The organism is Pseudoalteromonas sp. MMG022, from assembly GCF_021654245.1.
In the GTDB taxonomy this organism is placed as follows: Bacteria; Pseudomonadota; Gammaproteobacteria; order Enterobacterales; family Alteromonadaceae; genus Pseudoalteromonas; species Pseudoalteromonas amylolytica.
In genome coordinates this window covers 1-57,671 of record NZ_JAKFZQ010000015.1, presented here as the reverse complement: position 1 = coordinate 57,671, position 57,671 = coordinate 1, and the positions used below count along the sequence as shown (strand labels likewise).

The following is a 57,671-nucleotide window of genomic DNA, read 5'->3' as shown; positions in this document are numbered from 1 at the left end:
GCGTATGTAGGTATTCAACAAGATATAACTGATTGGGTAAACTCTAGAGAAGCGTTACAAGAGGCCAAAATAGCGGCTGAGCAGGCTAGCTTAGTTAAAAGTGAGTTTTTAGCGTCAATGAGTCATGAGATAAGGACACCGATGAACGGTGTACTCGGTATGCTTAATTTGCTTTTAAATAGTGAACTAAACGAGGAGCAACATCACAGGGCGAACATAGCCTTAAATAGTGCAACATCTTTATTATCACTGATAAATGACATATTGGACTTCTCAAAGGTGGATGCGGGCAAACTTGAGCTCGAAGAGCTGGAATATGACCTAAGAAGCATGTTGGGGGACTTTGCGGAGTCGGTAGCAATTCAGGCTCAAAATAAAGGGTTGGAGTTGATACTTGATACCACGTTTGTGAATGAATCTTTAGTCAGGGGGGATCCTGGTCGTTTAAGACAGATCCTGACCAATCTAGTAGGCAATGCTATTAAGTTCACCGATGAGGGAGAGGTGGCTGTCTGCGCGAACTTAAAAGAGCATGATGAGCATCATTGGCGATTTGAGTGTGTCGTGAAAGATACCGGCATTGGCATTGCAAAGAATGAGCAAGGCAAACTATTTCAGTCATTTACACAGGTCGATGCATCAACCACACGCAAATATGGTGGGACAGGTCTAGGGCTGGCGATAGTTAAGAAACTATGCGAATTAATGAGCGGCAGCGTACAGGTACAGAGTGAATCAGGCCAAGGCAGTCAGTTTAGTTTTAATGTGTTGATGCGCAAGAGTAGCGGCTCTGTGGTCGTTAAACCCCATGGTACAATGTCAGACAAACACGTGTTAGTCGTTGATAACAATGATACCAACCGAGCTGTACTCACCAAGCAACTTGAACATTGGGGAGCAAAAGTGCGAGGTGTATCGTCTGCTCAGCAAGCACTCACACAATGTCATGAGTTCACTCAAGCACAGCAATCATGCTTTGACATTGCCTTTATAGATATGCAAATGCCTGAAATGGACGGCAAGGAACTCGGCAAAGCGATTCGTGAACAAACAAAGTATGACTCCATGAAACTTATTATGATGACGCCAATGGGGTTTCAGTGGGAGGCAGGTCACCTTGCTAAGTTGGGGTTTGCAACGTATTTTCCTAAACCTGCTACTACGTCGGATCTTATTACTGCTTTGGCGGTTTTAAATGAATGTGAACAGGAAAGCGGCGCTCAGAATTCAGCAATAAGTCGCTACATTAAAGGAGAAAAGCACCATCAGCAATTGACTAGTGATGGTATTAAGTGGGATGAGTCTATCCGCATTTTGCTAGCAGAAGATAATCAAGTAAATCAAATTGTTGCAACCAGTATGTTGAAGAAAATCGGCTTTAAGATTGTGGATGTGGCCGCAGATGGAAAAGAAGTACTTAGCCTACTAGAGCAGCGCCTAGAAGAGGACTGTTACACATTATTGCTAATGGATTGCCAGATGCCTGAGCTGGATGGATATGAGACAACTAAATTAATAAGAAGCGGTGAAGCTGGAGAGTATTACGCCAAGATTACTATCATCGCCATGACGGCAAATGCGATGGTAGGAGATAAAGCCAAATGTCTTGAAGCAGGCATGGATGACTATATTGCCAAACCTATTGCTCAGACTGTGTTAGTCGATAAACTCTTACAATGGTTACCACATAAACAAAACTAGCATGGGCACTGGCTCCATGAGATGAGATATGTAATACTGTACAAAAAAACAGTGCCGGTGTAGGCGTGCAAAAACAACTTCCTGAAAAATATTATCTGGATCATTATCATGAGTTTGTAGGGTTTATTAAACTCAGCAACGGTCACTTATTGTCGGCGCAAGATAAGCATATGTTGGCGCTTATAGAAGCGCTCGCTGAGCACGAGCGCTGCATATTGGTTCGCCTGTTAAATAGGAAATCCAAGTTTGTTACATATGACTCACTCAATTACGCCGAGATCGATAATTTAGAGCTGGCATTGACTGGGTTGCGTGACAAGCAGTTGATTGGTGATGTTGCTGCGCAGGACTATCAAGCTTGGTTACAGATCCTCACCAAAACTGAATTACAAGATCTCTGCCAAGATGTGCAGTTGAGTTACTATCCCGCACGCAGCGCTAAAAAAGCGCTATGGCTGGATTTCGCTCGTCAGCATATTGAGTTTACTCATGTTGAGCAACATATTGTAATAAAACGATATTTATGTGTAACGATTGCTCCATTGTTTGATTATCTGTTGTTCTTGTTTTTTAATCGCCTTGAGACGAATTTGTCGCAGTTTTCTATGCGAGATTTAGGAGTGATGAAGACCCACAGTGATGTTAATCCCGCCAGTTACTTTAGTGACTATCAACAAGCACAGTGTGCCTATGAATATGCACAACTTTATCAATCTCTACACAATATTAGCCTTGACGATGCACATGCACTATCAACTTATGTGCTTGACCTTAACCATGATTTTGAATTGCAGGAACAGGCTAGCCATCGTCGCGATAAACTGTTTTATAAGCTAGCCTGCTTGATAGAAAAACACATGCCACAACAAGCGGTGCGATTGCTAGCACGATGTACGAGTAGCAAAGCGCAAGAAAAGCGTATTCGCTTGATATTCTCTATCGGTGATCGTGAGCACTGTCGTACGTTGCTTGAAGATATTCTGGCAAGGCCTAATGATGAATCACTATTACTATTCGCTAAAGATTTCCTGCTAAGAAAGTTTCAGCAAAAACGCACCTCGATATTAACGGATTTATTGCGTGAAAGTCGTGATGAAATTACCCTAGATGAAGCCTACAAAGGTAATACAGAGCATGGTGTAATCGCCTTCTATGCGCGCCAGAGCGTTAAGAGTTGGCATACAGAAAATCAGCTGTGGCTGGCATTGTTTGGTGTTGTTTTTTGGCAGGAACTCTATGAACATGAATTATCTATGGCCGCCAATGAGTTTGAGCGCTACCCGCAGCTACTTAAATTTAATCGCTTTTATGCAGTGTTAGCAGAGGACATTGAAAACAAGCTGCAACAAATTAATCAAGCACCATGTTTAAAAAGCTGGTTGTTAAAACAGCTGAGCTATTGTTTTAAAAAGCAGAACGCATTGTTTTCTTGGCATGATGATTTAATAGACGCATTGCTTGTGTTAGCAGAGTTTGCTCCTTCAAGCTCTTTAGTTTCTTTGCTACGTGCTATGAGTCAAGATTTTAAGAACTTAAAGGATGGATACCCCGACCTTATGGTACGTGAGGGCAATAGCCTACGCTTTGAAGAAATAAAGGCACCGGGAGACTCGCTCAGACGTAATCAATTGGTGACCATTAACCGCCTGACAAAGTGTGGTTTCGACGTAACAATACAGCGAACCCGTTGGCAGTTTGACCCAAATCAAACCTATGTGGTAGTTGATATTGAAACGACGGGAGGTAAGAGTCAGTTTGATCGCATTACCGAAATAGCCCTCGTGCGTATTGAAAGAGGTGAAATCGTTGCCACTTGGCAAAGCTTAGTCAATCCAAAGCGCACTATTCCAAAATATATTACTCAGCTGACGGGGATAGACAATCAGATGGTTGCAGATGCCCCCGAGTTCTCAGAGGTGGCCGATAAAGTTGCTTCGCTATGTGACCAGGCTATTTTTGTTGCTCACAATGTGAATTTTGATATGGGCTTTTTAAAGCAGGAGTTTCAACGAGTCGGTCGTGTTTTTAGTCAACCTAAACTGTGCACAGTACAATTGGCGAGAAAATATTTACCCGGACATGACTCTTACTCGTTAGGAAAACTATGCGCTGCTTTGGATATTGAATTAAAACAGCACCACCGAGCGCTTGAAGATGCCCGAGCAGCGGCAAAAATATTGTTGTTAGTTAATGAAGTTCGCCAAGCCACACACACGCAATCATAGTGCTGAGTCTCAAGATGCTTTGAATATTTAGTTTTTAGCAACTAGAGTTAAATTCTAAGAAGAGCAAAGCGGTGAGAGTATATTGCGAGTACTGTTACTAGTTTGGATGCTGTGTTGGTGCTTGGTGCTTGGTGCTCAGGTGGCAGATCCTATCGATACATTGAATGAGGCGGAAGATTATCTGACAGTTAATCCGGCTCACTCTATTTTACTGCTCGAAAACATGGCAAAGCCAGATACGCTTCCCGAGGAATTGTTTGTACGCTGGCACCTCCTCGCTATGCGAGCCTCTGTGCCCACCAATCAAATGCCGCGCTTGATTGAGTCTCTTGAAGCTGTGTTTTCTGTCAGTCAAAGCCCGTACTTTCGAAACCAAATTACGTCAATTTTAAGTGCGCTGGGGATCTGGCTACGCCGATCTCAATATTATCAGGATGCACAAATCAGTTTGGATTGTTCATACAAGTATGCTCAAAATGATCGACAGCGTTTGACGTTAACTAATAGCTTGGCCTTGGTTGCGAGAGAGCAGAGAAATCACTCAAAAGCGCGGGCTTTATATGCGCGCTCTCGCACGCTTGCTGAGCAATTACAACAAACCCCAGTACTGGCAATGATTGAGAATAACCTAGGGGCTTTGGCGTTGGACGAGGGAAAAGTTGATGAAGCGGAGCGTTTATTTCGCCAGGCTCTAACCGATTATCAGGAGCTGGATAAACGCTCTGGTAAGATCTCAGCCGGTATTAATCTATTATTTGTGTTTTTAATTAAAGAGCAAACAATGAATTACCAGCGTTTGATTGGCCCCACCTCTAGGCTGACCTCAATTTTTCCCAACGAATCAAAACAGGCTCTATTGTCTTGGTTGCAGGCAAGGTTTGAGCAATTACAAGGCAAGGCGCCCGATGATAAAGTAAAGCTTGCTTTAAAAGTGGCCTATGATGAGTTAGAAAGTGATACAGTACGAGCATGGGTACATAAGTATTTAGCACCAAAGCTTGTGGTTGAGGTTACACATCCTTTGATCCCTATGAAAAAATCGTTTGAAGAACCGTGGTTTGATGCCGTTAAAGAATGTGACTGGCAATAGCGATATTTTTGTATACCTGAACACCTGCTTTTTAAGATAAAATCAAATAAATTAGATACTTTTGAGTGTGTTTTGCCTGCTTATTCGCTTAATTTAGCTTGTTTAGGGCTGGCATATGGGCTGTCGGTGTGTGCTTGGTTGCTTATCGCGGTTCTAGCCATTTTTTTAACCCACAGCGATGTGCGCTATACACTCGCTATCGTCGCTTATTATGTGATTATAAATATATTGTTTTTATTGATATTTTGGTCAGATAAACAACGTGCCATCGCAGCACACAGGCGTGTTAGTGAAGTTAAATTGTTAGCCTTATCATCGCTTGCTGGCAATATGACAATGTTTATTGCACAAAAATACCTTCGTCATAAATGCCAGAAGTGGCAGTTCAACGCAAAGCTTTTGTTATTGAGCTTTGCGCAAACGGCCATATTGGTGTGGCTGAGTTATCGGCTTCTAATCCAATAACTCAGGTGCATATTCATCAATGAGTGACCAGCGTTTAACGGTTTTTTGGCTACCTTGACCTAAAATCCAATAACGATAATTGGCGTCAATTTGACCATTTGCATGTTGGATATCCAACCAAGCATTGAGGTAGTTCAATAGGTCGTAATTGCGTTTTGCAACTGCAAACCCAGTTGGGTATTTACTGACCTCTCCTTGTGGTACTACCACGCCGAATTCTGGATAAAACATGCTCCAAGCAAAACCCGCTTCGGCACTTATCACCAGTGCATCATATTTATCTGGGTCACCAAAGTATGCCTTTAAATTTGGTAGTTGTTTAAATGCTACGTTGGGGTAGCCTCTGGCGACCTGATGTAATATGGGGGCATACTCAACATGTGCAATAGTCAGTGGTTGCTTGGCGATATCTTTTAAAGTTGTAAACCTGTCTAATTGGTGATCTTTAGCAAGCAGGGCAAGTTGCAACTGCAATACTTGATCACTAAAGCGAACCTTCGTCAAATCAGCCACATTGATCTCAAGGCCTGACATGGCCACATCAAAAAAGCCTTTATTGAGGTACTCATTAAGCTGATGCTTTTTGAATGGGATAAATTCAACATTTACATTAAGGTCAGACGCCAAACGGTGCGCGAGGCTGATATCAAAACCTACCAGTTCATTCTTTTGGTTAAAGTAGCTAAATGGCACGTTATCAATTAGATAGCCGATTCTTAGCAGGTTGCGTTTTTTAATCACATCAATATTCGTTAATGACAGTTCACCACTTTGATAGGCTTTGGGGACGTACCCCAAAACATGGGCAGGGACCTTATCGGCAATGACCATGTTGGCTATCACTTCATCTGCGGCTTGGGAGTTTTTGGCGAGATAGCTGTTTAATGTGAAGCTTGCCAGCATAAATGCAGGCAATAGCGCACTAAACAAAGTTAGATAGTAAACCGAACGAAGCCGCTTTAGATGTAATTGCTTGCGGCAATAGAAGATACTCAAGAACACAAAAGCAAAAATATAAACCACAGTGGTAGGTGAAACCACCTTGGCCGTTAAAACTGACATTGATAGGTAAAGCTGGTAGCTATCCGCTGGAATTTTTAAACTGTCCAGCATAAATGGAATGGCTAAGTGCACATTCGCAAAGTAGCTCAACATGGCAGAAAGCGTGACATTGGGTATATCTGTTAGGCTAATAGGATTGCCAGTAAGCCAGCCTGCAAACATCACAAAAATAAGTGTAGTGAGCTTGCCAAGGCTTGGGAAAGTGTAGGCGATGGGAACTAGTACTTCGGCAATATGATCTGCTTGCTCATCGGCTTTTTTGATACTGCGCATGTGCTCTTTTATGCCTTCGGTGATAACTGGCAGTACAATAAACACGTTGCCGGTACTAAATGCAGTTATCCAAGCGTTACGCATTACTAAAATCAAAGCGCGGTATTTGATAGGGGTCAGTGCGGCAACTAGCATAGGTAATAACACCAGCATTAAATACAGCCCTAAGCACAGAACCAACACCCAATAAACTTGCAGGTTATTTAGCTGTTCAATACTTAGCGTACCTGCGGTACTGGCTGTCATTGCAAATATTCCGATAGGAAAGATTGAAATCACCTTTTTCGAAATAACGGTGAGACCTTGGCCGATAACATCCAGAAATTCCAACACGGTATTTTTACGCTTGTTGGCAATCAGTGCCATACCCAGAGCAATACAAAAGATCACGATGGCAGGCACATTCCCTTCTGCCAGTGATGCAAAGGGGTTTGCAGGAATATACTGCTGCGCAAAATCAATATTGTTTGCGGGGGCAATCAGTGCAGGGGAGAAGAATGTCCCCGCATCATGTTGAGGCAACGTAAAGGTAAAGCACCAAATAGCGAACAGGCCAACTCCCCACAAGCACACCATCACCGTGGCGGCTTTAAGTAAAATGCTGCGTACTTGATCGGGATTAAACTTACCCAAACCCACGATAAGGCTGACCACGATATATGGGAATATGGTGATCTGCATCAGCTTTACAAAGCCAGCACCAAGTGGCTGTAAAAATGCCACCCGTTCACCAAAAATAAGACCCGTCGCGACACCTAAAATGAGCGCCCACAACATCCAGTTACGGTTTTTAAGAAATTCTAACAGCGTATTCATAGTTGATATAAGTTGCGCTTATTGTAGTCATAAGCATAATAGAAAACGAAAAGAGCGGGGATTATAAGCGTAAACACTGACCTAAACCTGAATAACCCACAGCCTAGTGGTGCGAACAACTCAATTATTCAAAGGTGTTTACCAATCTTTACCCAACAGCAAAGCGCCACTGCCTGTTTCGCCAAGTACGTCATCAGGGTTATACATTGGACAACTCTTCATGGATAAACACCCGCAGCCAATACATCCTTCAACTTGGTTTCTTACCCTTTGCATGTAGGCAATTTTCTCATCGAGTTGTTGCTGCCAAGCGGTGGATAGTTTCTCCCAATCTTTTTTGGTTGGTGTACGGCTATCTGGCAAGGTGCTGAGAGTTTGTTTTATTTCCTCAAGGGTGACGCCCATTTTTTGTGCGGCTTTTATCACCGCAATTCGTCTTAGTACATCGGGCTTATAGCGGCGTTGATTACCGCTATTTCGCCAACTGCGAATAAGACCTTTTTGCTCATAAAAGTGTAAAGTAGAGACTTTGACATCACTACGTTTAGCCACCTGGCCTGGGGTTAAATTAGCATCTTGTAAACGTGTGCTATTTGGCATCTTTTTTAACTCTGGTTTTCCAACCCGTGTATTTACCATGAACACCACGAGTCAGATTAGTAAAGCTCGACTCTAATAAGTCTACCCCATACAAGATACCCACCACAATCACCGCCATTTTTATAGCAATTAAAGGGCCAGCTACCGCGACACAAATACCAATGGCGGCTAGCATCCAGATTGCAGCGGCAGAGGTCACGCCCACAACAACCCCCTCTTTTGATAGCATCACACCTGCGCCCAAAAAGCCAATACCTGTAACAACCTGACCGATGATCCTTGATGGGTCTGCCACATCATTGTTTACCTGCATTGAGAGCATAATGAAGGTGTAAGTACCTAAGACTATTAAGGCTGACGTCCTTATCCCAACGGGTTTTCCGCGCAATTGACGCTCTAATCCAATAATTGCACCTGCGAGAATCGCCGCACCAATATCCGACCAGCGTAGTGGATCAATACTAAAAAGGGTGGTTAAGTCCATGAACATTAAATGGTAAAAATTAAACTTTGAGTGTAATAGAAATCATGACGCTTAGGTAGCAGAATTTAAATGTAACTTGTCAAAATGATAGGCCCGCAGAGTGCGGGCCTAATATATGGGGTTACTGAATTTGTCCGCGTATTTCACCACTTGTGTGTGCAGGTGTATGGACGTTTACGTAGTGTCCACCGCTTGCAAGGACAGCAAAAATTTCAGCCGTCAGTGCTGCATCAGCTGGTGCCATCCAACGGTTTGCATCGCTTTCATCTTGCTCAAGTGCCAGCAGCACTGGACCGTTGACGCCTATCGCACCGGTGTGAATATGTGCGGCAGTCGCATCAGCAACACCAGATGTGAGAACCTGTAGTTCTAAAGCAAAGTCATTGGTATTAACTAGGGCATAACCACTACCTGAAGCCGTTGTGGTCACTGCTGGTACTTCCTGATCGCCACTGAGTGAAAAGGCGACCAAGGTATAGTTTCCCGTTAGGATTTGTCCACGTATTTCTCCGCTAGGAACCGCAGGCGTGTGTACATTAACATAGTGACCGCCTGAGGCCAGTATCGCGAAAGTATCTGCATCAATCATGGTGTTTTGAGGTGTCATCCACACGTTCATGTCGTCGGTGCTTTGTTCAAGGGCTACTAATACATCGCCATTGGTACCAATGCGTCCGGTATGAATGTGAGCCGCGGTTGCGTCTGCTACACCAGAGGTCACTACTCGTAGCTCAACGCCATAATCATGGGTGTTCACCAGCGCGTAGCCATCGCCCAAGGCCGCAGTCGATACAGCAGGAACCTCTTGCGCGCCGGAGAGCTTAAATGTTGCCAGGGCAAAGTTGTCCGTCAAGATTTGCCCGCGCAGCTCACCGCTTGGCTCGGCAGGCGTATGCACATTAACATAGTGTCCGCCAGAGGCGAGTATCGTGAAAATATCCGCATCTATCATGGTGTTTTGCGGTGTCATCCATACGTTCATATCGTCTGCACTTTGCTCAAGGGCCACTAATACGTCACCATTGGCGCCAATACGACCCGTGTGAATATGCGCGGCAGTGGCGTCTGCTACACCAGAGGTCACTACCCGTAGCTCTACACCATAATCATGGGTATTTACGAGTGCGTAGCCATCGCCCGAGGCGGTAGTCGATACAGCAGGAACCTCTTGCGCGCCGGAGAGATTAAATGTTGCTAGGGCAAAGTTGTCCGTCAAGATTTGCCCGCGCAGCTCACCGCTTGGCACGGCAGGCGTATGCACATTAACATAGTGTCCGCCAGAGGCGAGTATCGCGAAAATATCCGCATCTATCATGGTGTTTTGTGGTGTCATCCACACATTCATATCATCGTTGCTTTGCTCAAGGGCCACTAACACGTCGCCATTGGTGCCAATTCGCCCAGTGTGAATATGTGCGGCCGTGGCGTCTACTACGCCAGAGGTCACAACACGTAGCTCAACGCTGTAATCATCAGTGTTAACTAACGCGTAGCCGTCACCAGACGCCATGGTATCGACTGCGGGTACTTCTTGTTTTCCTGATAAACCAAAGGTGGCAACCGCGTAATTGTCAGTTAAAATTTGGCCTCGGATCTCACCGTCAGGCATCGCGGGTGTGTGGACATTGACATAATGTCCGCCTGAAAGCAGTACATTGAGCGTTGCTTCGTCAATCATGGTGCCCTCTGGCGTTACCCAGTCAGTCATGATTTCATCGTCTTGCTCAAGCACCACCAATACGTCGCCATTGGCACCTATTCTGCCAGTGTGGATATGTGCTGCGGTTGCATCATCAACTCCAGATGTAACTACTCGCAGGTAAAGCTCTCCATCAGTGCTATCGTAGGAGGCGTAACCATCGCCCATAGCACTTGATTGGTTCATCGGTACTTGTTGTGAACCATTGAGTTCAAAGGTGATTATGCTGGTGGTGTCTGGCACAATTTGTGCGCGTAACTCACCACCCGGGAAGGTTTGTGTGTGCAGATTAATGTACCAATCGCCATCTAACATGTCGGCCATGAGTGACTCGGTGAGATCAGTTATCTCAATACTGGCTAGCGTTTCACTTGTTGCTTCGAATGCGAAAGCAACATCGCCATTTTCACCTAAGTCACCATCATGAATATGCGCAGCACTAAAACCTTCTACATCGCTGTAGTCCAATGTTGCTCTAAACTGCATTAGATTTTCATCTAGTTCAACGGTTGCGGTTGCAGTTTGCATGGAGGTATTCATGGGCACTTCTTGCTTACCACTTAAGGTCAGCTCGAAGGTTTTAGTCGCTGAAAACTCTGGCGTTGGTGTTGGAGGTGTTGGCTGTGTTACCGTGTTATCATCGTCACTATCACTACATGCCACCAGTAGCAGTAGACTAGCGCTTACTATAAACTTTTTCATTATATTCATCCTGTCTAGTGGGTTAAAAAGGATGACTAATTATCATCCATAGCCAGACTTACGAACGTTCTCGCCTGAAAGTTCACTATTATGAAAATAAAATGGTATTTATTTGCTTGGTACATTGATTCTCACACTCCAAATATACCAGTAAGCTCCCTTAGACTGCCTTGATTTCATAACAGTAGGCTTGGGCTACAGCACGGACTATAGTTAGGTGCTATCGTGTGCAGGGAATAAAAAAGCCCAGTATGGGAAACTGGGCTTGTGATCCAAGGAGGGAGGTTAGTTAAAAGCTATAGCTGACGCTAAACTTGATGCTGCGAGGCATGATGTAGCGGCCGTTAGGCGCATCAACATTACGTGGGTCACCTTCAGTAATACCTTGTTCGTCAGTTAAGTTATCGGCTGCGATTTGTAGTTTCAAACCTTCTGCAGGCTCTACAATTAAGCCCAAGTCAAACTTTTCATAGCCTTCAAGTACGACGGTGTTTTCGTTGTTGCCATAACGGTCATCTACTGCTGAGAAGGTGCCGTAAATAGTGGCGAACATTCCCGCTAACTCAAAGTCATAACTCGGCGTGACACGAATTTGCCAACCAGGCTGGCGTTGACTTTCATTGCCTTCGTTATCAGGGCTTTCGGTGATTTCAGTGTCTTGCACGGTGGCGTTTAAATTGACTGACAACCCAGACTCGTGGTTGTAGTTATAGTCAAACTCGATGCCTAACGCTTCATTGGTCAAGATTTCAGCCGGCTCGCCCGGTCTGCGCACAAATGTGTCACCTTTTACCTCATTGCTAAACAGTGTGGCAAAAAAGTCGGTATTGTCACCCATGTACTTATAGCCAAGTTCTGCTTGAGTTACTTCTTTAATCAATGGGTTACCAGCTTCATAGGTACCATAATTGTCTCTAAAGTCATCGAAGTAAGGCATTTTGTAGCCTTTGTTGATGCGAGCGAACACACCCATATCATCAGCTAGCTTATAGTCGGCACCTATAGTCCAAGAGGTCTTGCGAGCGCTGTAATCCACAGACTTTTCGATAATGCCATTGAGGTTTTCATCCACTGAGTAGTTTACTTCGTGACGCTCTGAGCGAAGGCCAATATCTAACGTCAAAGCATCTGTTGCGCGGTAGCTCTGTGTAGTATAGAACGCTAAGGTTTTAGCATCTCCCGTGCTGTTTATGTCATAGTTCCACGCACAACCTTCAACACTGGTATTGCACTCAATGCCATCAAGCATTTCGCCACCAGCTTCGAGTACGTAGTAGGCCGCGTTGCCTAGACTCCACCAATCTTGAGCAGAGGTTGAAGCGCTGTAAACTCCGTACGCGCTCTCCCATTTGTCGAAAGACTTACTAAACGCTAAATCATTGGTGAAAGACTCAATGTCTTTTAATACCACCCAACGTCCCATGCTCTGAACATAGGTATCGCCTTCATAGATAGTGCCTGTGACTGAGCCTTTGGCGTCTTGTCCGTTATCTGCAACATCTTTAAGCAGCTCAGCGCCACCGGCTGGTACAAGGCCATAGGTATTGGCTTCACCTTGAGTGAGGTTAAAGCGGTCTATAAAGTGCCAGCCATTTTTGAGTTCTAGCTTGATGCTACCGCCAGAAATATGGCCTTTCCAACCGCGTCCTTCACCCAAGTCGATTTCCATTGCATTGTTATTACCTGCGTAAATAACGGCTTGGCGGTTGTGTGTTCCCAGCTGCGTGTATTCAGCATCTACACCGTCAACATTAAGGGGAGTGGGTAAGTACCAAGCGCCCGTATCGTCAGTCTGACGGGTATAAACATTGATTTCGCCATTGTCTAACTCTTTGGTTAGGTTAATGGTGAACTGTTGGCCGCGTTCAGAGGTAAAACCTGCATCGCGAATGCCTGATGAACGCTTAATATAACCGCCCACCATGTAATACAAATCATCGCTTAATTCACCACTTAGTACTGCGTCTAGACGCTGAAGACCGTAGTCACTAGTTGTATATTTAAATGTGCCTTCTGTATCTTCACTACCACGTTTTAGTTGAAAGTTAGTGGTTAAACCTGGTTGACCATTTGAGACCACAGGGTTTGGACCGCCACGCAGTGCTTCCATCATGCTGATGGTTTCATCTAAGCGAAAAATAGATGAGTTTTCTAAAAACGAAAGGGTTGGTGCAGGGTAAACTGGAGAGCCTTGCAAGCTCACGGTTAAGAAGGGCGCATCACCACCGCCTGGAAAACCACGCACAAACACATTCGCACCAGACTCACCGCCTGAGCTTTCTACCCATATACCCGGTACTGCTTTGAGTAAGTCCGCAGTACTTTTAGGTGCGAGTTTATCGATTTTAACCGCGTCAATATTGGTAACGGCAAAGCCGGCGTCAATTTTTCTGATGCCGCGTCCACCAGCGGTACCAGATACGACGATAGTTTCGACTTTTTGTTCTTTAGCTTGTTCGTCTTGTGCTATCGCTTGATTACTCAAAACCGCAGCTATGGCTGTTGCGAGCAACGAGTATTGCTTGAGTTTGCGCATGGGAAAGCCCCTTTTGTTGTCATATGGTTCATATCATTGTGTGCGCCACTCCCCAAAACTTAGCGCTAAAGACTAAGTTTGTAACCCAGCAGAGGGGAGTTTTTAGGTGGCGCTGAAATTAAAATAGAGGTTATTGCAAACGTTTGCAATAACTTTAATGCAACTTTTTGCACATACCCTGTTTTATTGTGGCTAATAACCATTGTACATTTGCGCTATAATGGCAGTTGGTTATGCGAAATTGCTCAGTAATATGTTATCTTCTCAATAAGTTAGCGAAGTGGTGAGATCTAAGTCTAAGAGGTTGTAGTGGAGCAGAAAAAATTAAAGTTGGTGGATTTGGCAAAACTTGCTGGGGTATCAACCTCAACAGCTTCACGTGCACTGAATAATAACCCGGTGATCAAACAAGCTACGCGTGATCATGTGCAGCAGCTCGCCAAACAGCACAACTTCACGCTTAATACTGCGGCAAGCCGTCTAAGACTACAGAAAACCAAAGTGATTGCTGTGGTGATAAACCTTGAAGCCAATACCGAACAATCTATCGACGATCCCTTCTTGTTAAAAGTAGTTAGCGATATAAATCAAGCAGTTAACCGTCAGGGGTATGAACTTCTACTATCAAACTCTTATATGGCTGGTGACGACTGGTATGGCTATTTTATTGATGGTCGACGAGCCGATGGTCTGATTGTTGTGGGCCAAGGTAAACAACAAAACCGTATCGAACAAGCTGCTAATTTAGGCGCGCCGCTGGTTGTATGGGGCGACCCTAAAACACCGAGTAATTATCCCATTGTAGGAAGTGACAACTACTTAGGTGGTTTGCAGGCAACCGCGCATTTGATAGCAAGAGGCGCATCAAAGTTATTGTTTTTGGGCGATCCGGGACATGCTGAAATCGGTGAACGTTATCGTGGATTTAAAGCCGCGATTGATGGTGCAAGCGAGGCCTGTCAGCAACAAACAATTAAAATTGATATTACTAGCCAAGCTGCATATGAAGCCATTAATCAATTGCTTAGAAGTGAAGGCTTAACGTTTGATGGCATTTTTGCCTGTAGTGACATGGTCGCACTAGGGGCGCTCAAAGCGTTAAAAGAGCGATATGTCAGCGTACCGAATGATGTTCGTTTGGTTGGGTTTGATGATATTGGTATGGCAGATGTAAGCCATCCATCGTTGTCTACCGTTAGGCAAAACACGCAACTTGCCGCAAAAATGTTGGTCACCAAGTTGTTGGCACAGTTGAATAATGAAGTGGTTGATTCACAAGAAATTGATATAGAGTTACTGTGCCGTCAATCAAGCTAGTAAAAATACAAGATATGGGTAATCGCTGGAATTTAATTTGCAAACGATTGCAAATTAAATTTTGCAAGGCTAGACTTTAATTCATTCAATACTAATGAGTTCAGCTTATGACAGATGCACCAACTACTCTAACCAATGCATCAAGAGCACGTATCATACTGGCTATGATGGCCTGCTACTTTCTATTCGCGGTGTTACTCAACAGCGTAGGAACGGTAATCTTACAATCGATAAACAGTTTCTCGGTTAGCAAAACACAGGCGGCGAGCCTAGAAGGTTTCAAAGATCTTTCGATTGCCATCATGTCGTTTCTGGTCGCCTCCATGATCCCGCGTTTTGGCTATAAATTGGCATTATTAATGGCTTTGGCCGCGGTGATGTTGATCTGTTTAGTCACGCCACAAATCGGTCAATTTTACGCCTTTAAAATACTATTTGCTGTTGTTGGCTGTGCTTTTGCGGTGGTGAAGATTAGCGTGTACGCCTTAGTCGGGCAGTTGAGTGATTCGCCGTCTTCTCACTCCGCGCTCCTCAATACCATAGAAGGTATTTTTATGGTTGGGGTGCTCAGTGGTTATTGGATTTTTAGTTTTTTCATTACCCCAGATAGCAACTCATTGGATTGGCTCAGTGTGTATTACATTCTCGCTTTATTGAGTTTAGTGTGCGTGTTAACCATTAGTTTGGCACCTATTGCAAAACAGGCGCTGCCCTTTGGCAGTAGTATCAGCAGCGAGTTTGCCCAGATGTTAAAGTTGAGCTTTCAACCTTTGGTGTTGGTTTTTATTATTTCGGCATTTTTATATGTTCTGATAGAGCAAGGAGTAGGCACGTGGCTGCCCACGTTCAACAATGAAATTTTACACTTACCTGTGGATGTGAGTGTGCAGTTGACCAGCATCTTTGCGGCGAGCTTAGCGGTAGGACGTTTGCTGGCAGGGCAGATTTTAAAACATCTCCATTGGTATATTTTGCTCAACATATGCTTGGTGGCAATGGGGGGACTTATTCTATTAACCTTACCTCTGACCCAAGGGGTTTCACAGCAAACAGTCAGCTCAATATTTGATGCTCCTTTAGCTGCGTATTTAATGCCGATGATTGGGTTATTGATGGCACCTATCTATCCGGTATTAAATTCAGTGATCCTAAGCAGTTTAGAAAAACATCAACATGCCTCGATGACCGGGATGATCGTTATTTTCTCAGCACTAGGAGGGACCACGGGCTCTATTCTAACGGGTTATATTTTCCAGCATTTTAGTGGCCAACACGCATTTTACAGCGCATTGCTGCCACTGTGTTTACTGATAGTTTCAGTGTTTCTGTTTAAACAGCGCAGTACACCAGCGCATCCTATTGCTGCCTAAGAGGTTTTCATGAAATTCGAATATTGCACCTTGTTTAAAGATGTGCAGCTAAGTGGTATTTTTGCTGATAGCAAGGTGTTTGCCGACGCCATTCCTAAAACAAGCTGGGCCAGTGCACAACAAGCATATGAACAACATGATTTACCAATGAGTAATGAGGCGTTAAAGTGCTTTGTAGACGCGCATTTCACCTTTGCCGAACAGCCTGAATTACAAGCGCTTAGCGATGTAAAGTCTGTTGCTGATTACATTCAAAAGTTGTGGCCAAAGTTACAGCGAAAAGCCTTTTATAGTACCAACAACTCCCTGCTCGCGCTTGAGCATGACTATGTGGTGCCTGGTGGCCGATTCAATGAAATCTACTACTGGGACAGTTACTTCACAGCGCTTGGATTGGAAGATAGCGGTAATATTTCGCTCATAGAGGCGATGGTTGAGAACTTTGTGAGTCTGATCGCACGATACGGCTGTGTGCCTAACGGCAATCGAATTTATTATACCAGTCGTTCTCAGCCGCCAGTATTGGCGTTGATGGTAAAACTATTATTGCCGTATAAAAAGTCCGATACTAAGTGGCTTGAGCGCATGGTTGATGCGATGCGTCAGGAGCATGATTTTTGGCATCAAGGAGAAGCACAACTGGAGAACAACAGTGCGCATCGCCGAGTAGTTAAACTATTTAATGGGATGCAGCTCAATCGCTACTGGGATGACAAACCTGAACCTAGACCAGAGTCTTATGCAGAGGATATTTTTGATGCCAACCAATTGCCTCTGTCGCAGCGTGAATCATTTTTCCGTAATATTCGTGCCGCGTGTGAGTCAGGTTGGGACTTCAGTGCTCGATGGCTGGACGACCCAACGAGCTTGCTTAGCATAAACACCACTAACCGAGTACCGGTCGACTTAAATACGCTGCTTTATTTGTTGGAAGATACGCTGGTTGAGTGTTTAACCATGCTCAATGACAAAGCGCAAGCAGATACATACTCAGAGCGTGCTAAATTGCGCAAAACAGCAATACAGCAATTACTTTGGAGCGAGGAACACAACTGGTTCTGTGACTTTGACTTACTTAACAATAAACGTTCAGATGTTTTGAGTTTAGCGGGCTGTGTGCCACTGTATGGCGGTATCGTGAGCCCACAGCAAGCACATTTGATAGGCGTAAAACTAAGTAGCGATTTCTTACGTCAAGGTGGTTTGGTCAGTTGTTTAAGTAACACTTCTCAGCAGTGGGACAGCCCCAACGGATGGGCACCTCTGCATTGGTTTGCTATAAAGGGGCTAAGGGATTACGGCCAATTCGAGTTGGCACAAAAGATTGCTTTGCGTTGGCTCAATATGCTGGAGCAGGACTTTGCGATTCGCCACTGCCTGTTGGAAAAATATAATGTCTGCGAAATGCAAAAAACGGCTGGGGGAGGAGAGTACCAAGTACAGCAGGGGTTTGGTTGGACAAACGGTGTCACCAGTCGCTTGCAAGTACTTTACAACTAGGCCTGAGCACTTTCAGTGGCGCGTTTTATAACATTGCATTGAACGTCAAATATGCGCAAATTAATAAGCCAAGTCTATACTGTGCTTTAATATCCATTATGCGGAGATGCATATGAACCGTTCTTTGCTTTTGTTATGTTTCTTTTTCTTTTCAATCACCAGCTATGCGAACAACTGGCAGTGGCACACCACACAAGCACACGCTAAAGGTGAATCTACATCAGCTATAGCGCAGCACTATAGCGCGAATTACCAAAAAGTGGCGGGTGACTTAATGTCACTTGCTGACAGCGGGGCTAGCATGACCATTTCTCTGCCCGACGGCCAGGGTGGGCTAATTGAATACGTCATACGTTATGATCCTATTATGGCTCCTGCACTTGCGCAAAAATACCCGATGATCCGTAGCTTTTCTGGCCATCAAAAGGGAGCCACGCACAATACCGGTCGTTTTGATATTGGGCCAAATGGCTTTTATGCCTTCTATCAAACTAAAGCGCGTACACTGTATATAGACCCAAGTTTCGGTAATTTTAAAGTGTATGAAAAAGGCAAAAGAGACATGCCTTGGCACGATGAAGTTGTAGAGCTTACGCAGCGCAATAGTTCATTAAATGCTCGTCAGCAAAGAGGACCACTCATCGGTAATGGTGGCACCGTTGAAGTAGTAACCTATCGCTTAGCTGTGACCACCAGTGATGAATATACCAGTTATTTTGGTAGTAAGGCCCAAGCGCTAAATGGCATCGTGACAACCATTAACCGAGTCAATCAAATATACCAAACAGATATTGCAGTGAGACTTGAACTCGTAGCAAACAATGACGAGCTAATTTTTACTGAAAACGATCCGTACGATAACGGAGAGTTAGGCGATACCCTCACGGAAGTACAAAATCAGATAGATACCATTATCGGCTCAAGTAATTACGATGTTGGCCATCTTATGGCAACATCCGGTGCCGGCTTGGCTGCATTGGGTGTCATCTGTGAAGAAGGTGGTAAAGCGATGGGAATGACTGGTATTGGCACACCTGAGGGCGATGCATTTGATGTAGATTATGTTGCCCATGAATTAGGCCATCAGTTTGGCGCAAATCATACTTATAATGGATCGGATGGGTCGTGTACAACTCGGGTAAGCGGCGCAGCATACGAACCTGGTAGTGGTATCACCATTATGGCTTATGCAGGCATTTGTGCGTCTGAAAATCTCGCATCAAACTCCATTGCAATGTTTCATTCTCACAGTATTGATGAGATGCATACGCATCTCACGCTAGGTTCTGGCGCTAGTTGTGGTTCGTTACAGGATGATGGCAATAAAGCGCCTGTGGCTGATGCTAAAGAGGATCATGTGATCCCTATCAATACGCCTTTTGTGCTGACAGGTGCAGCAACGGATGCCAATAGTGATGACACACTGAGCTACTCTTGGGAGCAGTTGGATTTAGGCTCAGCGACGTCAAGCAGTGCAGATTTGAAAGATAATGGTGAAGGGCCGATGTTCCGACCATATTTACCGAGCACATCTGCGACAAGATATTTTCCTTTGTTAGCGGATGTCATTTCAGGGCAAGTTACTAAAGGCGACGGCTATCCTACGACTGATAGAACCATGACATTTAGATTGGTTGTTCGTGATGGCAATGGGGGAGTGAGTTTTGATACCGCAAGCGTCACAACAGTTTCTGCGGCGGGTCCTTTTGTGATCACCTCACCAGATGAGAACAGCTCAGTGAGTGAAAACAACCAAATTACTGTGAGCTGGAATGTTGCTGGAACCGATCAAGCGCCAATTTCGTGCGCTAATGTAGATATAATGCAAACCAACAGTGATGCATCACAAATTCAGTTGCTACTATCGGGCACGGCTAATGATGGTCAACAACAGGTCACTTTGATTGGTAGCCAAAATAATAAAGCGCGAGTGATGGTCAAATGTGCTTCCAGTGCTTTTTATGCCTTATCTCAAGAATTTAATTTAGCTAACAGTTTGGCGGTCACATCTCAGCAAACCATTTCTACTGCGGAAGATACCAGTGTTACCTTACAGGCATCACAATTTAGTGTTGTGAACCAACAAGTGGGGTCTCAATTAGTGTTGAGTGTTATCGCAGGAAGTGATTATACCTTCTCAGAAAACACCATAATGCCTGCTGCAAACTTTAACGGTGAGCTGACCGTAAATATTACCCTGACTGATGGTACAACTACGACAAGTTATCCTGCCAAGATACAAGTCACACCTGTTAACGATGCGCCAGAAGTACTCACGCAGCTGGCCCTAACAATGAATGAAGACGAAACCATTACCTTGGGGGTATCGCAGTTTGAGGTGGTAGATGTAGACAGTACTGAGTTTACGCTGGCAATACTTGCAGGTGAACAATACAGCTTTAATGCAAATGTGGTTACGCCTGAAGCTGATTTTAATGGCACACTAGAAGTGCCTATTACCATCAGTGATAAGGAAGGTGCGAGTACCAATTTTACCACACAAATAACCGTAACAGCGGTCAATGACTTGCCAGTGGCGAATAATGATTCTGTGACAGCAACCCAAGGTGTGCAAACAACTATCGCTGTGCTTGCCAATGATACCGATATTGATGGTGATACTTTAACGTTAGTAGAGCTACTGTACGAAGGTACGGGTACTGCGACGGTTTCTGGTAGTAATATTATGTATCAATCAGCAAGTAGCTTTACCGGTCAAGAGCAAATTATCTACTCGGTGAGTGATGGTAATGGTGCATCTGCTCAGGCTACGGTTACTGTAAATGTAAGGACCCCTCCACCTGTGAGCAGTGCTGATGATGGTGGTAGTGGTAGCTTTGGATATTGGCTATATGCTCTAAGCTTAGGTCTGCTGTTGCGACGTGTTAAATGGAGTGCTAAGTATGCGTAGTTTGTATATGGCATTGTTGTTGAGTGGCTTGTTTGGGTGTCAAAGTGTCAGTGATACACCAGACAAACAAAATGAGTTACTGCTTGTGAATGCTGATAGAAGTATGCAATGGTTTATGACGCACTCACTAGAGCAGGTGCTTGAAGCACATGAAGCTCAACAAAGCTTTGGTTTTATTGCACTGAATAGGCGAGGTTATTTCTATCCCAAAATAGGTATGGCTCGCAAACCTTTGCCACTAAAAGACGGGTGTCAGACTTGGTTATTATCCGCATCAAATGATGTTGTGAAAAGTGATAGTGAACGAGAAAAGATGGCAAACTTGCAGGCATTTGCTGCCAAGTTTAATGTTGCAATGGAATCTAAGTGCTTACCCTAGTGGGTTGGTCACATAAGTAAAACAAAGCCAGTGAGCGAACACTGGCTTTTTTGTTGCCATCTTAGAGATAATTCATCTGTACCTTTTATTACCTTATGATTATAATTTCGCCCTTGTACCAATTAGGGTACTGTTGGTTTTTTTATTTGGAGTTTTAAATGGACTTAGAGTCAAAAGAGGTGGTTGAAACCACAGGTTCTTCAACACACACGCGCGAAGTGCGCTTTACTGGCGATGCACGCAGTTACTTTAGTATTTGGTTGGTTAATATTTTGTTTACCATTGCTACCTTGGGTATTTATTCTGCGTGGGCAACGGTAAGAAACAAGCAATACTTTTTTGGTCATACGCAAATTGATGGTCACAGGTTTGATTATTTGGCGACACCGCAACAAATTTTGAAAGGCAGGTTGTTGGCTCTGGCTTGCTTTGCACTTTATGTAGTATCGAGTAGTTACTTTCCATTGGTTGGTATTGTGCTATTAGTGGCTTGGTGTATAGCATTACCTTGGGTAATCAATCAGGGCCTGCGTTTTAGTTTACGAATGACGCGCTATCGCAATGTTCAATTTTCATTTAAAGGGCAATACAAGGACACGCTTATCAACTTTGTATTATTACCTATTTTGAGCGTTTTCACTTTGTATTTGTTGTTGCCTTGGGCCCTTAAGCGTATTGATGCCTATATACACAACAATATTTATTATGGTGACAAAAAGCTAACCACACACCTTTCTACAAAAGAGTATTACTTAATTGCTTTTGTATGTTTCTGTATGGCTGTTGGGCTGGGTATTCTGGCAGGTATTGCGGCACTCGTTATAGGCATTTCTGATAATTTGCTAGAGACCTCACAGTTGATTGGGGTTGGGATATTATTTATGCAATTCTTAGTGGTTATAATTGTAGCTTCTGCTTATAAGGCAATGGTGCGAAATCACATCTTTGAAAATAGCAGGTTTGAAGGCGTTGCTGAGTTTGAATCAAACCTTGCACCAATTGACTACGTGCTACTTAATGTCACCAATACGTTAGCGATTGTGTGTTCACTGGGCTTAGCGTTTCCTTGGGCTAAAGTGCGTAAAGCCAAAATGTTGGCGGCAGCGACTGTTGTACACCTTAATCCAGACGCCGATGAGGTTATCAACATGCAACAAGCACAACAGTCTTCGTTTGCCGAAGAAGCTGCGAATGTATTCGATGTTGATATCTCTTTGACATAATATGCAAAAGGTTACGGGTAAACTCTATAGCGCTGGCAGTAACGCTAGCGTAAATTGCATCTTGCACAATAGCAACGGGCAAATTCGTGTTGTCAAAGATGATGATCTTGAGCTGTCTGTGCCCTTGCAAGACATTCTCCCAGGCGTGGCCATAGCGGGGCAAGCCCAAGATATCACGTTACCAGATGGCAGCCGATTTTTGCCTGATGATGTGAGTTTTCGTCTTACAAGTCTCTCAGGTGTTGGACTCCTTGAGCGTTGTGAGAGACACAAAGGGCTTGTATTGTCAGCCATTTTTTTGTGTCCATTGCTGTTATATTTGGTTTTCTTCGTGGTCGTCCCTAGTATGGCAGCCAGTGCGGTGACTTTATTGCCAAACAGTGTGGTTGAAGCGACTGGCCGGCAGTCCATGCTATTAATAGAAAAAATGGCGCTGGAGCCGACAGAAGTCGATCCCACACAGCAGGATAAAATAAATGCGCTTTGGCAAGATTCATTAAACCAATTAAAGTTGGACAAAGAAAAGTACCGTTTAGGTTTCTACCGCTCCGATTTTTTTGGTGCAAATGCTTTTGCGCTCCCTCATGGACAGATCGTGGTGACGGATGAGCTAGTTGCTAAACTAGCAAAGCATCCTGAGGCACTTCGAGCGGTACTACTACATGAAATTGGCCATGTTGAACATCAGCATAGTATGAGAATTGCGGCCCAGTCGGTTGCCTCTACCATTGCGCTTGCTGTGGTATTTGGTGACTTACAAGGGGTTGCGGAGCTAGCGCTCGGGGTGGGCAGTGTCATCATGCAACAGCAGTTTTCACAAGATATGGAAAGCCAAGCTGATGACTATGCACTACACAATCTTGAGGCACATGGTTACAAAGCCGCAGATTTTGCCACCGCACTTAAACTGATGTCTAGCGATAGAAGCACCGAACAAGATGCGTGGTCAAAGTATTTATCAACGCACCCACAGGTTGGGGAGCGTATTGAGCGGGCACTCAATTATCAAAGAGCAAAATAAAGGGACGCCAGTGCGTCCCTTTCTCATAAGGCTTTTTTGGGCGGTAGTGCCACGTTCGCAAAGATCAAACCCGCCACCAAAGACATAAAAATCAAAAATGTCTGTTGGCCAATATGGTCGGCATGAATAAAACTTTGCCCTTCAATCAGCGAGTTCAGGCCAATATAGGTTTTAGAGCCGGGGACCAGTACAATCAAACCTTGCATGGCAACAATTGATGCGGGGGCATTGACAATACGGTTAAACAGATTACTGAATACGCCTACTGCAAATGCGCCAAGGAATGCCCCAATTGAATAATCAAAGTAGAGCGCGGCACTAATACTGACTGCGTAGGCGATAAACCCAGATGCAATTGACCAGCTAGCGTGTTTGAGTTTGGTTCTGAAAATGACTATCAAGCTTGTACAAAGTAGCAAGATAGCCAACCACGCGGTCCATTTTGGTAATGGATCGGGTTGTACAAAATCGGTAGTACCAAATAAAGCAAACCCAATGCTAATGCCTAAAAATGCACCGAAATAGAGTTTGAACAACAACATGAGCGAGTCCATAACCCTCGCCGTGCCTGATACTAAGTGACGCGATGAAAGCTCCGCAAATGCTAATGCTAATGCCAAACCTGGAATAAACACGATAATGGCTGACAATATCACCAATCGGATATTAATACTGGGGTCAACATAACTACTGACCGCACACGCGCCGACAGCCGCAACAATGGCAACCAGTGGCTCCAGCATGTGTGTAACACGCTTTGAACGGCCAGACCAAAGTATGAACATGAAAACTAGAATCGAGAACACGCCGGACCAAAGCACATCATTCCAACTCGTACCCATTAACATGGCAAAGGCAGCACCCGATACAGAAAACGCAAAACCTGTCATCAGCTTACTATATGGCGCTTTTTGTTTGCTGATTGTATCCAAATCAGCATCGGCTTGCTCAATAGTTAGCTGGCCTGTAAGGACCTTACTTACCACATCATCCGTGTCTGCTAGTGATCCTAGGTCATGATCACCTGGGTCTACGCGTGCGACATGAGTGTATTCTTCTTCATGGCCCTCCGTCCAGATAACGAATGTTACGGATGTAGGAGACATCACAAATGATGATTTTAAACCCAAGTGCGTTGCCACTTCCATGAGGTGTGCTTCAAGTCGATATGCGGGTGTACCGTATTTGTGCAACATTTTACCAAGTTTAACAATAAACTTACGTTTTTGGGTAAAGCTAGCTGTATTCAACTGCGTGAAACCTAAAATAAAAGATTGATAATACACCTATCAGACAAAAGTGTTATTTGGTGATAAATGTAGCGATTGGAATTGCTGCGCATTCTAATCGCTTTCATTGCAAAGTCTAGGCTATTTAACGATTTTTATTGACATTTTTTGCTTCAATCCATTGTGCCATATATTGCGTGCTGCGCATGGTATGATGCTTGAGCATTTGCCCTGTAAAGTTGGCTTGTCTATGTTGCGTTAAGTTTTTAGTTATATCATTGATTTTATTTATTAATAACTTCTCTAGTCGCTCTTTTAGGTATACGCGGTCTAGGATCTCATTGGCGTGACTTTGTGCGCGCTGATAAGTCTCTTTATCGCTATAAAGTTTGACTGCTTTATCTGCAAATTGCTGCATATCATCGGCTATCGCGCCGGGCCACGGTAAGTCCAAGTGCATACCTTCTGCGCCGATTGCAGTGGTAATACTCGGAGTCTGGGTGATCATCGCTTCAAGCAGCTTTCCTTTTATGCCAGCCCCAAACCTAAGTGGTGCAAGGCAAATTCGGCTATTATTCATTACCTCTAAAGCATCGTCGGCCCAGCCTTTGATAAGAAACCCCGTTTTTGGGTTGTGTAGTGCGGTAGCTTTCGGTGGCGGGTAAGAGCCGTAAATATGCAATTCAACGTTTGGTAGCTGTTTACGAATAAGTGGCCATATTTGCTGTAAATACAATACAGCATCCCAATTTGGTGCATGACGGAAATTACCAATGGTCATAAAGTGTTGGCGTTGTTCAAATTCTGGCGTGTGTTTTGGTCGTGCTTTTAGATCAACCATAAAAGGTAAATAATGGAGCAGCGCACTGTCTATTTTAAAGGTATCTGCCAGCAACGTCATTTCAAAGCTTGAGATAATGAGACTGAGATCACAACGTAGAATTGCGGCCATTTCTCGTTTAGCCAGCTCAGAATGCAAGTCATTGGTGGTTAATTGCCGCTGTGCTTTATGCGCTTCGTGGCGGGCGTTTCGTAAACATTGTAGATCTTCGGTGTCGAGTATTTTTAGTGCGTTCGGCGCGTATTTATCGACTCGCCAGCCAAATTGCTCTTCCATCATAAAACGGTCAAACATGACGATATCAGGCTGTAAAGTCTTAATGTATTCATCAAAGCTACTACAGTTGAGAGCGATGCTCCTGCTAGTGATACCTTCTTGTGCTAAATCCACCATGTGTTCGGTAACTTGCGCAGGGCTTGCGAATTCTACTTGCCATTGCTGGGCTTTAAAAAAGCGTAGCAGGGACATCATGTGGCTGCCCGCAGCTGACGAATTAGGTTCAGGCCAAACGTAGCCTATGATTAAAACTTGTTTACTCACAAAGATGATTCTCTTAGTTGGAGTGACACATCAACCAAAGTACGCACTGCAGGTTGTGATTGCTCCAATAATTCCGAAAGGGCCTGACCTGTGCGTTTGGCTATTTCATGGCTATCAATACGTACAGACGATAGGAGTGGTTGCATGAGGCGTGAATCCTCTAAATCGCCAAACCCGACGATTTTTATATCTTTACCGGGCGCAATGCCTCGCTGGCGCATGGCATATATTGCGCCATATGCTACTACATCGGAAAAACACACAACAGCTTTGGTATCGGGCGCGTTTTGCATAAGCTGCTCAAAAGCATCGTATCCGCCTTGACGGTTTGCCGGGGCTGCAATTACGGGAACTGGATGAGTGATGTTGTGCGCACGCAGCGCTGAGTTAAATCCAGCCAAGCGCTCGCGATGTTCAGAAGTCGTTGCTGTAGAGCCTATAAATGCTAGTTCGCGGAGCCCTTGCTCCAACAAATGACAGGTTGCCAGATGTGCCCCTTTTTTATTGTCCGGTAAAATGCAAGGCGCACTACAATAGTCGACTTCGCGCATGATGTTGACCACTGGAAACCCTGTATCAATCAGCTGCTCTTGCCACTTTCTATCGGTATTTGGCGCGGGGCACATAATAAAAGCACATACGTTATATTCTTTAAAACGATTGACGATTTGCTGTTGTCTTTCAAGGCTTTCATTGGTGCTTACTAGCATCGGAACCAAGCCGAGCGCATAAATATGGGATTCCAGCTCAACTGCTAACTGCGCGGTGTAAGGGTCTGTAAGGTCATTGATAACTAATGCAACTAAATTTGAGCGTTTACTGCGAAGGGCTGCGGCCTCTCGGTTGTATATATAGCCGAGCTGTTCAATCGCGCCAAGCACGCGCTGTTTACTTTTATCGCTGACTTTGTCACTTTGTGTAAGTACTAAGGACACGGTGGATTTTGATACCCCCGCTGCAGCGGCAACGTCCCAAATAGTTACTTTTTCGGACTTTTTAGTGTGTGTCATGGTTGCTCATAAAGCCTGCGGGCAGTATTGAAGTAGAGAAGTGATGGTGATTTTAGCTTAAATCGATGTGTCACAAAAGCGTAAGCTTCAGCGAATATTGACTGATATAGCTGAATTTTTAAATAATTAAGTATATGATGCTCGGTTATATGGATAGGGTAGGACGAAAATAACATGAAGCGTTTGCTTATTGGCTTAGTGATTTTTGTAATGGCACCAATTTCAGGTGCCTTTGCACAGCAACAAGGGTACCAAGTACCTTCCCCCGCGTTGGCAAAATTAGTGGATGCAAAACTGCTGCCCAGCAGTTTTTTGAGCCACGACGGTAAATGGTTGGCACTGTTAGAACGAAAACGGGTGCTGACATTGGACGAGCTCACATTATCAGAAAAGGCATTGGCGGGCATTAAGTTTAATCCAAAAACTTTTATGCGAGAATCTCGTCGCACTTACTTATCATTAGAATTCAAGCATGTTGATACAGGCTCAGTGATACGCCCTCAGGGGATCCCAGCGGATGCAGTATTACGCTCGCCTCAGTGGTCGTCTAATAGTCGCTATCTAAGTTTTATTGTTGAGCAAGACGCCAGTGCCACTTTGTGGGTCTATGACATTAAAGAGCGAGAGGCGCGTCAGCTTAGTGAGTCAACGCTCAATGGCGTGGTTACAGCAACGCCGTATTATTGGCTACCAGATGGGTCTGCAATTGTGGTTAATTTTGCGGTTAACCATGGTCAACCAACGCTTAAGCCAAAAGCGCAGTCTATAGTACCTATCGTCCAGCAAAGCAGTGGCGAAAAGGCCCCTGCTAGAACTTATCAAAACCTTTTGAAAACACCATTCGATGAGGCGCAATTTAAATTTTACGCCCAAGGACAGTTGGCAAAAGTGCCATTGAATGGACCCGTTAGGGGCATTGGTAAACCCACACTGGTGAAATCGTTTTCAGCATCACCGGATTCCACCAGTTTGATTGTGGGTATGATCGACGAGCCTTTTTCTTATCAGGTACCTTACCAGCGCTTTGCCAGCGTTTGGCAAGTTTGGGGCATGACAGGTTATCCTTTGTATGAGCTTGCCAGACAGCCTTTAGCAGAGAATATTCCTAAGGGTTTTGATAGTGTGCGCACAGGTCCTCGGGAGTTTCAGTGGCGAGCCGACCAAGGGGCAACTGTGGTATGGGCCGAGGCACAAGATGGCGGTAATATGAAACAAGATGTTCCCCACCATGACTATCTATACACAATCAGCGCGCCGTTTAAACGTGAGCCAGAGCTGCTGGCCAAAGTTGAGCGTCGTTTTTATGCTATCGAATGGGCAGACGATGAGGTCGCGTTACTCAGTGAATGGCGTTTTAGCGACCGCAGTGTACGCACCTCGGTAATCGCACCAAGAGCAGCCGATCAAAACCGCGTAGTATTCTCTGAGCGTAGTTATAATGATGCTTATAAAGATCCTGGTCAGTTTGTGTATACGCGCAGCGATCTAGGCTCGAAGGTGTTAAAGCTCATTGGTGGGCGTTATCTATTTTTACATGGTGATGGCGCATCAAAGTCGGGTAATCAACCTTTCTTGGACCGCTATGATGTGAAAACGAATAGCGCTACGCGTATCTGGCAATCGCAAGCACCATATTATGAACGCGTAAAAGGTCTATTGGATGATGAAGGAATGCGATTTGTCACCGTTAGAGAGTCAAAAACAGAGCAGCCTAACTTTTTCATTCGGGATTTAAACTTTGATACCTTAACGCAACTGACTCGCTACGAACATCCGTACCCTGAGTTCAATGGTGTGACTAAAGAGCAAGTAAAATACACCCGAGATGATGGCGTTGAGTTAACTGGTAACCTTTATTTGCCCGCTAACTATGATGTTACACAGGGGCCACTGCCTGTGTTGATGTGGGCTTACCCACTGGAATACAAAGACAAGAGTGTGGCTTCACAGGTACGTGAATCACCTTATGAATTTCCATATTTTGGTTACTGGGGCCCGATGCCTTATTTAGCCAAGGGTATCGCCGTTTTTGATGACCCTAAAATGCCTATCGTGGGTGAGGGGGAAGCGCTGCCTAATGATAGTTTTAGAAAACAGCTAGTCGCCAGTGCCAAAGCAGCAGTAGATACGCTGGTGGACAAAGGTGTGGCCGATAAAGATAAAATTGCTATTGCCGGTCACTCTTATGGCGCCTTCATGGTGGCAAACCTTCTTGCACATTCTGATTTGTTTGTCGCGGGTATTGCACGTAGTGGGGCATACAATCGCAGCCTCACACCGTTTGGTTTTCAAGGTGAGGAGCGTGACTTTTGGGAAGCACAAGATGTATATGCCAGCATGTCGCCGTTTTTCCACGCAGAGAAAATCAACGAACCCATGTTGATGATCCACGGTGATAAAGATCCTAATTCAGGCACCTTCCCTATGCAGTCAGAGCGTATGTATGCGGCGCTCAAAGGGTTAGGTAAACAAGCACGTTTGGTAATGTTACCCAATGAAGGACACGGTTATCGCGCTCGTGACAGTATCTTGCATGTACTTTGGGAACAAGAGCAATGGTTAGACAGCTACCTTTTCTCAGAGGCCACGATAGAAGGCAGCAATGACGATGAACAGCAACTAAGTGACAATGCTGCTTCACAAAGCACACAAAGCAACTGAGCAGCGTGAGTAATTAATGAATATCAAGCAGCTAATTCAAAAGTCATTCACAGTGCTGGCGGTTGCGTCAGCACTGTTAATGTGTGGTTGGCTGCTTGCACCAAATGGCATCGATAGTGGTGAGCCGAAAATAACGGCCCAAGGGCAGGGAAGCACAGTAACAGCCTTTGTAAAAATGGATGACACAAGCCAAGTTCAACCTAGAGCTTTGAGTCAGGCACAGCAATTTTTGCATGCAAATCAAAGTATGCCACCCGCAATTTTGTTGTTTGTTTTTGCTTTGTTATGCGTCAGTTGTATACCCTATCTAGCTACATTATTTTTATCATTGACTCCTTGGTATTGTCGTCATCAATCACTCGCCAAGCTGCGGTTTTCACTGTGGCGTGATAACAACATACTCAAAAGACACACCAGCCATTCATTGACTCTTTAATTTGTAATTTAACTTTTTGAACTAAATACAAATTAAAGGAAAATCATGAACAAACAAACCAACCCGTTTAACCACCTGCTGGGCGCTATTTGCTTGGTAGTGTGTCTATTTAGCAATGCAGAAACAAGTGTTGAAGTACCGATAAGCGCAGAGCAACGCCTTGAAACGCTTCAGCTGATCAGCAATCAAATCGAGCTAGGCTATGTGTTGCCCAAGGTCGCAAATCAGGTTGTCTCAGCATTGCTTGAGTTAACGGAGCAAGGTCGCTTCGACCATATTGAAACCCGTCAGCAGTTTATTGCTGAGATAGACCAACAGCTACGTGACTTGAGCAATGATGGCCACCTTGGCCTTGTGCCAATGCGCACAGACAAAGTGGTTACGCATATTTTGCAAGAGTCAAATGAAAAGCGTATCAATAACTTCGCGTTTGAGCAGGCCAAGGTATTAAGTGGCAATGTTGGATATTTAAAGTTCAACAAACTACACCCAGACGAGCGCGCCATGGAAGTCGCAACTTACGCACTTAACTTTTTAAGTCATACCTCACACTTGGTGATTGATTTAAGAGAGTGTGGTGGTGGGTCGATGGAGCTGGTGAGGCATTTGATCAGTCATTTTGTCAAAGATAAGACACATCTTTGGGATATCTTCTCAAGAGATGGCTTTAGCTATAGCGTTGAAAGCTATGCCGTTGTGGCCCAAGCACGCTTACAATCTATGCCAATTACTATCCTAACAAGTCGTAATGTGATCAGTGCCGCAGAGTTTTTTACCTATACATTGAAACATTTAGGTAGGGCTCAAGTTGTTGGCGAGCAAACAGCAGGGCTGGCACATGCCACAGGGGTTAGACAAATCAATGATTGGCTGGTTTTGAGGTTGCCACTTATGCGCCCAGTTAACCCAACAACACTTGGAAATTGGGAGCAGGTAGGTATTAAACCTGATATTGAAGTACCACAAGCCCAAGCGTTGGTAAGCGCACTTGCAAAAATGCAACCTACCAAACAATAGGGATGTGCCGTCACACGGTGGCCGTCACGGGGTAACTGTGTGACGGCCACCAATCCTCATGCTTGTTGAGGGGGCCGTTTGTTGTTATGTTTAGCCAAACCAAACCAAACCAAACATAACAGGGCGATGATTATAAATGGAGCAGATACCGAGTGAACGCTTTGAGTTTAACCTGAGCGAACTGTCGTTAGAAGTCTTTGATAAACACACTCAGCACCTGTACCCGCCCATATTGTTACCAAGTGCGCTGCGCTGTGCACTGGTGCATCCAACCAAGCCATGGTTATTTACGCTCTGTTTAGGTGATATAGGCATTAATGTGTGGCACTTAGAAACAGCCGCGCACTTGTTCACAATAGAAGGTATGGAAAGTCCTGCTGAGTTTATTATGTCTAACAGTGGGCGTTTCATCGTCATACGCTCACACTGGGATGCCATTTCAAGTGCTGGTGATTGCTTTTATCTGATTGATTTGCAAGGAAATATAAACAAACATTATACGTTGGTAGAACTTGTGGTTGAGTATCCATATGAATTTGATCCCAAAGTATATTTTAGTGATACAGAGCATTATCTGTACTTGATTTGGGACGACGAATTTGAAGATATCAACGATGTGTTCAGCATGCGCTTCGAAATACACAATGATGAAGGCTTACAACTGGTTAAGGGCGAGCAAACTCACCAGAGAGTGCCACAGCAGCCTTACCACCCTGATTACTACCCGTTTGACCTAACTGATAATCTAAGCGAGTTGGCGATACTAAAGTATGGTCAACATTTTGATGGCTGAATTTTTAGCTGTGTGCTTTGTTACTCGAAAGAGAACTGCCAACCGATGCGGTGATCACCATCAAAATAGCCAGCCATTGCCAAATACTAAGCAGTTCACCGAGAATGATAAGACCTGCCAAGGCGGCAATGGCAGGTTCTAAGCTCATCATGATACTGAAACCTTGAGCAGGCATGTTACGCAATGCAACCATCTCCAAGCTGTATGGAAGTGCGCTCGAAAGCAAACCTATCATGATCCCAAGAGGGATCAACTCCCAATTTAGAAGCGCAGCTCCTTGCGATGCGACGCCCAGTGGCACCACAGCAATCGCTGCCACTGTCATGCCCAAAGCAACAGTTGCGCCACCAGAGCCTTGGTTGCCTGTTTTTTTACCAAAGAGAATATAGCCGGCCCAACATGCTCCAGCAATAAGGGCTAGTAGTACTCCGATGGGATCTAATCCGTCAGCACTACTCATATCCGGTAGTAGCAGTAAGATCCCCAATAAAGCGAATAAAACCCATAAATAATCTCGTTTACGCCTTGAGGCAAATAAAGCAACCGCTAAGGGACCTGTGAACTCTAATGCAACACCAATACCCAGTGGAATCCGCTCTATCGCGTAGTAAAAGGTAATATTCATACCGCCAAGACACAAGCCATAGATCAAGATGGGCTTTTTATTGGCGGGAATAACGCGCCAAGGCCGAAACACGAGACATAAAATGAGCGCAGAGAAACCCAAACGATAGGCAGTTGTACCCTCAGGGCCAACAAAAGGAAATAATTGTTTAGCAATCGAAGCGCCTGATTGAATGGTTGTCATTGCAATCAGTAAACACAATACAGCAAACAAAAAGTCTCGATTGGTTAGTTTCATTTAGGATGGTTCTCTATCACACTCATTTTTTGCAAGACGCCTAGTCTAAAGGGCTTGCACCGGTGCAGCAAGACTTTTGTATACATTATTCAGTGGATTTACGGCCAAGCATCCCTTTATTTACATTAGATAACTTTATTGCGATTTTCTAGTTACTAATGTTTCTAGTTCGGGTTTACAAAAATGGCCGTTTGCGCTTTTCAGTACACGCCGTGTGCATTAGCTATGGTAGGTGGCTAAAAAATCTTGCCAATGCTGTTGATGTGTCAACATGGTGCGGTGTTTTTTAGAGTTTTTATGTGCTTGCTCATCTGCTTCGCTGTGAAAGGGGCCAGCTCGACAAAAACTACAATGGTTGTCTTGCAAATAACGGGGAATATGGAGTTGCTCTTGTAATGTTGGGTTGGCCTTGGCCGAAAACACATAGGTTATGCCGCTGGTATCTTTAACATGCTTGTCTCGGTCTACATTACGGATTTTATAGCCTGGAAACTGGGTGATGTCGAAAGGATGCTGACCTAAATATCTCATCTTGCTATTAACACATAATGACCCTTCCAAGTCCCACTCACAGTAGGGTTTGACATCTTTTGAAGTGATGTAGCATAGCATTGGCCCCTTTGGGTCTAACGCAAAGCGGTATGCGTTATCAATAAACTGACGCAACAAACCACGATTGAGCGTGTTGATTGAATACTGTTGCTGTGCAAATGCCTGTTGGTCAGCAAATGCGGGGAGCAATGGAAATTGAAAAATCACTAAGTCAAAGCGTGGTTGTGACAAACGCTGCCAGCTGTTGATACTTGTGACATCAAACTCGCTCAGATATTGGCTACAGGTTTCACTGAGTAAATCTAGCGCATGATCTTGATACTTATTACGAATGGTTTGTTCGCTGTCATAGGTGCTGGCGGTGAGTTGGCCGGCGCTAAGGCGCGCTTGTAGCACATGAGAAAAACTTAAGTCGCCATCTCCTACCGTGAGTACACGCCATTTTGGATCTAAAATCATAAAAACTACATCATAATAAAAACAGGGGCGAGTATAACATCGCTGAAAATGAAAATCTTACCGTGGTTTAGGTTAAGTTGGTTTTGCCTGAGCGCTACGAGAGCGGCTAGACGTTCTAGATTTGTCTTTGTACATTTTGTTGTCTGCCATTTGCAGGGTTTTATCTGGTTCTTGATATTTGTCTGTGGGAGCAAAGCCAATGCTTACATCGACTTGATATTGTTGTAAATCAGGGTTGATAAGGGCTCTAAGCTCTTTGCATTCATCTGGGCTTCGATTACTAAAGGCGACAAACTCATCCCCCCCAAGTCGAAATACGCCTTCCTTATCAAACTGCTCAATGAGGGTCTGGGCAAACTTTTTAAGCACCTCATCACCGATATGATGCCCATAAGTATCATTAGCTTGTTTAAAATTATCCAAATCAAAGTAGTAGAGCCATTGATATTGCTTACTTAAATCAGAAAACTGAGTAAAGCAGGCTTTGCGGTTACCCAGTTGTGTGAGCGGATCATGATAGGCTTCATGACGGAGTTTTTCTGCGAGCTGTTTACGGCTTGCTATTTCTAAGTTGAGTTTAGCAATGGTGACCTTTTTGGAAGAAAGCAGTCTCAACATGCCGTAGCAAACAAGCACAAAGCCGATGCTTTTTAATGAGGTATCTAAGACTAAAACGGGAATGATGGTATGACCGACAAAGTTGTCGAAGATATCAAGTAGCAGCCCGAGACAATAAAAAGACCAACCAAAGACGAAGGGGCGACTGTTAAGTTGCTGTGCGACGAGGGTAATGGTCGATGCTGACAAGCAAAACCACAGTATTTCTTCAACTGCGCTAGTATCTACACTTGGTTGTGAAAAAGCCCAAAATAACAAGGTGGCACCTAATACCCAGATCAGTGTAATAACTATTTTCTGCACCATTGTTTATCCACATCTTGCCTACATCTAGGCTTTTCAATTTGTCTCTTACAGGTATAGCAGAATATTTAAACTCTAGTTAGCTCAATACTTTGTGCAATCATAAATAAATGACATACAAATACGACAGACGTCAAAATGTAGCGCATTTTGTGATAATCCTTATGGTACTGCTGCCAAGCTGGCATGCCACGTTCGAACAACAAGACGATGGGAAAACAAATCGCAAGATATACTAATGTGCTGGTTGCAGAGGCTAGTACCAGTAATGGAAAGGGAACCACAACGAGTACCGCCATGACGGCATGAGTATAAGATTGCTCACCGGCACGCCATAAGGTGCCCGCCATAAATGCCAAAATTCCCATGCTGTATAAGGTAAATGCTTCAATTGCGGGTAAGGAAGAGCCAAGTAACAAAGGCCAGAATACACAAGCTAAAAAAGGAAGAACGCCGTAGTAGCCCAATTGAATATGATTTAAGAACGGATGCATGATTTCCTCAATAATACGATGTTGTAACAGTGAACATGTGCGAGTATAACGCAGCCACGCCGATGGTTATAATTTCTATGCAAAACAATCAATAAAAGATCACTTAGTCATCGTTAAAATATCCGTCAATCTAAAAAATTGATTAAACCAATTCAAACAATCTATTTTATTTAATTGGCCAACATCACTATCTTAGTAATCAAGCAAAGCGGGCTGGCTAACACAGCTCGATATCGACATTAAACAAAACTAAGAGAGTGAAATTATGACTACTTCATTGATCAATACAAAAATTCAACCTTTCAATGCAACTGCTTACCACAACGGCGATTTCGTTGAAGTGAGCGAAAAGGATCTACTTGGTAAATGGTCAATTGTATTTTTCTACCCAGCGGATTTTACCTTTGTGTGTCCAACTGAATTAGGTGACTTAGCAGATTACTATGCGCAGCTACAAGAGATGGGTGTAGAGGTTTACTCAGTATCTACAGATACACATTTCACACACAAAGCTTGGCATGATGCCTCTGAAACCATCAAAAAAATTCAATTCCCAATGATTGGTGACCCGACAGGTCGTATTACCCGAAACTTCGGTGTAATGATTGAAGAAGAAGGTTTGGCACTACGTGGTACGTTTGTGATTAACCCTGAAGGTGAAATCAAAGTGATTGAAACTCACGATTTAGGTATTGGCCGCAGCGCTAAAGAGCTTGTTCGTAAGGTGCAAGCAGCACAATACATTGCCAACCATGACGGCGAAGTATGTCCGGCTTCATGGCAGCCAGGTGAAGAAACACTCGCACCTTCACTGGACCTTGTAGGCAAAATCTAAATCAAACTCAAACGGGGTGGTACACCCACCCCATTTTTTCAATTGCTGTGAGGATGACCAAGCATGTTAGAGCAAAATATTAAAAATCAACTTACTAGCCATTTCAGCGCCTTAAAAGATCCTGTTGAGCTGGTCATTGCACTCGATGACAGCAACAAAGCTAAAGAATTAGAGGCGTTAGCGGCAGACTTAGCATCGCTAAGTGACCAAATCACTGTAACAAACAACCCAGACACCGAAGTACGCAGGCCAAGTATGACCGTGTATTCACCCAAGCGTGAGACACATATTCAGTTTGCGGGCGTGCCTATGGGGCATGAGTTTACTTCATTAATCTTGGCGGTACTGCAAAGTGGTGGGCATCCTGCTAAAGCATCAGAGGATGAAATCGCACAAATTCAGGCGTTAGAGTCAGAATTGAACTTTGAAATGTATATCTCATTGAGCTGTCAAACCTGTCCGCAGGTGGTTCAGGCACTGAACTTGATGGCGGCACTTAATCCGTTAATCAAAACCACCATGATTGATGGTGCATTGTTTCAAGACGAGGTGAGCGAGCGCAACGTATTGGCCGTACCTGCGGTTTACTTAAATGGTGAGCTATTTTCTCAAGGCGCAGTGACACTCACTGACATTCTTAATAAGGTGGATGTAAACGCTGCGGCTAAACAGGCGACTAAGCTAAATGACAAAGAAGTGTTTGATGTATTGGTGGTGGGTGGCGGACCTGCTGGCGCATCAGCGGCTGTGTATGCCGCACGCAAGGGGCTAAATACGGGCGTGGTTGCTGAGCGTTTTGGCGGCCAAGTGGCCGACACCATGAGCATTGAAAACTTTATTTCAGTTAAAGCCACAGAAGGGCCAAAACTGGTTGCACAACTCGAAGAACACGTAAAACAGTATGATGTGGATGTGATGGCAGGACAGCGCGCAGCTAAAGTGTATCGTGACCAGCTACTGCATGTTGAGTTACAAAGCGGCGCGACGCTCAAAGCAAAATCCATCATTTTAGCAACCGGTGCGCGTTGGAGAAATATGAATGTGCCAGGTGAGGCTGAGTATAAAGGACGAGGAGTGGCATATTGCCCGCACTGTGATGGTCCACTGTTCAAGGGTAAACCCGTGGCGGTCATCGGCGGCGGTAACTCGGGTATTGAAGCGGCGATTGATTTGGCGAACATTGTCGAGCATGTCACCGTGCTAGAGTTTGCTGATAGTTTGCGTGCCGACGAGGTATTGATCAAAAAAGCCAATAGCCTAAGTAATGTAACCATCATCAAAAATGCACAAACCACAGAAGTGCTAGGAGATGGTAAGCGAGTGACTGGGCTGAGTTATACCGACAGAGTGACACAGCAAAGTCATGAACTGACACTTGCAGGTGTTTTCGTACAGATTGGCCTTGTGCCCAACACCGAGTTTTTAAAGGACTCACAAGTGAGCCTCACGCAATTTGGTGAAATAGAAATAGACAACAAAGGTGCCACTTCCATGCCGGGCGTATACGGCGCGGGAGATGCGACAACCGAACCATTTAAGCAAATAATTATTGCAATGGGGTCGGGGGCCACAGCCAGTCTCGGCGCCTTTGATTATTTAATCCGTCATGCTCAGCAAAACGAGCAAGAACAGGCAGCCTAGTCATTGCAAGCCAGCCTGTTAGGTGGCTGGCAACACCCAGCAATGTAAAGCCACCTTAGGATTTAAGGTGGCTTTCTTATATGCGACGATTTAATAAAAACAAAAACGCCAGAGCAAGCTCTGGCGTTTTATTTATAGATTAGAAATCTAGTAGCATCCTTTTAATAGGCTACCAAATTAATAAAAAGTTCAATGTATAGGGCGATCTTTTTGTATTGTACAAATGTGGGTTGACTAAACATGAAGAAAACTCGATTGCCTCGTAGGGAAGTAAAATCTATGTTGTATTTTTAACCTAACTAAGGAACAAACAACATGTACAAGGCAGGTTTACTTTCATTATTGCTCTCAAGCGCACTGGCTCATGGGGCGACGTTACCCGCGACTCATCACGCAATTGGTTACGAGGGGCGAACAGACAAGCACTATGACTTGGGGCAGGTCAATATCAACTGGCCGGGTAGTAACTTTAAAACCCAGCTTAAAGGTCGCAGCCTCTCGATGACTTTGATTGGTTTAGGAAATCAATTTGATGTGTTGGTCGATGGCAAACTACACAAAAAAATTATCACAGACTATAGCGGCCAACCGCAAACTTACCTGTTATTTAATCAATCAGACACGACAAGTGTTGAAATTGAAGTGGTAAAACGCTCAGAAGATACCGCAAATTTTAGCCAGATCTTAAGTTTTGAAGTCGATGGGCAATTGGCTGGGGTGTGGCAGCAGCAAAAGCATATTTTATATATTGGTGATTCAATTAGCGCAGGCTTTGGTAGTGAATCTAACAAACGCGACTGTACATGGCCAGAAGTGCAAGCGACCAGTAACGCACGGCTTGCGTTTCCTTACGTGAGCGCGCAAATGCTAGATGCCAGTTTTACGCAATTGTCTGCATCAGGCCTTGGCCTTATTCGCAACTGGAGTGGTAACCAACCACATCATACTTTGCCTTATTACTACGATAAAGCGGGTGCAGTTTTTGAAGATACACGCAGTTTTGAAGATAAGTTTCCGAATTTAATTGTGTTGGAGGTGGGCACCAATGACTTTAGTACCGATCCTCAAGCCCATGAACCTTGGGCCGACATTCAAGAAGTTAAACAAGCGTGGATTAAGCGCATGGTAGAGTTTGTGAACACGCTGCGCGGTCGCTATCCAGACCAACCAATTTTAATGATGCCAAGGCCTGCTTATCCCTATGATTTGATCATCCCCGCAACCAATGAGGCCATTGCCCAGCTCAACGAGCAAGGAATAACTGAGTTATATTCACAACCATTTAGCTCGGCTTTGAGTGGTTGTGTTTGGCATCCAACCAAGCAAGAACATCAAGAAATAGCCACGCAGTTAGTTGATTTTATTAAAACAAAACAATTGCTCTAGACATAGTCACACGACGCTTGGCGGTGTGGTTGTAACGGTTACAACCACACCAAAGCACAGCAGCTTTATACTTCCTTATTTATTCCTCATTTACACACTAACTTAAAGTGGTCAACAAATGATCAAAGGTGTTTTGGAGGGATTATGAAAGTTCAAGTTACTGACAAGTTTCAGTTGTGTGCGCAGGCCGTTGCGCTTATGAGTGCGGTGTGGCTAGGTGGGTGTGGTAGCTCAAATAGTCAAACCGATACGCTGTCATCAGACAACTCGGAGCAACCGAGCCAAACCACTAACAGAGCGCCAGTAGCAAGTGCAGGTGCTGATCAGAATGTTGGCATTGGTCAAACATCGACACTCAGTGGCAGTGCCAGTCGCGATGATGATGGCGATGACTTAAGTTATCAATGGAGTATGCTTGAGCGCCCCGACAATAGCCAAGCAAGTATCCAAAATAGCACTTCGATTAGCGCTTCTTTGGTGCCTGATGTTGAAGGTATATACCGAATTAGTTTGACGGTATCGGATGGTGAACACAGTGCTCAAGATGAAGTCATCATCACCGCAGCGCAAGCGACTGCACAAACTGAGGATATCACCAATGCAATCTTCACCAAGCAAGATACCTCTTGCGCATCTTACGTCGGCAACTATGAGTCCTTTGTGATTGATATACAAAGAGGTTTGGACTTTAGCGCTGACATTTCGATTGCCAGTGATGGCAATGAATGTACTTTTAGCGTCAATGAAATTCCTAATCATGACTTTAACGATGCTCAAGCGCAATTTGCGACCAACGTCAGCGAACAGTCTGCCAGTTACAGTGTTCCTGTAGCGCCAGTTTTGTCTAGTTCAACCACAGCGGTTGAAATTGGTGTATCAAACGGAATTTTCTTAAATGGGGTTAGCGTGGATATCATGGCGGCGGCCTGTTACGGTGTGGGGAGTGAGCCTTTAGGCAGAGAAAAAATAGGCTGTGGGGCCAATCAAAGCGACCACCCGTGGCGTTATGACCCGATGTCACCGCTAAACTCCTTTGGAACAGACAGCCACAACGCCCACCCACAACCTAACGGACGCTATCATTATCACGGCAATCCAAAAGCCATGTTTAACCAAGACTGCCAAGTGGTCTCTCCTGTGATAGGTTTTGCTGCAGATGGCTTTCCAATTTATGGGCCTTGTATTGAAATCGATGGCGCTATTCGCCAAGCAAGAGCGAGTTATGCACTGAAAAACAATGGTGGCAAAAGACAAGACATTAGTGGCTATCAAACGCCACAAGGTGGGGTGGGAGAGATTGCCAGCGACAACTATGATGGCCAATTTCGCTCAGACTGGGAGTATGTTGCAGGTTCAGGCGACCTAGATGAATGTAATGGTATGGAAAAAAATGGCCAATATGGGTATTACATTACCGATAGTTTTCCTTGGGTGGTGGGCTGTTATCGTGCTCAAGTTAACGATTCATTTAAACCAACTGGCATGGCTTTAGACAATCTACTGCACGACCACAGTCATGTTCATACGCACCATGACTAAATCGCAGCGTTTATGATTGAGCAGCGCTGGCAGTGATGTACTGCCAGTGGTTGCTAAATGGCTTTAACCCACATGACACCGACGTCTTTTTTAACGACTTTAACGCGAGTGCCTTTGTTGATGGGTTGTTCGCTTTTTAGTTGCCATTGAATGCCAGAATAGCTGTGATATTGCTTGCTGCTCTCGTCGAGATCGGCTTCGAGTACAAAATCAATGTCGGCAAAATCGCTATTTAGCGCTTTGCCACTAGATGACTGTTGTAGCCGAAGTAAAGGCTTCCAAAGTAAAAGAGCCAACACAAACGTCAATAACGCATTGACCCAAAGTGCCGTGAGCCAATCTTCAGTCAGTAATCCTGCATACATCATGGTGCCGCAAAAAATCAGTGATAGCCCCAAAAACAGCAAAACAAATGTGGCAAACCCGAGCACTGCAACTTCAATCACCAGCGCTAAGATCCCCAATACAATGAGCGATTGTGCCAAGTTGTCTAATATGAACGCCATTCACTTACCCTTTTTGTTGTTTATTTATAGAGTTAATAATAGCCATGCCTTGTGCAACCAGCGAGCTGGCATCGGTGCCAGAGTCAGGCAGTAAAACAACAGAAGACTCTTTGGCTATGGCTTGTTTAGCTGCGATGGCTTTAGTGGCAAGGTCGAGCTGTATGGCTTTTTGCCCCGGCTCAGTATCCGCCGCTTCACCGACTTTGCGCAGCGCTTCTGCTTGAGCTTGCGCAACCGCTAGGATAGCCTGAGCTTCACCTTCGGCGCGCAATATTTGCTCTGCCTTTTCAGCTTCTGCCGCCAGTACTTGCGCTTGTTTTTTACCTTCGGCCACGTTAATCGCAGCTTGTCTATCACCTTCAGATTCAAGTATTTGCGCGCGTTTCACACGCTCGGCTTTCATTTGCGCCTCCATTGCTTCCATTACCGAATTGGGTGGCACAATGTCTTTAATCTCATAGCGTAAAACTTGGATGCCCCATGGATCGGATGCGCTGTTAATGGCGGCAACAATATTGGTATTGAGCAAGTCGCGCTCTTCAAAGGTTTTATCCAATTCCATTTTACCAAGTTCACTACGCATGGTGGTTTGCGCTAACTGGGTTACTGCAAAAATGTAATCATCTACGCCATAAGTCGCTTTGTATGGGTCAAGTACCCTGAAATAGAGTACGCCGTCGACTATCAATGAAATGTTGTCTTTGGTGATAGCTGATTGAGAAGGCACGTCTACCGCTTGCTCTTTTAAGCTCCTATCTGCTGCAATTCGGTCGATAAATGGCACGATAAAATTTAGGCCCGCTTCTTTAGTTGATTGATATTTACCAAAACGTTCGACCATCCAAGCTCTATTTTGTGGTACGAACTTAATACTGCTTTTGAGCACGACCAGCACAAAAATAAGCAAGACAACTTCAATGTTAAATAAGACTTCTAAAATCTGATTAAATGGTTCCATGGTATTCCTCGCAAAAAAGTGCTTTGACGATTAATTATTGTGTATCGCGCTGTGAGTTGCCAGCGCTAAAACACCGCCTAGGGTAGGCTCTGAAACGTATTATTCCCTAAAAAACTCAGGGGAAACCAAGCGTAACAGGGCGGTTGGTAAATATTACAAATAATCGCTGTGTGTACTGCACCTCATCACAGTGATCTGTATCTTAATTGGGTTCATTATAGGAGGATTATTTTAGAAAAAGCAATCGGTGAAATTCTATACGGTAATATTACGTATCTCTTTTGCATTACTGGATGACCAAGCTTTATCAGCTGCCGTCGATTGATTTAACCACAGGTGCTGAGTGTGTTCGTTAGGGTCGAGTATTACTTCAATATGGCTAGGAACACACACGCTAAACACATGCTCGGTATTAATTTTCGCGCCTGCAATATAACGGTGTTGCCAACACTCTCTTATCTCATAATGATTGGTGCGCTTATGGTCGACAATTTCAATGCCGAGCGCTTGTGCATCAATACCTGTTTCTTCCTTTAACTCTCTATATGCGGTTTGTAAGGGAGATTCATTGTGTTCAACACCACCTGTTACGGATTGCCAAAACTCGGCATCATCGGCGCGTTGTATAAGTAGAAACTTGCCAGCGTCATTGTAAATCACAACTAGCACTGAAACGGGTTGTCGCAAAGGCATAATAGCTCTGGAAAGTGTGTTTAACTTTATAATATCACTATATGAGGTTGTAAGATATGAAGTTTATAAGGCACAAAAAAAGTGGGCCCTAATAGGGCCCACTAAAATAACAACACCTAAACAGTGTGCTTTAAGGAAGATAAAACACCACCAACGTCCTTATTGGTATCAGCGATATCTACTTTTCAAAGGAGATAATGCTTTTAATGCGAAACAGATAATACAACTATGTTTATTAAATGTAAACATTAAATTAAAAATTTTATAGTAAGAATTTGGTGAATTATATTTATATTCATAAAAATCAGTCATGTTGTGTTCATTTTTATGTTTGTCTTTTAGATAAAAACATAAAACTAATGTAAACTTTTAAGTTGGTAACGTGTCTCCATTTTGTTTCCATATTTGTCTGTCATAGTGTGTTAAGCAATGCTTATTGCTTTTAGCAGTTCCAAATCCTAATGCTCAAGGATGAGCTTTCCATGGCAGCTAAGTCAAAGGTAACGAGTGTGAATAGTCAGAGGTGGTGAAGTGCCCAAATATACGGCTATGTTTCATTGACGAAGAGCTGAGCAAGCATGTTCGAGTGGAAGCTTTCTTTTCATTTCATCACTGATATTAAACGGTTGTAGGCAAATTGACGTTGCTAAACTAGACGCTTAGCAACGCACAGTGATAGATGTGTACCTACGATTTATTCAACAGGTTCTATCGTCCAAGTGTCGCCAATGCGGGTGGTGCTGAGCCATTTTCCTTGCAACCAGCGATCGTCATGGGCGAGTCTTTGCTCACTAAACCAGTTGTTTTCAAGTTTTACCTGAGTCCCAAAGGTGAGTGTTTCTTCGCCACTAATTTGCTCGACCAACCATTGCTGGCGGGTATTGTTGTCGCCGTGCAGATAGTCGTTGAAATAATAACAATCATGGGAGTCTCGCCATGCACCTAATACCACGTGGGTGCTTTGCTGCGTTTCGGTTGAAATGATTTTGATTACATCATGTTGTTTTATTGGCCCTTGATAGGGGCGGTCTGCGCTTTTTTGCGCGTAGAAGATCACACGTTTATCTTGTGTATTCACGGTTGGAAAGTAAGCGCTTAGGCCAACATCTAGATTAAATTGCTCCAGTCCGCTTGGTAGCGTAATGTAGCTGACTTTTAATGCTTCTTCACTGTGGCAGATGTAATCTCCATTTTGATTTTTTAGATAGAATCGGTCGTAATAGCACAGTGGTTGACCGATAGCCTTGCCACGTCGCAGGAAGTCCACTTCACGGGCATCGTTTCGCAACTCGCTGGTGTTTAGCACATTTTCAAAAGTGGGGGCGCGTTTGACGCGTTCACCAAACTCGGCAATTTTTTCTTCATGGCCCAGCAGCTTTAAAACGGTTTTGATCATTGAAGTGTGATCAAACGGTGTGTTGGTGTCAGAGCGAAACACGGTAGACGGCGCAATATGCGGAGAAATCAATAAGGTAGGTACGCGACCCCCTAAGCGATCAAACTTGAAGCCGTTTTGTAGCAGTGGCTTGGGTTTACCATCAAAACCAATGGTGGGTTCAAAGTTGGGTTCTCCATCACCCCACGGCGGTGTTGCGGGGCCTGGAGGAATATGGTCATAAGCGCCGACTGGTTCATCAAAGGTTATGATAAATAGTGTTTTTTGCCATGCTTGTTGGTTGGCCGTGAGACTCTCATACACCGCTTGTACATAATTTTCGGCCACATTTAAGTTACCGGGGGGGTGGTAATCGTTGCCCATCTCAGTAAAGAGTGTTTTAACCCCTCTATCGACAGCGCTTTCTGAAATGGTCCAGTAGGGTTCAAGGTAGCTAAATTTGGGTAAGTTGCCATCACGCGCCATGGTATGAAAATCATCTATTTTAGCAAAGTGGCTCTCTAGGTTGTTGATATCTTTTTGCAGTGCGGGGAAAAGTCGATAGGTATAACAAGAATCAAGCTCACCAGAGCTAAGCTCTGCTAAGTAGTCTTTGATTGGCACAAGTTTTGGCAGCAAGGCGCTAATACTTTCCAATCTTTGTTTGAGCTTAGTACCAAATACTGTATCAAAGACGCCCGTAGCTAAGTTGATTTGGCTGATAACATGGTCAATCTTTTGCTGAACTTCATCAATTGACTGAGATGAGATCAAATTAAGCAACTTAGATATCTTCTCGGGGATCATGCTGGTTTCCCAAAATACTTTCCAGCTTTGACCACTTTCTTCCAGCGCATTGAAAATGGTTTTATGCAAAAACCGGTCATCACCCAAGCCCATGCCAAGTATTTCTTCCACCATTTCTGCATCTGGGTTTGTTTCTAAATATCCGTTGTTTACTAAGCCTTGAGATGTGCCCGTTAAAGAAAAGGCGCGATTGGTATTAGTTTGTGACGGAACGGATGAAAACCATTGATCGCTCACGGCGTAATGACGGGCCAGCTGATTTAAAACCGGCAATTGCACAGGGCTATATGTTTCCATGATATGAGGCGCATAAAAGCTGACCTCTTCTGTGGTTTGTTGCTCAGATAAACCCCTCTCATGTGCGTCCTTTCTCAAAACCCTAACATAATCAGCTAAATAGCCATTCATGGTTGGGTGTGTATCAACACTTGCCTGCGTGTCGGTGTTAAACAGTTGCATGTTAACTTGCTCAAAGCTCTCTCCAGGTGAAACGCTGGGAATAGCAAGACCGGATACACCTTGAACGGGCGGCTGGCTCAAATGCTCTGCATGGTTTGTCAATGCGCTTAGGTCTAAGCCTTGTAGCCCTTCATAGGCGCGTTCGTCGGATTTTAATGGGGGGATATTTAAGTTTGGCACATCATTTTCGTACAGCCAGCCCAGTAAATTGTCTAACGAGCGGTTTTCGAGCATCAGCAAAACGATGTGTTCAATATTGTGTTGTGTAGCCATAAGATCTCCTTGCTAACCAAAATGAATGGGGCGAACCCCATTAAATATGTTCGTAACTGGACATAACAGCAAGGCGTTGTTCGGCTTTTTGTGGTCGAGATTATGCTTATACAACCGACGGTGTTGATTTAATCCGCGACCATTAAGGTTCTGTAGGTGTCATAAGCAAACTGATCGGTCATACCGCTGACGAAATCTTGAATAAGGCGACAACGGTAGTAAAACTCAAACACCGGGTTTTGTTTTTGCTCATCGCTGAGCGACGCTAACGTTTTTTGATAAACGGCGACAAATTTGCCTGAGATTCGGTTAAGTAGTCTACTTTCTACAGGTAATCCATTGTGTTTATTGACTACTTGTGAGAACTGATCGGCGCTTAAATCTAATAACCTTTGATATTCACTGAGTATTCCGGAGGTAATTTTGTATCCTTGCAACTCCAACTGCTCAACCTCTTTATGGCAAAACACATATTTAAATGCGACATTTTTAAGTGCTTTGGTGATGGCGAACTGATAGCTGTGATCTTCGAGTAGTGCGCTGTTGAAGTTGCCGTTATATATACTTTCTAGGTTATCGACAAAGCGCACAGTTGCGTGTTTTACCAAAGGGTGAACCAGTGACACCCGTAGCCAGATAAAAAACTCATTATCAAAGTTGGTTTGGTTATTACCGGCTTTTTTAATGGCATCTTCACACTTTTTAGCCATCAGTTCTGGCTCTCGCTGTAGCTCATTCGGCAGCTCACTATGCGCACGTGTGTATTCTTCTTTTAAAGCGGCGACGAGTTTATCAACGGAGATCAGACCTTTTTCAACCGCGTCTTCAATATCAGCGAGGCAGTAAGCAATGTCATCGGCGGCTTCCATAATGTACGACGCTGGATGGCGGTGACCCAATTCAATATTCAGTGCGTCACACATAGTTTGCACATATGCCTGTTCACTGTAGTAATAGCCAACCTTCTTTTGCAGGTAGCTTTGTGGGTGCGTTGAGTCAGGGCGGGGCGATGTACCACAGCGTGTGTACTTCAAAATACTGGCAGCTTGGCAGTAAGTTAAGTTCAAACTTGAAAGCGAATGAACGATTCGAATTGCCTGGGCATTGCCTTCAAAATGACAAAGGTCATAAAGCAACTTTTCTTCGATACAGCTTAATGTTGGTTGTGTAGCGTTACTAAACTGACGCACATAGGTGCCATAAACGGCATGTTGTGAGAAGTATCGACTAAACCAATCGTTAATCGCTGCTTCTCCAAAATGACCAAACGCAGGGTTGCCGATATCGTGCATCAGGCACGCCATTTCAACTAAGGTCTCAAGAGCATTGGCAAGTTCTGTGTGTAACGATGGTGCAAGGCCCCGCTTTTTTAATTCTCTGATAATAGATTGTGCGATAAAACGGCCATTTTGTTGTACTTCGAGCGAATGGGTCAACCGTGAGCGAACCGCGGCGTTACGCTCTAATGGAAACACTTGAGTTTTTTGCTGTAATCTGCGCAGTGCTGCGCTGTTAATGATGCGACCTCTATCACTTTCCAAACTCATGGCAACATTAGCATTGGGGTTTTGGCCGTAATGTCTTTGACCATTTATTTTGGTTTTAAAATCCATGTGTGTGCTCAAAATATCATCGTTTTGCCATTGTATGGTTTGCGTGGTGGGTTGTAAATTTTTTGTGATGGGTCGAGAAGGTGCCGCAGGCCCATATTGTCTCATAAATTTTTGTTATATCGATTATGACACTAATATGAATTGCTGAATTTTTCATCTTTCGTTAATAAAATTTTAATCTTATGTCTATAGTGTATTTACTCCAATAGAATACATAGGATTAAAAATGAAGACTTCGTGCTTAGCCAAATCAGTGGCAACTTTACTAACAATTTCAGCATTTAACCTGCAGGCACTGCCGCAATGTGCAGACCCAACATGGATGGAAGTAGATTACCCTAAACCGCAATTGCCTGATACTGGCTACCGTAATGGGCTTAACCGTTTTATTACATGGCTGCCAAGTTTTCATATGATCCATGACGTCGTGGTTGCTAAGGGCAACAGTGCAACAATTACAGCAAAGTTTGATTATGGCGCGGTATCTCATAAAGATCTGGAATATGAAACAGTGCGCTTCTACATTCGCTCGCAGCAAGATAATCAGTGGCAGTTTTTGTCAGAACAAGTCACTAATGGTGATGGCAAAGCATTCGCTACGCTACCTCCTTTGCCTGCAGGCCAATACCGCATTTATGCAGGCGTCCCTGCAGATGGCTCTGGTACAGAAGGGTTTGTGACTGTTGTTGACCCAAACACGCCAGCGGTACTGTTTGATATAGATGGCACACTCACTAAGTCAGACGCGGAGCAAATTGGAGATTACACAGGCATTGACCGTGCTGATCCGCGTGAGGGCGCTTACAGTTTGGTTCGTCGTTATATGGACCTTGGCTACCAGCCTGTGTATTTAACCGCGCGCGTGTACTGGTATGCAAAAGGTACACGTAGTTGGTTAGATTGGATGGGGTTACCTGAGGGCGTGCTCAGAACATCGCTTAGCAATGAAACGAGCTTGTTTAAGACGGCAGAGTACAAGATTGACCAAATCAACAAGTTTAGGGCGCAAGGTTTAAACATTGTGCGTGCGTATGGGAACGCTAAAACGGATGCTGAGGCTTTCATTGAAGCAGGGCTTGGCAGTGAAAATAGCTTTACAATCGGCAGTGATGCGGGGCATTACGGCACAACAGCGATTCTCAGTGATGGCTACTTTGATCATATCTCTGAATATGTAGATAATTATGACGCTGCTTTGTGCGAATAACAAAGTAAGGCCCTGAGTGATTCAGGGCCTCAACAGAACTTATACGGTAGCGGTAACGATCTTTTTGGCACGCTTGTGCGCTTTATTGAATATTTTGTCTTTCAGTACAACACGTAATAGCACCATGATAACCAGCGCTTGGATATAGACGGTGACTACTGAGATTGTCCACATAGTGGTAACTGTAAGGGCTTGTTGGCTTAAATAGTACATAAGCAGAGTGACAAAACTGCCTACGCGTATCGTTGTGCCAAGTAGGGCGGGTAGCGTATTGGCAAAAGCTTGAAACATAGCCGCTGCAGCAAACACAAACCCCGCTGGCACAAAGTTGTAACCAACATAGCTTAAAAACGTGGTTGCGGCTTCAATCACATCAGGATCATCACTAAAAGGACTAAAAAAGATGTGCGGCACACTAATACACAACACACTGATTAGCGCCATAAACAGCACTGTCATTAAAGTGGTTATTTTAAACGTTACATACACGCGCTTTAATTTACCCGCCGCAAAGTTTTGGCCTGCAATTGCAGGGGCTGCAAAGGCGATTGCCATAACGGGTAAAAACAAACATTGCATGATACGGCTACCCAGTCCGAATCCCGCTTGTTGATGCGCCCCAAAGTCGCTCAATGCCCAGTAGATAACAGCCATGTAAAAAAAGGTCAGCATAAATTCACTGCCCGCTGGAACACCCACCTTTAATATTTGCCTAAGTGTTGTCCAATCTGAAGTAAGGTTGGCTTTTTCCACCTGTAAGGTATTGCGATTGTTAGCGAGATAAATCACCGTCATGAGCAGCGCAAGCATGGCTGACAAAGAGCTGGCAAAGCCTGCACCACTCACACCCATCGGTGTAAAGAGTCCTAAGCCTGTGATGAAAATGGGTGATAACAGTGCGTTGATAAGTAAAGCTGTAATTTGCATCAACATAAAGGGTTTAACGAGCCCCGAACCACGCATGGAGGCTGCTATCACTGTTAAAATAAATTGCAGTGCTAAAGAGGGCAAAAACCAATAAAAATAGTCAAGGCATACCTGATAGGTGGCTTGATCAGCCGCCGTGCTTGCAAAATAGTGGTGTGCAAATAGATAACCAATAACCAAAGCGAGCATAGTGGCAATCACGCCATAAAAAAGGCTATGGCTGTATATCTTGTTAGCATGTGATTTGTCTTTTCGGCCAATCGCGTGGGCAATAAGCGTTGCACAACCAACGTTAAAAATCTGTGTGAGTGCTAATACAAAAAAGAATAAGTTACCCGCTGTACTTACACCGGCAATGGCAGCCTCGCCAAGGGCGCTTACAAAGTATAAGTCGATAATAAAGTATAGTGTTTGCACCAGCATACTCATCGCTATGGGAACAGCCATCGCGAGTATATGTGAATGTATCGGCCCTCGTGTTAGATCTTGCATTGATATCCTTGTTTGTTGCTTATGGGTGCTATGTTACGTTTATTTGCGCGATATTCATGATTGAAATTGCGGTATTTTTGCATTGTCGAATTGCCAGAGCGCTGACATTTTTGCTTAACTAATTGATTGTATGTAAGTACCCATAAAAGTTGCAATCCCTTTATGAGTTTTAATTTTACTTGAGTAACTTTTGAATAGCAGGTTTAAATAACAAGACCTGCTAAGTGTACTTTGATTTCGTGGTGTTTGCTGGTAGCTTAAAGTGCAACTTTATATTTTTGGTGAAATAGCTTGGCGAATAATCCTAAAAAGCGGACTTTTTATGCTTTGTTAGCGGCGCTTATTCTGTGGGCTGTTTATTATTACGGGGATTTTGGCTTAGAGAATCCGCCTCTTTCTAGAGCCAGTAATACACCGCCAGCGCTCAAGCTGGAACAGAGTGAGCCGCTCACCATTACCAAAGTACCATCGGAGCAACCCTCATACAGCACTACTAATTCGCCTGTTGAACAACCACAATGCAATATGGAGGACTTTATTAAGCGCCAAGAAGCGGCATCGAAACGACGGTTGGGTTCAATTGAACAAGAGTTTACTAAAGTACAACATGTGTTTGGGGCGAACACGCAGCTGAGCGTATATCATAAAAATATTCGTTCACAGACAATCGATGCGCTTATTGAGCGACTGGCGTTAGTGCATCAATTATATGGGCAATTTTTGGGCGAGCGAGCATCTAAGTTTATCAATTTAAACTTAGTTATATTATCCAACAGAGCCGAATACGAAGATTATACTTCTCGTTATGGGTTTGATCCTCGCGCCAGTCAGGGGGTCTTTTTTCATGGGAGCAATTCAGCGTTTATTGAGTATAAAAATGATGAGCAAGCTGTTGCAACGGCGGTGCATGAGGCAGTTCACGCCATGAACTTAAGGCTGATTGGTTTAACACCAAGGTGGTTGAACGAGGGGATGGCTCAGTTGCTTGAGAATGTCAGCAAACAAGGTGGCGTACTTAGGTTCAATCCAGGCCCTAGAGCGTTGAAAAATCCACCCTATGATATTTACGCATTGTTAGAATCTGAATCCCAATGGGGCAGTGTAGATATGGGCAGGTTGTACTACAGCGGTTGGTCTTGGCTTAGCTATATCATCAGCAATGATTCGGGCATGAAGATGTTAACGCGATTAATTGGGCGAGAAAGTGAAAACCCGTGTGATGTGCTAAGCAGTGATGAAAGCTATGACATCTTGCAAAGCACTTCTGCTACTTTTGAACAAGATTTTCATCATTGGTTGGATGCAGTAAAACCACAGTCATAGTTCATAAAATCTAATGGATTGGTCCTTTTTATTTGGCTGTGAGCGTATTAAAAGGACCAACTCGTATCTTGTATATTAATGCTATAACTTAGCCAGAATTTGTTTTGCCGTGCGTCTTGTTAAACACGATGCCATTGGCGAACGTGAGAACTTGTTTTGGCTAACTTGTTGCATTTCGCTGCTATAGACACGCATTTTATCCGAGACCACTACCTTACACTCCACTTTGTCATCTAACTGACTATAATGAAGTTCTACTCGCTCTGCCTTGAAGATTATATTCTTATATGGATACCCTTCTGTGGTGTTAAGGTGCTCCACAGGCGCTGTATTGGCAAAAGGTGTTGTTGTGAATAGCAGGGATAATACAATGATTAAGATTTTCATAATTTACTCTCTTGTTACTGTGTGGGCTTGCTAAGAGTATTGAGGTTTGGGCGTGTGCTGACAAACGATAAAAAATGCTCTATGATTAAGTTTTTCTTAACTGTTGGCGAGCTATGAATTTACCTCCTTTAAAAAGTTTGTTGTACTTTAAGCACGCCGCCGAGCTTGGTAGCTTTAAACTGGCAGCCGAGCAACTGTTTGTTACTCAGGCGGCGATTAGTCAGCAAATAAGAGCATTAGAAGAACATTTGCAGTGTGAGCTGTTTGTCAGACAAACCCGAGCGGTGTCGCTCACACGACAAGGCGAGCAATTACTGCCTCATGTATTGTCTGCCTTTGGTCATCTTGAAGCTGGTTTAGGGGCTTTAGCACAAGACCCTGAACCTAAAACGCTAAATATCTCGGTATTACCATCTTTTGCGGCTTGCTGGCTGCTCCCGCGAATACAGGATTTCAGTCAAAATAGTGAAGGTATTAAGCTGCGTATCGATCCAAGTGATCGACATGCTGACTTTGAACAAGGCGAAGCAGACATTGGGCTACGCTTTGGTGAAGGTCATTATCCAGATTTACACAGTGAGCTGCTGGGGGATGATCAAATGCTATTGGTGTATAAAACTGGCATGCTTGATGAATCGGCACCGCTGAAACCTCAACTACTTAAAAGCCAATTAATCATGGATATATGCCCTGATGCAGAGCGCGCATGGCAAAGTGTGGTGGCTGAGTTGAATATTGCAACAGAGCAGCTGCCGAGATTTTTAGAAATAGATAACGCCGCATTGGTTATTCAGGCGGTACTGGCAGGCCAAGGGGTAGGTATGCTTAGAAAGCGCTTAATCGAGTCTCATGTTGCACTGTCACAGCTAAAAATATGGCCAGGTTTTGAGTTACAGTGCCACTATCAATATTTTTTAGTTGGGCCGCAAAGACATTTCTCTTGGCATAAAGTAAAAGTATTTCAAGACTGGTTAATGATGCAATTTAATCGCTGATTGGCTTGGTATGTTGTCCATCTCCACAATTTATGCATAGCGACTGATTCTAGCGCGGCCTTAATTGTGCTTACGCGATGCTAACGTGATACTCTACATGTATATGATGAACGTTCACACATAGTGTTGCTTGTGGTAGTGGATGACAGCCACACATTACCCTTGTAAATTTGTGAGATTGGCACTGTGCTTGCAGTTTCTGGCTAGTTGTTTAAAGCAATACTTGTGTATTGCGAGGCGGTAAGCTTTTTAGAGGTGTAATATGCGTTGGTATACCGTGATTACCACACTGTTTTTATTACTATTAGCTGGATGTGGTGAAAATCTTAAGTTGTCAGAGGGGGTGCTCCACCAGTTTGAGCAAGAACCCTTGTTGGTCGGTCAAATATCTGACGATGGTCGTTTGTTGCTAACGGTTACACTGTCTGAGCAGGTGACGGTATGGCGCACAGCATCAAAACAAGTCGAGTACCAAATTCCTCAAAAGCAGTTACTTAAGCCTGTTCGTCACGCGTTATTATCCAAAGACAACTCGTTGTTGTTAGTGGCAAATTATGACACTTTGGGGATATGGTCGGTCTCAGGTCGAAGCTTTATCCACAAGGTGCAGTTTACGGGCATTGATCCAATGGCGACTATCAGTCATATCGCGCTTTCACCTAATAATGGTCGTGTACTCATCGCAATGACAGACGGCTCTTTAAATATGGCCGATCTGAATACCCGCCTGAACAACCGTTTTAAACCTCATTCAAGACCGATTGACTTTATGGCCTTTGGTAAACAAGGGGAGCTGTTTTTAACTGGTGCTCAGGATGGCAAAGTGGGGCTATGGCAATTTGGCTCTCCAAAGTCACTGTTTGAAAAAGAATTTGCTCATAGGGTAACAAGTTTAACGACCGATACGGACTTTTCACGCTTTTTTATGTCAGATGGCTTAAATGCTCAGCACATTAAAACCTTGGTCGGTGGTGAAGAGGTTGTAAAGCTTAATTACTCTGCGCGTTTTAAAGTATTTAGACAATCTCAATTTATTCCCAACGCCCCTTTATTGGCAACCTCTTCATCTAAATCACACTTAAGTTTGTGGGATACTAAAACAGGTGATGAGCTAGGAACTTGGACCATCGCCACACAAAGAGAAGGGGCGAGCATTATGTCAATGCATGCTACTAAAGCTGGTAAGTTGTATACTCTAAACAGTGACGCAATGCTGCAAAGTTGGGATCTCAATCAGTTAAAAACACTTTAGGTGTGAGGAACATGGCATGGTTAGGTGGTTGCTGATAAATGTTATGATATTTTTGCTGCTAGGGTGTAGTGACCCTACCAGCACACACCCAAGTTCAAGGCATCAATACAGTGATGCATTGGTATTGAGCGGCCAGTTATCGCACGATGGCAAGCAGTTGCTCCTTGTTGTGGAAGGGCCAAACCTAGCACTGTGGGACACAACCAGTAAACGGGTGTTAATGAGTTTGAGTGAAACCCAACTGCCTGACAAAATCCGCGCATTAGTGTTACATAAACCCTCACAACAACTGCTGGTGGCTGATGATGAGTTAGTACAGTTTTGGAATATACCTGAGGGTACTTTACAGGGCACACTGAGAGTTTCTGGGGTGGACGAGCTGGCGAGAATATCACAATTGGCCATGTCAGATAACGGCGCGTTAGTCGCTATTGGGTTTACGGATGGTTCAGTTTCTATTGCCGATAGGAACACTGAGAAAATGAACCAATTTATGCCTCATAGTAGTAATGTGATAGCCATACATATTATTGAGGACAGACTCATGATGGTAACGGGGTCACACGATGGAGTTGTAAACGCTTGGAATATGCAAACAGGGCAAAGCTACTACCAGCAAGAATATGCCTCTAGGTTGAGCAGTGTCAGCGTATCGAATGAGCGTGATAAGATATTTGTTTCAGATAGCCTGAGAACCCAACAAGTACTGGCCATCGATGATGGGCAAGTGCTAAACGAGCTGGCATATATCACTCGTTTTAAGTGGTTTAGACAGGCGTTGTTCATTCCCAAAACGCCCTGGCTGATCACTTCTACACCTAAGTCTGAATTAAGCATCTGGGATACATCTTCTGGCAAAGAAAAGCAAAGTTGGCAAATAGATACGCATAGTTCAGGAACAACGTTACTGGATATGGTGATTGTGGATGATACTTTGCTCACATTAAGCAGTGAAGGTGTGGTTGAAAGCTGGAGACTCAGCGAGATGATTGCGGATCTTTAAACGCAGTTTATTTGTTTGTATAATGGCCACATGACAACGATTAACACTCACTTATCACATGTAAACAGAAACGCATCCATGCCAGTATTGGCTCAGGGACTATTATTGTGTGCTGTGCTTTTATTGCTTTTTTGGTCAGCATTAAGCAAGGCACAAATGCAATTACCTGAAGATGTATGTCAGAGTTTTTTAATTGAGGCGCGTGCGCTTGAGCGTGCAGGGGCCAGTCAAAAAGGTCAACCCTCTTACAATCGTTGGCAGCGCCTAGATGAGCGATTGAGACTATTTTGCGCAGATGCGGTTATTTATACACCTCAACAACAAGTTAAAACAAAAATCGCAACACATGCCAACAAGCCTGTATTACAAGTTGCAGCAACCCAACTGCATCAAGGGTCTGAGCGTTATAGTGAACCACACAAGCAAGCAGCTTGGTTGGAATTTTATCAGCCTTCTGTCTCGTGCCAAAAAGCCAACAAAACTACCCAGCAACACGTAAGGTGTAATCAAGAAGTAACAGAAAACAGAGTGCTGTTTGAAAAATACTGGCTGGAAACAGTTCAGCAACAACACAAAAGTGGTGATCAACAACCAGTTAAAGAAGTTCCCAACACAGAAGTCGTCAAACCCGCGCAACCGCAACCTGTTCAGAATGTGCAAAAGGCGCAGCCCAATTCAGTACAAGACAATACAACGTCCACAGCATCTTTGACTCAGCCTCAATCAGAGTCTTCGATTTGGCGCCATGTTGGCAGCTATGTTTGGATTGTGTTGTTAATTGCAAGCTTTACCGTGGTAACGGTGACACTATGGCCTTATACAAAACGGGCTATCAGCCATTTTGCAAGCCGCTTATTACTGCATAGATTCTTTAAACAATCTTTGGGTGATAACTATTTAACACTGGGTAAGGTGCGTTTGGGAACGCCTAACAACGTATTAGATGTAGATGAACTCCTAGTCTCTAAGTATGGGATTTTTGTTGTGCAATATCAAAGCCAAGCAGGGGCTATTTGGGTTGATAGCCACTCAGACTATTGGACGCAAAGTATTGATGATGAACGACACTATTTTGATAACCCGTTTGATGCACTCAATAAAAAAATAGCCTTACTCAGAGAAGTGTTGGATCTAAACACTCATATCTACGGTTGTATTGTCTTTCCAAAGGACGTCTATTTTAGGACGCCGATGCCCAACGAAGTTTGTACATATTCAGATGCCCCAAAGCTTATTAAAGCCTATGACAAGGTATGTTTTGATGATGAACAAATCGCGCAAATAAAACTGCAAGTTGAGCTGTATCAACAGGATAGCTCGATTTTGGAGCGTATTAAACAAACCGCAGAACGCGTTAAATCGTTGCAATTGAATTAACAGTTTGAAGCGCGCTAAGTGCACTCCTTTCGATCAGTTCATATGAACGGTCGGGTTTAGGGTAACGGGCTGTCAGCATAACAATGGTTGCTCATTATTAAAGAAAGCAAATACAGGGAAACTAGTAATGAGGTGGCCAAAAAGCATTGACCACTAAAACAAGCTAATTTCTGTGCAAGTTTCGGTATATAGCCACCAACTCGCTATTTTGACTATCAAGCATTAAGTAGACATTAAGTGCATTTTCAAATACAGGTTTTAAGAAATAGTTAACCTCTTTTTTTAGCATCTTTTGTAGGTCTATATCTTGTTCATCAACTATTGATTGAACAATTTGTTTATATTGGTCGAGTACATGAATTTCATCGTAAAGTGCTCGATTCATATCTGTAACCAAGTTTCTCAAGCAGAAACTACTTACGCTCAAAAGGCATTCACTAAAATCTTTATTTTTGTTTAGTAACGGCATGCATGAACCAATTTCTGATTGCTGTTGCACGAACAGAGCCCCCTTCGATAAGGGAAATTTTTTTCTTATTGTACTACAATAATTAATAAGATCATCGCCGCAAGATAGCTCGTATTCAGGTCCACTCTTTACTAAGCGAATGGTTTCATCTCTTGTTTCTGGTGTTTCGTTCATCAATATAAAATCTGTCGTCTCAAGACTTTTTTTTAGCAATTCGGTTGAACACTGTGAGTAAAGGTTCTCAGTCAGCACTTTTAGTCTATTTCTCAATACATCAATTTCGAGAGGATAGCGTGCAATTTTATTTTGCAATCTGAATTCTTGTTTTGTTTCTGCTAATTCTTGCTTACTCGTATCCCATGTTTTGTAAAGCAACGCGATACTGGCTAACAGAAGTAATGGACTAAGAGAGCTATTAAAGAAAGCGGCTACATTGTTCCAAGTTGTGAAGTTCCTATTATTAGGGTCAAAGCCAAAACTCATTAAATACCATGCGACTAGGAATGATGGGATGAGAATCAAAGGTAGTGCTAAATAAAATAGAAACTTATCGTTTTTCGCTTTCTCGCTGAGCATAAAAAACATTATTGTTGCGATAATGGCAATAATAAAAAATACCAAAATAAGACCAAAATCCATAACTCTCCTTATATATTCAAGGCCGTATTTCAAATTCACTTGATAATAACATCATTATTCTGTACGCCTATCAATAAGGGGCATACTTATATGATTAGTAAGGTCGGAAGCCAAGAGTATTGTGTGATTCTATGAAGTGGAAATTCCATCAAAATAGACTGATAAAGCAAATACTCATCACCGACGTCTCTAAATAATTTGCTGCATGAAAACCAACTTTACCAGCACGGTAACAAATCGCTGACACGCACCACTAATTTGCACTTGCCTAAGATGCCGCCTAAGCTTTAACCCTGCACTCAAATGCAACTTAACTGGACACCCAC

General features: G+C 43.9%; 44 protein-coding genes (1 of these 44 running past the window's edge). 24 read left to right on the top strand and 20 right to left on the bottom strand.

Features of this window, described 5'->3' with window-relative positions:
- From L1070_RS14170 to L1070_RS14160, 3 genes are all read left to right on the top strand, one after another.
- On the top strand, positions 1-1,701 hold the 3' portion of the coding sequence (locus L1070_RS14170; RefSeq protein ID WP_237126006.1) for a PAS domain-containing hybrid sensor histidine kinase/response regulator. It extends 1,605 nt beyond the left edge of the window; the window shows 1,701 of its 3,306 coding nt (coding positions 1,606-3,306); the start codon falls outside the window, past its left edge; it ends in the stop codon at positions 1,699-1,701.
- 65 nt (positions 1,702-1,766) lie between these two features.
- Positions 1,767-3,926, top strand: coding sequence for an exonuclease domain-containing protein (locus L1070_RS20425; RefSeq protein ID WP_237126005.1), 2,160 nt, complete (start codon positions 1,767-1,769; stop codon positions 3,924-3,926).
- 139 nt (positions 3,927-4,065) lie between these two features.
- Positions 4,066-5,016, top strand: a complete 951-nt coding sequence (locus L1070_RS14160; protein ID WP_237126004.1) for a tetratricopeptide repeat protein — start codon at positions 4,066-4,068, stop codon at positions 5,014-5,016.
- A 453-nt stretch (positions 5,017-5,469) separates the two neighbouring features.
- Here the strand turns inward: L1070_RS14160 and L1070_RS14155 are convergent, their stop codons facing one another.
- From L1070_RS14155 to L1070_RS14135, 5 genes are all read right to left on the bottom strand, one after another.
- Entirely contained in the window at positions 5,470-7,632 is a 2,163-nt protein-coding gene (locus L1070_RS14155; RefSeq protein WP_237126003.1) for a cation:dicarboxylase symporter family transporter, read from the bottom strand.
- Positions 7,633-7,770: 138 nt separating this feature from the next.
- Positions 7,771-8,232, bottom strand: a complete 462-nt coding sequence (gene soxR, locus L1070_RS14150; RefSeq protein WP_237126002.1) for a redox-sensitive transcriptional activator SoxR — start codon at positions 8,230-8,232, stop codon at positions 7,771-7,773.
- Entirely contained in the window at positions 8,222-8,716 is a 495-nt protein-coding gene (locus tag L1070_RS14145) for an MgtC/SapB family protein (protein ID WP_237126001.1), read from the bottom strand. The genes soxR and L1070_RS14145 overlap by 11 nt, the downstream gene beginning before the upstream one ends.
- 121 nt (positions 8,717-8,837) lie before the next feature.
- Complete coding sequence (locus L1070_RS14140) at positions 8,838-11,117, bottom strand: CHRD domain-containing protein (RefSeq protein WP_237126000.1); 2,280 nt, start codon at positions 11,115-11,117, stop codon at positions 8,838-8,840.
- Between the two features lie 289 nt (positions 11,118-11,406).
- On the bottom strand, positions 11,407-13,653 hold the full coding sequence (locus tag L1070_RS14135; protein ID WP_237125999.1) for a TonB-dependent receptor: 2,247 nt from the start codon (positions 13,651-13,653) through the stop codon (positions 11,407-11,409).
- A gap of 309 nt (positions 13,654-13,962) precedes the next feature.
- Between L1070_RS14135 and L1070_RS14130 the strand changes: the two genes are divergently transcribed.
- The 7 genes from L1070_RS14130 (at position 13,963) to L1070_RS14100 (ending at position 23,374) form a co-directional block, all read left to right on the top strand.
- Positions 13,963-14,970, top strand: coding sequence for a substrate-binding domain-containing protein (locus L1070_RS14130; RefSeq protein ID WP_237125998.1), 1,008 nt, complete (start codon positions 13,963-13,965; stop codon positions 14,968-14,970).
- A 107-nt stretch (positions 14,971-15,077) separates the two neighbouring features.
- Positions 15,078-16,340 (top strand): MFS transporter, encoded by a 1,263-nt coding sequence (locus L1070_RS14125; RefSeq protein WP_237125997.1) that lies wholly within the window; start codon positions 15,078-15,080, stop codon positions 16,338-16,340.
- Positions 16,341-16,349: 9 nt separating this feature from the next.
- Positions 16,350-17,840, top strand: coding sequence for a trehalase family glycosidase (locus L1070_RS14120; protein WP_237125996.1), 1,491 nt, complete (start codon positions 16,350-16,352; stop codon positions 17,838-17,840).
- Between the two features lie 112 nt (positions 17,841-17,952).
- Positions 17,953-20,751: a reprolysin-like metallopeptidase gene (locus L1070_RS14115; protein ID WP_237125995.1), complete on the top strand. Its 2,799-nt coding sequence runs from the start codon at positions 17,953-17,955 to the stop codon at positions 20,749-20,751.
- On the top strand, positions 20,744-21,130 hold the full coding sequence (locus L1070_RS14110; RefSeq protein WP_237125994.1) for a hypothetical protein: 387 nt from the start codon (positions 20,744-20,746) through the stop codon (positions 21,128-21,130). The genes L1070_RS14115 and L1070_RS14110 overlap by 8 nt, the downstream gene beginning before the upstream one ends.
- Before the next feature lie 158 nt (positions 21,131-21,288).
- Positions 21,289-22,353, top strand: coding sequence for a YjgN family protein (locus tag L1070_RS14105; protein ID WP_237125993.1), 1,065 nt, complete (start codon positions 21,289-21,291; stop codon positions 22,351-22,353).
- Between the two features lies 1 nt (position 22,354).
- Positions 22,355-23,374, top strand: coding sequence for a M48 family metallopeptidase (locus L1070_RS14100; protein ID WP_237125992.1), 1,020 nt, complete (start codon positions 22,355-22,357; stop codon positions 23,372-23,374).
- A gap of 23 nt (positions 23,375-23,397) precedes the next feature.
- On the opposite strand, the gene L1070_RS14095 is transcribed toward L1070_RS14100, so the two are convergent.
- From L1070_RS14095 to L1070_RS14085, 3 genes are all read right to left on the bottom strand, one after another.
- A complete protein-coding gene (locus tag L1070_RS14095; RefSeq protein ID WP_083330628.1) occupies positions 23,398-24,624 on the bottom strand; it encodes a threonine/serine exporter family protein in 1,227 nt (408 codons plus the stop codon).
- Positions 24,625-24,748: 124 nt separating this feature from the next.
- Entirely contained in the window at positions 24,749-25,984 is a 1,236-nt protein-coding gene (locus L1070_RS14090) for a glycosyltransferase (protein WP_237125991.1), read from the bottom strand.
- Positions 25,981-26,994 (bottom strand): LacI family DNA-binding transcriptional regulator, encoded by a 1,014-nt coding sequence (locus tag L1070_RS14085; protein ID WP_237125990.1) that lies wholly within the window; start codon positions 26,992-26,994, stop codon positions 25,981-25,983. Before L1070_RS14085 ends, L1070_RS14090 begins: the two co-directional genes overlap by 4 nt.
- Positions 26,995-27,204: 210 nt before the next feature.
- On the opposite strand from L1070_RS14085, the gene L1070_RS14080 reads away from it, so the two are divergent.
- The 4 genes from L1070_RS14080 (at position 27,205) to L1070_RS14065 (ending at position 31,901) form a co-directional block, all read left to right on the top strand.
- Positions 27,205-29,655: a prolyl oligopeptidase family serine peptidase gene (locus L1070_RS14080; RefSeq protein WP_237126062.1), complete on the top strand. Its 2,451-nt coding sequence runs from the start codon at positions 27,205-27,207 to the stop codon at positions 29,653-29,655.
- Between the two features lie 16 nt (positions 29,656-29,671).
- Positions 29,672-30,091: a hypothetical protein gene (locus L1070_RS14075; RefSeq protein ID WP_237125989.1), complete on the top strand. Its 420-nt coding sequence runs from the start codon at positions 29,672-29,674 to the stop codon at positions 30,089-30,091.
- A gap of 45 nt (positions 30,092-30,136) precedes the next feature.
- Entirely contained in the window at positions 30,137-31,108 is a 972-nt protein-coding gene (locus L1070_RS14070) for a S41 family peptidase (protein WP_237125988.1), read from the top strand.
- 136 nt (positions 31,109-31,244) lie between these two features.
- Positions 31,245-31,901, top strand: a complete 657-nt coding sequence (locus L1070_RS14065; RefSeq protein WP_237125987.1) for a hypothetical protein — start codon at positions 31,245-31,247, stop codon at positions 31,899-31,901.
- A 4-nt stretch (positions 31,902-31,905) separates the two neighbouring features.
- Here L1070_RS14065 and L1070_RS14060 read toward each other — a convergent pair whose 3' ends face one another.
- The 4 genes from L1070_RS14060 to L1070_RS14045 all read right to left on the bottom strand — a co-directional run bounded on the left by L1070_RS14060 (position 31,906) and on the right by L1070_RS14045 (position 35,189).
- Positions 31,906-32,763 carry a DMT family transporter gene (locus tag L1070_RS14060; protein ID WP_237125986.1) on the bottom strand — a complete coding sequence of 286 codons (858 nt, stop codon included), beginning with the start codon at positions 32,761-32,763 and terminating at the stop codon, positions 31,906-31,908.
- A gap of 219 nt (positions 32,764-32,982) precedes the next feature.
- Positions 32,983-33,774 carry a Rossmann-like fold-containing protein gene (locus L1070_RS14055; RefSeq protein ID WP_237125985.1) on the bottom strand — a complete coding sequence of 264 codons (792 nt, stop codon included), beginning with the start codon at positions 33,772-33,774 and terminating at the stop codon, positions 32,983-32,985.
- A gap of 72 nt (positions 33,775-33,846) precedes the next feature.
- Entirely contained in the window at positions 33,847-34,698 is an 852-nt protein-coding gene (locus L1070_RS14050; RefSeq protein ID WP_237125984.1) for a GGDEF domain-containing protein, read from the bottom strand.
- Between the two features lie 65 nt (positions 34,699-34,763).
- A complete protein-coding gene (locus L1070_RS14045; RefSeq protein WP_237125983.1) occupies positions 34,764-35,189 on the bottom strand; it encodes a DUF3429 domain-containing protein in 426 nt (141 codons plus the stop codon).
- Positions 35,190-35,454: 265 nt separating this feature from the next.
- Between L1070_RS14045 and ahpC the strand changes: the two genes are divergently transcribed.
- The 4 genes from ahpC (at position 35,455) to L1070_RS14025 (ending at position 40,590) form a co-directional block, all read left to right on the top strand.
- Positions 35,455-36,024, top strand: a complete 570-nt coding sequence (gene ahpC / locus L1070_RS14040) for an alkyl hydroperoxide reductase subunit C (protein WP_237125982.1) — start codon at positions 35,455-35,457, stop codon at positions 36,022-36,024.
- Between the two features lie 63 nt (positions 36,025-36,087).
- Positions 36,088-37,665 carry an alkyl hydroperoxide reductase subunit F gene (gene ahpF / locus L1070_RS14035; protein WP_237125981.1) on the top strand — a complete coding sequence of 526 codons (1,578 nt, stop codon included), beginning with the start codon at positions 36,088-36,090 and terminating at the stop codon, positions 37,663-37,665.
- A 315-nt stretch (positions 37,666-37,980) separates the two neighbouring features.
- Positions 37,981-39,051 carry an SGNH/GDSL hydrolase family protein gene (locus L1070_RS14030; RefSeq protein ID WP_237125980.1) on the top strand — a complete coding sequence of 357 codons (1,071 nt, stop codon included), beginning with the start codon at positions 37,981-37,983 and terminating at the stop codon, positions 39,049-39,051.
- A 144-nt stretch (positions 39,052-39,195) separates the two neighbouring features.
- Positions 39,196-40,590, top strand: coding sequence for a YHYH protein (locus L1070_RS14025; RefSeq protein ID WP_237125979.1), 1,395 nt, complete (start codon positions 39,196-39,198; stop codon positions 40,588-40,590).
- Between the two features lie 53 nt (positions 40,591-40,643).
- On the opposite strand, the gene L1070_RS14020 is transcribed toward L1070_RS14025, so the two are convergent.
- The 5 genes from L1070_RS14020 to dgt all read right to left on the bottom strand — a co-directional run bounded on the left by L1070_RS14020 (position 40,644) and on the right by dgt (position 47,274).
- On the bottom strand, positions 40,644-41,096 hold the full coding sequence (locus tag L1070_RS14020) for an NfeD family protein (RefSeq protein ID WP_237125978.1): 453 nt from the start codon (positions 41,094-41,096) through the stop codon (positions 40,644-40,646).
- Between the two features lie 4 nt (positions 41,097-41,100).
- Entirely contained in the window at positions 41,101-42,054 is a 954-nt protein-coding gene (locus L1070_RS14015; protein WP_237125977.1) for a slipin family protein, read from the bottom strand.
- 255 nt (positions 42,055-42,309) lie between these two features.
- Positions 42,310-42,747 carry a dihydroneopterin triphosphate diphosphatase gene (gene nudB / locus L1070_RS14010; protein WP_237125976.1) on the bottom strand — a complete coding sequence of 146 codons (438 nt, stop codon included), beginning with the start codon at positions 42,745-42,747 and terminating at the stop codon, positions 42,310-42,312.
- A 694-nt stretch (positions 42,748-43,441) separates the two neighbouring features.
- Entirely contained in the window at positions 43,442-45,661 is a 2,220-nt protein-coding gene (locus tag L1070_RS14005) for an alkaline phosphatase family protein (protein WP_237125975.1), read from the bottom strand.
- Between the two features lie 128 nt (positions 45,662-45,789).
- On the bottom strand, positions 45,790-47,274 hold the full coding sequence (gene dgt / locus L1070_RS14000) for a dGTPase (RefSeq protein WP_237126061.1): 1,485 nt from the start codon (positions 47,272-47,274) through the stop codon (positions 45,790-45,792).
- Positions 47,275-47,500: 226 nt separating this feature from the next.
- Here dgt and L1070_RS13995 point away from each other — a divergent pair, with 226 nt between their 5' ends.
- The gene (locus tag L1070_RS13995; RefSeq protein WP_237125974.1) at positions 47,501-48,481 is read left to right on the top strand and encodes a phosphatidylinositol transfer protein; all 981 of its coding nucleotides are present in this window, start codon (positions 47,501-47,503) and stop codon (positions 48,479-48,481) included.
- A gap of 39 nt (positions 48,482-48,520) precedes the next feature.
- Here the strand turns inward: L1070_RS13995 and L1070_RS13990 are convergent, their stop codons facing one another.
- The gene (locus L1070_RS13990; protein ID WP_237125973.1) at positions 48,521-49,900 is read right to left on the bottom strand and encodes an MATE family efflux transporter; all 1,380 of its coding nucleotides are present in this window, start codon (positions 49,898-49,900) and stop codon (positions 48,521-48,523) included.
- A 291-nt stretch (positions 49,901-50,191) separates the two neighbouring features.
- Between L1070_RS13990 and L1070_RS13985 the strand changes: the two genes are divergently transcribed.
- On the top strand, positions 50,192-51,223 hold the full coding sequence (locus tag L1070_RS13985; RefSeq protein WP_237125972.1) for a DUF1570 domain-containing protein: 1,032 nt from the start codon (positions 50,192-50,194) through the stop codon (positions 51,221-51,223).
- 81 nt (positions 51,224-51,304) lie between these two features.
- Here L1070_RS13985 and L1070_RS13980 read toward each other — a convergent pair whose 3' ends face one another.
- A complete protein-coding gene (locus L1070_RS13980; RefSeq protein ID WP_237125971.1) occupies positions 51,305-51,610 on the bottom strand; it encodes a hypothetical protein in 306 nt (101 codons plus the stop codon).
- Between the two features lie 113 nt (positions 51,611-51,723).
- Here L1070_RS13980 and L1070_RS13975 point away from each other — a divergent pair, with 113 nt between their 5' ends.
- The 4 genes from L1070_RS13975 to L1070_RS13960 all read left to right on the top strand — a co-directional run bounded on the left by L1070_RS13975 (position 51,724) and on the right by L1070_RS13960 (position 56,237).
- Entirely contained in the window at positions 51,724-52,605 is an 882-nt protein-coding gene (locus tag L1070_RS13975) for a LysR substrate-binding domain-containing protein (protein ID WP_237125970.1), read from the top strand.
- 262 nt (positions 52,606-52,867) lie between these two features.
- Positions 52,868-53,857: a hypothetical protein gene (locus L1070_RS13970; RefSeq protein ID WP_237125969.1), complete on the top strand. Its 990-nt coding sequence runs from the start codon at positions 52,868-52,870 to the stop codon at positions 53,855-53,857.
- Positions 53,858-53,873: 16 nt separating this feature from the next.
- Entirely contained in the window at positions 53,874-54,860 is a 987-nt protein-coding gene (locus L1070_RS13965; protein ID WP_237125968.1) for a WD40 repeat domain-containing protein, read from the top strand.
- Positions 54,861-55,016: 156 nt separating this feature from the next.
- Positions 55,017-56,237, top strand: coding sequence for a nuclease-related domain-containing protein (locus L1070_RS13960; RefSeq protein WP_237125967.1), 1,221 nt, complete (start codon positions 55,017-55,019; stop codon positions 56,235-56,237).
- A 163-nt stretch (positions 56,238-56,400) separates the two neighbouring features.
- On the opposite strand, the gene L1070_RS13955 is transcribed toward L1070_RS13960, so the two are convergent.
- Complete coding sequence (locus L1070_RS13955; protein ID WP_237125966.1) at positions 56,401-57,345, bottom strand: hypothetical protein; 945 nt, start codon at positions 57,343-57,345, stop codon at positions 56,401-56,403.
- Positions 57,346-57,671 lie beyond the last annotated feature (326 nt).

Coding starts and splice junctions, on each gene's coding strand:
- L1070_RS13975 (WP_237125970.1), top strand. CDS start 51,724: ATGAATTTACCTCCTTTAAAAAGTTTGTTGTACTTTAAGCACGCCGCC.
- ahpC (WP_237125982.1), top strand. CDS start 35,455: ATGACTACTTCATTGATCAATACAAAAATTCAACCTTTCAATGCAACT.
- L1070_RS14135 (WP_237125999.1), bottom strand. CDS start 13,653: ATGCGCAAACTCAAGCAATACTCGTTGCTCGCAACAGCCATAGCTGCG.
- L1070_RS14155 (WP_237126003.1), bottom strand. CDS start 7,632: ATGAATACGCTGTTAGAATTTCTTAAAAACCGTAACTGGATGTTGTGG.
- L1070_RS14115 (WP_237125995.1), top strand. CDS start 17,953: ATGAACCGTTCTTTGCTTTTGTTATGTTTCTTTTTCTTTTCAATCACC.
- L1070_RS14015 (WP_237125977.1), bottom strand. CDS start 42,054: ATGGAACCATTTAATCAGATTTTAGAAGTCTTATTTAACATTGAAGTT.
- L1070_RS13965 (WP_237125968.1), top strand. CDS start 53,874: ATGGTTAGGTGGTTGCTGATAAATGTTATGATATTTTTGCTGCTAGGG.
- L1070_RS14055 (WP_237125985.1), bottom strand. CDS start 33,774: ATGATTTTAGATCCAAAATGGCGTGTACTCACGGTAGGAGATGGCGAC.
- L1070_RS14005 (WP_237125975.1), bottom strand. CDS start 45,661: ATGGCTACACAACACAATATTGAACACATCGTTTTGCTGATGCTCGAA.
- L1070_RS14070 (WP_237125988.1), top strand. CDS start 30,137: ATGAACAAACAAACCAACCCGTTTAACCACCTGCTGGGCGCTATTTGC.
- L1070_RS14140 (WP_237126000.1), bottom strand. CDS start 11,117: ATGAAAAAGTTTATAGTAAGCGCTAGTCTACTGCTACTGGTGGCATGT.
- L1070_RS14125 (WP_237125997.1), top strand. CDS start 15,078: ATGACAGATGCACCAACTACTCTAACCAATGCATCAAGAGCACGTATC.
- L1070_RS14045 (WP_237125983.1), bottom strand. CDS start 35,189: ATGCATCCGTTCTTAAATCATATTCAATTGGGCTACTACGGCGTTCTT.
- L1070_RS13970 (WP_237125969.1), top strand. CDS start 52,868: ATGCGTTGGTATACCGTGATTACCACACTGTTTTTATTACTATTAGCT.
- L1070_RS13960 (WP_237125967.1), top strand. CDS start 55,017: ATGCAATTACCTGAAGATGTATGTCAGAGTTTTTTAATTGAGGCGCGT.
- L1070_RS13980 (WP_237125971.1), bottom strand. CDS start 51,610: ATGAAAATCTTAATCATTGTATTATCCCTGCTATTCACAACAACACCT.
- nudB (WP_237125976.1), bottom strand. CDS start 42,747: ATGCCTTTGCGACAACCCGTTTCAGTGCTAGTTGTGATTTACAATGAC.
- soxR (WP_237126002.1), bottom strand. CDS start 8,232: ATGCCAAATAGCACACGTTTACAAGATGCTAATTTAACCCCAGGCCAG.
- L1070_RS14105 (WP_237125993.1), top strand. CDS start 21,289: ATGGACTTAGAGTCAAAAGAGGTGGTTGAAACCACAGGTTCTTCAACA.
- L1070_RS14065 (WP_237125987.1), top strand. CDS start 31,245: ATGGAGCAGATACCGAGTGAACGCTTTGAGTTTAACCTGAGCGAACTG.
- L1070_RS14080 (WP_237126062.1), top strand. CDS start 27,205: ATGGCACCAATTTCAGGTGCCTTTGCACAGCAACAAGGGTACCAAGTA.
- L1070_RS14145 (WP_237126001.1), bottom strand. CDS start 8,716: ATGGACTTAACCACCCTTTTTAGTATTGATCCACTACGCTGGTCGGAT.
- L1070_RS14120 (WP_237125996.1), top strand. CDS start 16,350: ATGAAATTCGAATATTGCACCTTGTTTAAAGATGTGCAGCTAAGTGGT.
- L1070_RS14075 (WP_237125989.1), top strand. CDS start 29,672: ATGAATATCAAGCAGCTAATTCAAAAGTCATTCACAGTGCTGGCGGTT.
- L1070_RS14030 (WP_237125980.1), top strand. CDS start 37,981: ATGTACAAGGCAGGTTTACTTTCATTATTGCTCTCAAGCGCACTGGCT.
- dgt (WP_237126061.1), bottom strand. CDS start 47,274: ATGGATTTTAAAACCAAAATAAATGGTCAAAGACATTACGGCCAAAAC.
- L1070_RS13955 (WP_237125966.1), bottom strand. CDS start 57,345: ATGGATTTTGGTCTTATTTTGGTATTTTTTATTATTGCCATTATCGCA.
- ahpF (WP_237125981.1), top strand. CDS start 36,088: ATGTTAGAGCAAAATATTAAAAATCAACTTACTAGCCATTTCAGCGCC.
- L1070_RS14020 (WP_237125978.1), bottom strand. CDS start 41,096: ATGGCGTTCATATTAGACAACTTGGCACAATCGCTCATTGTATTGGGG.
- L1070_RS13990 (WP_237125973.1), bottom strand. CDS start 49,900: ATGCAAGATCTAACACGAGGGCCGATACATTCACATATACTCGCGATG.
- L1070_RS14110 (WP_237125994.1), top strand. CDS start 20,744: ATGCGTAGTTTGTATATGGCATTGTTGTTGAGTGGCTTGTTTGGGTGT.
- L1070_RS14100 (WP_237125992.1), top strand. CDS start 22,355: ATGCAAAAGGTTACGGGTAAACTCTATAGCGCTGGCAGTAACGCTAGC.
- L1070_RS14085 (WP_237125990.1), bottom strand. CDS start 26,994: ATGACACACACTAAAAAGTCCGAAAAAGTAACTATTTGGGACGTTGCC.
- L1070_RS13995 (WP_237125974.1), top strand. CDS start 47,501: ATGAAGACTTCGTGCTTAGCCAAATCAGTGGCAACTTTACTAACAATT.
- L1070_RS14060 (WP_237125986.1), bottom strand. CDS start 32,763: ATGAAACTAACCAATCGAGACTTTTTGTTTGCTGTATTGTGTTTACTG.
- L1070_RS14050 (WP_237125984.1), bottom strand. CDS start 34,698: ATGGTGCAGAAAATAGTTATTACACTGATCTGGGTATTAGGTGCCACC.
- L1070_RS14025 (WP_237125979.1), top strand. CDS start 39,196: ATGAAAGTTCAAGTTACTGACAAGTTTCAGTTGTGTGCGCAGGCCGTT.